We start from the raw sequence: 57,671 nt of genomic DNA on the forward strand, positions 1-57,671 counted from the left end.
TTGGTGTCGCTCGTGAACGTTATCCCAGACCCGTCGTGGACCTCCGTTCCGCTGCCAGTCGTTGAGGAACTGACCGGCGAGCGACTCGCCTTTGTGTCTCGGTTGGGCGTGATCCAGCCTGCGCGCGTCGACCTCGTCGTTCAGGAACATGATGAGCTGATTTTCGCCGTGTCAGGCACAGATTCGCTTGCGCTGCGCAATGTGCTCACCTCTGCACCGAAATTGGAGAACTAGATGAAAATCGTGATTGCCGGTGCTGGCTCAGTGGGACGCTTCGTCGCCCTCGAACTTCTGGATCATGGCCACGAGGTCACCCTGATCGACCACAATCCTGACCAGATGCGTGTGGCAACTGTGGCTGATGCGGACTGGGTGCTGGCCGATGCGTGCTCACCGGACGTCCTCGCCGACGCGGGAGTGCGAGAAACCGACGTCCTGGTTGCCGCAACGGGCGACGACAAGGCGAACCTGGTGATCTCCCTGCTCGCGAAGACCGAGTTCGGCGTGCCGCGCGTGGTGGCCCGTATTAATCACCCGCGCAATGAATGGCTCTTCAACGAGGCGTGGGGTGTTGACGTGCCGGTGTCCACGCCGCGCATCATGACCGCCCTGGTTGAGGAAGCTGTTTCCGAGGGCGCTCCCATCCCGCTGTTTACGTTCAACAAGGCCAATGTTGCAATGTATGCGATTGTCCTTCCGGAGGATTCGCCCCTGGTGGGCGAGCGAATCGGTCAGGTTGACTTCCCTGCAGGAACGGTCTTGGCGGCGTTACTGCGCGACCAGATTCCTATGAATCCACAACCTGACGACGTGTTCGAGTCAGGCGATGAACTGTTGATGCTGGTGCCCGAAAAGCGCGGGAAACACTTGGAGCATTTGGGGACGCTGGTCAATGGCGTTGTGCCGGAGACCGGACAGGCTGATGCTCCAACCACCACAGCTTAATGTGAGGTACATCACTTTCATGGGCTGCTTGTGAGCCTGCGGATGGAACGCAGATGCCCGTGCCCACTGCCACAATCGAACACATGTTCGACATTGCGGTAAGTGCAGGAGATTGTGACACTCCTGAGGCCACGGCTCGTGAGCTGGTCAACGCTGCCCGCGACGCGGATCGTGCGGTGCGTGTGGCGCAGGCTCGGCGTGCCCAGATGGTTGTCCGCGCTGTTCTTGCCGTGAGTGAAGCTGTTGAAGGCGAACAGGACCTGGTGCAGCGAGCCGGTGAGGGCGTACCTCGAATTGCCGAATTCGCACACCTTGAGCTATCTGCTGCGTTAGGGCTGTCTCCTGCCAAAATGCTCGATGAAATGGGAGCCTTACTTGACCTGAGTTTTAGACTGCCGTGCCTGTGGCAGCAAGTTGTCGCTGCAGAAGTTCCCGTGTGGAAAGCGATGACGGTCGCTGAACGCACGACGCTGCTCAGTCAGGCTGACTGCCGTCAGATTGACTGCTTCCTCGGGGCTATTGCTGCCTGGTCTCAGGCGCGCATCTGTCGACATGTTGACAACCTCATCGCCCGTATAAATCCCGATGAATTCGACGCGCAATGCGCGCGAGCGCAGTCCACGCGCCGCGTTCAGATCACGCATGAAGAATCCAGTTCCATCGCCTATGTCGATGCCACACTCAGTGCGACTGACGCGATTGCACTGGACAATACGATCACGCGTTTAGCTGGATTGCTCGCAGATGCTGACGAACTCAGCATCGATGAACGACGCTCACAGGCGTTGGGTATCCTCGCAACGCCGCACTACGCGGCCAGGCTTCTGGACGAAGGATCCGCTTCGCGCTCACTCCAGCCTGCTGCCACTGTGATCGTCCACGTTGATGACTCCCCCGTCGCGCAGATTGACGGGCACGGCAGTGTCGGGCTGAAACAGCTGCGGCAGATGTTTGCTCACTCTCGCGTCACGATCCGGCCCGTTCTTGATCCGCGGGCTCTCACGCCGATTGATCGCCATGATCCGTCTGGCGATATGCGACTGGCGCTCCAGACGCGCGAACCCTATGAAGTCTTCCCGTATTCGAATGTTCGCTCGCGAAGCTGCGATATCGACCATACCCAGGCGTTCGATCCAGATGGGCTATCCGGGCAGACGCGCCTTGACAACCTCGGTCCACTCTCGCGAAGCGTTCACCGCGCGAAAACACACGCCCACTGGAGGCTTGAGCAGGTCGCTACGGGGGTTTATGAGTGGCACTCACCTCTGGGGTTCATCTACACCGTTGTCAACGGTCGAACGTTCTTCCACCGACGCGAGTGAGACGAAGGGCCTCAGCGTCATCCACGTAATCCAACATGCCACGGCGAACAGCGGCAATCCAAGTACGAGTTTCGCGACCCCCAGTCCAGCAATCTGGCCTACCCACCACAGTGGCACCTGCACTGCGAAGCGAATGAAGAACAGTGCGAACCACACCCACGTGAGCGTGGTGCATACACGGCGCGGCACTGCGCCTTTTTCCCAGAACATGTTCAACACAAGTTCGACCGCAGGACGCCGGAGCACGATCGACACGAGCAACGCCACACTCAGAACCGCTGCCGTGACGATACCCACGATGAAGAAATCCTGCCCTCGACCGGAGAACACCACCCACACGCACGACAGTGCAACGCCGATGGCACCCGACAGTGCCTGGGTGATCTGCTGACCGGACACCAGGCGTGCAACGACGAAGAGGCCCGCGAGAATACCGGAGGCGATCAGCGGCCACGTCAGTTCGTGGGTCGCGATATACGTCGCGACAAAAACGATGATCGGAGCGACCGATTCAACGATACCCCGCCAGCCGCCCAACGCCGACCAGACAGAAAATTCCTCGTCCTGAAGCGAATCAACAACTCTCACGAATGTTCTCCAGCCAACAGGCGGTACAGCGGGTCAGAAATCACGTAGATTCCGTGATCAACACCTACAGTTCCTTCGATTTCCACGTGGTGCCCCACGCGCAGGCCAGGGATCTCACACCGCCCCAGCCACCTGATCACGATTGAACCGGTCCCGTCGTACAACGTCGCATCGAGCTGATCAGGACCCTCCTGCGGATACAGCGTCACCGATCTCAGAACACCCGAAATAACCACCTTTTCACGCGGACGCACGTCCTTGATCGGCACAGTGCCTCGCGAACGCTGAGAGCGCTGCTCATCATCGGCCTCAGTCGCTTCAGGGGTCGAAAAACGCCACGCGTCGCTCAATCTCTGCCACCACGAGCGCTTCGGGAAAACCTCGTTCGGGTCACTCATTGCGGCACAATCGGCGCTTGAACGGCATTGTCAGGAACATGCATCGGCAGCAGGTCAAGGCGCGCGCGGGGACGGTCGTCACGCTCAACCACGAGGCGATCAATCACCTTCTCAATTCCTTCGCCCGCTTCGCTTGACTGAGCTGCAGGCCCCAACACATCAATGCGCGCAAACCAGCGCGGACCCTCACGGCCAATGATGCGCATCCGTGACGTCGCTTTTGAGCCATCCGGCAAGGTCACCGGCATGTCAGCCAGCAGCTCGGCGCCATAGCGCGTCTCAGCGTCCTCCACGCTGGCGCCGTTGGATGTCAGCGATTCACGAATCTCTTCGCGCACCTCGTCCCACACTCCACCGGAACGCGGGGCGGCGGCGATTGAAATCTGCAGGCCCGAATTGCCCAGCACGATCAACACGCGCAACACGGTGCGCTTGTCGTCAGCCAGCTGCGTGCGCAGCTGCATGCCCTTGATCGCCGGAATCTTCAGCGCACCCAGGTCGACATACCCTTGGGAGACGTCCACATCCTCAGCTGAACGCGGACCTGGCTCATCCCAGATCTCCGCGTCATCACCGGCCTGCCGCTTGTCCTGTGACTCGTCGTGTGCGTGCTGTTCGACCTGCTCTTCATCATCGCGACGTCGACGTTTCAACCAGCCCATAGCTACCCAGCACACTCCGTGCACACAGGCTGACCGTTGTCATCAACATAAGCCAGCTGCGATGCGTGATGGACCAGGAAGCAGCTCGTACACGTGAACTCATCATCCTGGCGAGGAACCACATGCACAGTCAGTTCTTCTTTCGACAGGTCGGCGCCCGGCAGCTCAAAATTCTCCGCCGCCTCGTTTTCGTCCTCGTCTACCTCATTCGAACCGGCGTCCTTGCGGCGAGCCTTCAATTCTTCGATGGAATCTTCCGCCACATCGTCGTCGTTTTTACGTGGGGCATCGTAGTCAGTTGCCACGGTTCCTCCTCCTCGCACAGCCTGCGGGTCAAATCTTGCTCAGCGCAGGGATAGTAACACTCATTGCGCTTCTGCGCATTATGGCGTCCATACTGACACTGTTTTATTCCGATCGTTTACTAGACACGCGCGCCAAGCGCCACCGATCTTCACTCTTCTTTGAGACGATTTCAATCAGATGTATTCGGGAGGTTTTCATGATCGATCTTGAGCTGCTCGGTGTCGGCAGTGACAATGAATCGCTGATTTTCACCGACGCAGACGGTGAACGTTACCGCGTGGCAGTCACTGACGAATTGCGCGCGTCAGTTCGCCGTGGACGCCCCCGAGTTGAACCCATCCAATCCAGGGCTCTGCGTCCGCGTGACATTCAGGCACTCCTGCGCTCAGGCATGTCAGCATCAGAAATCGCCGCTGAATACGATACGGATATCGCGCTGATTGAGCGTTTCGAAGCACCGATCGACGCAGAAAAAGCGTGGGCCATTCAGCGTGCACGCGAATCGCATGTGGGTGGCGAAAAGGATTCACCTCTGATGGGTGACCTCGTTGTCGACCGCTTGGCGGCTCGCGGAGTGGATCCCGAATCAATCATCTGGTCAGCCAGGCGTGAGCAGGACGGCCCGTGGGAAGTCTTCGTGACGTTCATTCAGGGCGCAGCCGAACACGCCGCACATTGGCGCATGGATCATTCCGAATCCAGCGCGGAAGCAATCGATCAGGAAGCCCGGTGGCTCACCGAGAACGCCACTCCATCTTCCCCTGTCTCTGCTGTCTTCACTCCCCTGCATCCCGAAGATGACAACGAGCCGGCTCCCACGCCGGTCAATGACGAGCTGCTCGACCAGCTCAACGCTCAGCGCGGCAAGCGTCAGGAAATTGTGATCGACGGTGAAGGTGACGACACTGAGGATCCAGATGAGCGCGTCCAGCGCGATTCACTGTCAGCGCGCATTTACTCCCTGGCTCGCTCACGCACGCACACGACAGAACCTGAACCGATGGAGACCGGAGTGATCGACCCCCACGATGATGACATCGTGACCGAAACACCCGACGAAGAGGCACCCTCGACGGCGCCGGGGACCTCCCGGGATCTGTGGAGTTCCGTGATGGCAACGCCCACCGCCGAACAGCCCGACGAGCCGCAAACCTCGGCGCTTCCCGGCATGGAAGACCTTGAGCCAAAGGCTGAAGCACCAAAGAAAAACACGCGTCGCCGCTCGGTACCCAGTTGGGATGAGATCGTTTTCGGCTCGAAATCCTAAGCGAGCCGCACGACCGGCACCATCATTTCAGCCTCGGTCATTGACCCATGCACCCCGATCAGCGCCATTGCGCCCTCACTTTGCACACGAGAATCCACAATGCCGTACCTGCCGCGCGACATCACCATCGCATCACCGACAACCTGCACGCCTGGCCCCTCACCTATCACGCCTGGTAACGCGTCCGCCGGCACGATCCAGGCACGCTCACCCAGATATTCCTCCCACCGGGCGAGGACTTCCGCGGCTCGACCCGGCTGCGCGTGCAGGTGAACCGAGCGTGTTTCACCCGCGATCAGCTCGACCCCCTCGCGCAATTCAGGCGTGTGCGCCACGTCGATCAGATCATCGGGGTGCACATCCACCATTCCGTGATCAGCGGTGAGCATCACGGCGATTCGATCGGCCGAACGCATATGAGAAATGCGCGTCAGCAGATGCCCGATACCCGCATCGAACTCTTCAAGCGCGCGGCGCCACTGCTCGGAATTGACGCCATGCCTGTGGCCCTCGTGGTCGATATCTGACCAGTAGAAATAGACGATGCGGGTGCCTGCCTGCAGTTCGCACATTGCAGCGTCAATGCGCTCCTGCATCGATACCGCGCCCACATGACGCGCCCCGCGCAACGCGGCCAGAGTCAGACCTGAGCCGGCAAAGCTCGGAGGTGAAATCACAGCTGAGGACACTGAGCGATCTGCCAGGCGCTCGAAATGGGTGGGTACTTCCTGCCAGACTGTCGGATCCGGTCCGTTCTCGAAGGCCAGCAGATTCATTGCCCTGCCCCGATACGCCACCGAGTATCCCACCATACGCGTGGCGCCAGGGGGCGCTCCCGTCGCGAATGAGGTGATCGCTGCGGCTGTTGTCGAGGGAACAGTGGTGAAAGCCTGCTCGATCTCATCGCGGTATCCGCGCAGCACGCTCGCATGGCCGAAGTGATCCGCCAGCGGCACCGCCCCCAGACCATCAGCCAGGATCACCACCATCTGCTCATACGACCGTCCCACACCGTCGATCCACCGGCCCAAGACGTCAGTGATGCGCAGATCGCTCGGACCAGGCAGGTGCGGGTCGCCCTCGTTAATGCGCATGATTCCCCTTGATGACCTGGAGCGTCGCGTCGACGAATCGTTCAGCATTGGCGAGGGCGGCCTCGCCATCAGCGGCGGCCGAAAAACGCATCGAGAAATCCTCCGGGAAGGTGTGGACGGTGAAGCCGTGGTCAGCGGTGCACTGCGGGTCATCGCACTGGTTGAGCTCCACTTCACCGCGACGCTGACTGCCGCAGTTGATCGCCATGGTCAGCTCGCTCAGCTGACTGCCGCCATCATGGATCGCGTCGGTTACAACCTCAGTGAGTGAAGCTCCGTGGATGCGAGTGGTCGGGGTGATGATCGTGTTCGTCATGGCGCCACCCCGGTCCAGTTCGTCAACGTGGATCTGGATCAACGTGGTCGGTGTCAGAACGGCAACCGTGAGGTGGCGGAACATGCTGGAACGGTCAAACGCCGCCTCCAGCTGAGACACCATAGCCAGCGGTTCTTCGTCGCCGAGAATGCGATCCAAGGCGCGTATCACGAGGGACGGATAGAAGCCGTGCTGCCGGATTGAAGCGTGTGTGTCCATTCTCCAATTGTGCCTTGTTGCGGCGTGGGAAGCGTCTTTCCACAGGTGGTTCGCGGCACAATGCGAACATGCGACGCACGACCACGCCTCGTTTGGAGGACTTTGAAGAATCCATCTCTGAGATTGATGTCTCCGAAGAAATGCGGGGGTCGTTCCTCGAATACGCGTACTCGGTGATCTATGCGCGCGCACTGCCTGATGCCCGTGACGGACTCAAGCCCGTCCAGCGACGCATTCTGTACCAGATGGAACAGATGGGACTGCGGCCCGACAAGGGCCATGTCAAGTCTCAGCGCGTTGTGGGTGAAGTGATGGGTAAGCTCCACCCGCACGGAGATTCCGCTATCTACGACGCGCTGGTGCGTCTGGCGCAGTCGTTTAACCTGCGGGTTCCCCTCGTCGATGGTCACGGTAACTTCGGTTCACTCGATGACGGGCCGGCAGCCCCTCGATACACCGAAGCACGCCTGGCTCCTGCCGCGCTGGATCTGACGGCAGGCCTGGACGAGGACACCGTTGACTTCGTTCCCAACTATGACAACCAGTTCATGCAGCCGGACGTATTGCCCGCCGGTTTCCCACAGCTGCTTGTCAATGGCTCGTCCGGCATTGCCGTCGGCATGGCGACCAACATTGCACCGCACAATCTGGGTGAAGCTATTGCCGCGTGCATCTACCTGCTCGACAATCCGGATGCCACCGTCGATGACCTGATGCGCTACGTGCCCGGACCGGACTTGCCTGAAGGCGGCGTCATCGTAGGGTTGGACGGAATCCGCGAAGCCTACGAGACCGGTCGCGGATCTTTTAAGACCCGCGCGAAAGTGTCGATTGAACGTGTCACTGCCCGCAAGCGCGGACTGGTGATCACGGAGCTGCCCTACATGGTCGGCCCTGAACGTGTCATGGAGAAAATCAAGGACAGCGTTTCCTCTGGCAAACTCAAGGGAATTTCCGCGGTTCAAAACCTCACGGATCGTCACCACGGCTTGCGTCTGGTCGTTGAAATCAAAAATGGTTTCAACCCCGAGGCCGTCCTCATGCAACTGTACAAGCGCACGCCCCTGGAGGAATCGTTCGCTGTCAACGCCGTCGCGCTGGTACACGGGCAGCCTCAGACAATGTCGCTCAAGGCAATGCTGCAGGTCTTTATCGACCATCGCATCGAGGTCACCACGCGTCGCAGCCGCTTCCGCGTGGACAAATGGCAAGAGCGCCTGCACCTGGTTGAAGGCCTGCTGATCGCGATCGCCGATATTGATGACGTTATCGCCATTATCCGTTCATCCGACGACGTCGACTCAGCGCGCCAGCGCCTCATGATGGCCTTTGATCTGAGTGAAGCGCAGGCCAATTACATTCTGGAATTGCGCCTGCGACGCCTGACGAAATTCTCGCGCATCGAACTGGAAGCTGAGCGTGATGACTTGCGCGCGAAAATCGCTGAACTCGAAGAAGTCCTCGGCTCCGATGAGCTGCTGCGCGACATGGTCAAATCAGATCTGCAGGAAGTGTCCGCCCGCCTGAGCACTCCTCGGCGCACATTACTGCTCGCATCGGCCGGCGAGGGCGACACCGTTTTGGCTGCATCTGCTCCGCAGAGTGGATCATCATCTGCCCCTGCTCTTGAGATACCGGACGAGCCGTGCGTGGTGGTGCTGACGGCAACTGGCGGACTGGCCCGGGTGGAGGGCGGTGACGTGCTCGAACGCGGCGCGCGTGCCAGTTTCGATGGCTGGAAGATGCAGATCCCGACGACCACCCGCTCACAGGTGGCCGTGGTGATGAGCGATGGTGTTGCGCACCGCATCGATGTCGTGGACTTGCCCGGACTGCCGCGCTTTGACACCGGCTTGTCCTTCGCTGCGGCAACACCTGCCGGACTGCTTGTGCACTCTGAGGAAACGCCCGTTGGGTTGATCGATCCGACCGGCGACGCAATCATGGCGATGGGCACGGCGCACGGCGTGGTCAAGCGTCTGCGCCCTGACGTGCTGCAACGCGATTCGTGGGAGGTTATTTCGCTGGACGAGGGCGACCACCTGGTTGGCTTCGATGTGTGCGACGACTCAGACGAAATCGCATTCGTCACCTCAGATGCTCACTTGCTGCGCATCGATGCGTCGAAGGTACGTCCGCAGGGACGAACCGGCGGTGGTGTTGCTGGCATCAAGCTGGCAGCAGATGCCGAGGTGATCGGCTTATGGGTCGTTGCTGATCCGAGTGAAGCGTGCGTGGTCACGGTTGCGGGAGCTGAAGGCGCACTGCCCGGCACCGGTCAGACAACCGTCAAGGTCAGCCCCTTTGAGGTCTTCCCGATGAAGGGCCGCGGCACGCAAGGCGTTCGCGCGCACCGTTTCCTGCGTGGAGAAGCACGCCTGGACACTGCGTGGGTCGGGCCTCGCCCGCCTCGGGCAGCTTCAGCGAACGGTCAGCCCACGGACCTACCCGAGCTTGATGAGCGTCGCGACGGCTCCGGCCAGCCCATCAAGCACGCGATCGCAACAATCGGTTAGACATCCAAGGCGTACAGCCGAGATTCGCCCACCACGTGAAAACCAAGCCCGTCGTAGACGGCCAGTGCTCCTGAGTGGTTAGCCGATCCCAGTCCGGCTCCCGTCTTATCCATGTCGTCGTCTTTTTGCGCACGCATGGAGGCAATGATCAACGCCTCGACAACGCCGGCATTACGCCACTTTTCGAGCACTCCCATCTGGTCGATGTACCCTTCTGACCATCCCAGTGCCGCCCAGTCCTGTTCGTAGCGCGAGGCCAACAGGAAACCCGCCACCTGCGGGCGGTCACCTGAACGGTCGAGGGCGACAAACGACCACTGCGGCGCGAACGCGGTGCGCCCCATCAGCCACTGCTCCATTGACTGAGGGGGCCTCCCCCATTCCTGGTCAGCCAGACGGTTAGCGGCACGGCGAACCGGGTCCTCCCACATGTCATCCCACGGGGCGACCTGCAGGTAGGCGTTCAACTCCGGCATCTGCGGCACTGATTCCAAATCTGCGCGCAGTTCAAAATACGTGTTCGACCAGTGGTAGTCGAGTTCACGCAGGTGTTCCTCGAGTTCCTCGTGCCCCATATCCACGTGCGTCACGATACGACCGATGACATCACTGTCAGGCGTGTCCATGCCGGTTTCGACGTGCGGAACATGAACTCCCACGGGTTCATCGTCCGGTAATTCCTTGCGCTCCGCGAGGACACGGAGTATCTCGGTCGAGGTGCGGGTTTGCCATTCGATGAGCGAGCGGCCAATGCCTCGGCGGCGAAAATCCGGGTGAACGCCGCCCTGGCACACGCACTCAGGCACACCCACGAAACGCGTGGTGATAATCGAGAATGCGACATACGTGCCTGTCTCATTGAGCTCGCCAATGACGCCACGCCACTTGGACATGTTGGACAGCAACTCGACAATTTCGTCGAGGCTTGTGCGGTATGGAGGATCGTCGACACGCTCAATGCATGCAATCAGATCGGCCAGTGCGACAGCATGATCAGGCGTGAGAGCTCTCCATGTCACGATGTCCGAGTCGCGCTCAACCACTGCTGCCTCCTTCTGATCTAGTGCTCAATCGCATACACAACTTCCGCTCGCTCGTCCACGAACCCGTAATGCTCGTAGATCTCGTGAGCATGTGACGCGTTGTGTGTGTCCACATCCAGACCGAAACGCGTCATCCCCGCGCGGGACGCCGCCACGATCGCGGTGCGCAGCAGCAAGCCCGCCAAACCGTGCCCGCGGTGATCCGGGTTGACCCCTAACAGTGTCGCATACGCTTCCTTGCGTCCCTCCAGGACCCATCTCAGATCAGGCCTGCCAACAGTCAGATAGCCTGCAAGTTCACCGGAAGGGGAAAGCGCCAGGCATGACCATGATGGAACCAGTTCATCCATTGCCTCGTTCCACCACTGCTCGCGAAAATGCGGCCAGAAGTGAGCGGTAAAGACATCCATGTGGAGCGCTTTGACCTGTTCGGTCGGCACCGAGCCCCACGGAACAATCGTGTAGCCGTCGCGCGGGGTGGGCAGCTGCTCGGAGCCTTCAAGCTCGCGGTACATAAGCTGGAATGTGCGGCAGGCGTAATAGCCTGCGGCGATGTAGAGCCTACGGCGATCCGTCATATGCGAATCGACACCGTTGGCGATGTAGGCGGGCGCATCCGAATCGGCCCCGAAGTGTTCGACCAGCATCTGGCGGGCACGTGCGTCCTGCCAGTACAACAGTGAGCGGCCGATGCCTCGCCCTCGCCAATGCGGATGAACGAACGCGTTGACGATGGCTGTGGCCACGCCGTCGAGGTTACCCATGACACGAACAGATGCAATGGCAACAATCGTGCGCTGCGCATCCAATCCGACGATGACGTCCAGCCAGTCGGTTTCCGTGCAGCCGGCGATCATATCCGCAACGTCGCGAAGCGACGTGCGGTGGATGGCATGGTCATGATCTTCGATTTCGAGGATCAGTCGATACACGGCGGGACCGTCCTGAGGAAGAATCGAACGCCATCGAAGTCCCAAGTGAGGACCCGGGTAAGAAGCCTGTGCAGGTGGACAGACTCGATCAGCCAAACCAGTCATATCTCTACTTTACCGAGACTTCAGTCCTATTCAGAATCGGATGAGCTGGCTCACGCGTCAATTCGCTCACGATCAACCTGATGTGCACCCTCGACGATGAAGTCACGCCGCGGGGCAACCACCGACCCCATGAGCAATTCGAACACGTCCTCAGCTTCACGCAATGCCTCTTCGTCGGCCAGCGTGACACGTCGAAGGGAACGGTGACGCGGATCCATCGTGGTTTCAGCCAACTGGTCAGCATCCATCTCGCCCAGGCCCTTGTAACGCTGAATAGGTTCCTTCCATGTGCGCCGCACTTTCCTGAGCTCACGCAGTGTGCTGTGCAGTTCCTCTTCGGAATAGGTGTACACGTAATCTCGTGGCTTCTTGCCGTGTGCGGGCAGCTCGATGCGATGCAGCGGCGGCACGGCCGCGTACACTCGCCCGCTTTCCACCATCGGACGCATGTAGCGGAAAAAGAGCGTCAGGAGCAGCGTGCGGATGTGCGCGCCATCGACGTCCGCATCCGTCATGAGGATGACTTTGCCGTACCGTGCCTGGTCAATGTCGAATGTGCGGCCGGAGCCAGCACCGATGACCTGGATAATGTTCGCGCATTCAGCATTGGAGAGCATCTCAGCAGTCGATGCTTTCTGCGTGTTGAGGATCTTGCCACGAATGGGGAACAGTGCCTGGAAGCGTGAATCTCGCGCCGCTTTCGCGGTGCCCAGTGCCGAGTCGCCCTCGACGATGAACAGCTCGCAGTGCTCGACATCTTCGGAGCGGCAGTCTGCCAGCTTGGCAGGCAGGGACGATGTTTCAAGAGCGTTCTTGCGCCGCGAAATTTCCTTGTGAACACGCGCCGACACGCGCGCCTTCATCTCACCCACGACTTTCTCAGCCAGAGCCTGCACCTGTTGCTTCACGTCGCGCTTACTGGATTTCAACGTGGATTCCAGAGCGTCGGTCACCACGCGGTTGACGACGGTGCGGATCTGCGGAGTACCCAAAACTTCCTTGGTCTGGCCTTCAAATTGCGGCTCGGGGAATCGCACAGTCACCACAGCGGACAGCCCCGCCATGACATCGTCCTTCTCCAGGCGACCGTCCTTGGCCGTCACTTTCAGGCGGCGCGCGTTCTTCTCAACGTGGGCGCGCATCACTTTCAACAGTGCCTGGTCGAAACCGGCCAGATGAGTGCCGCCTTTCGGTGTGGCAATAATGTTGACGAAAGACTGCACCTGAGTGTCGTAGCCAATTCCCCACCTCAATGCGCAATCCACCTGGCAGGTGCGCTCCACTTCGACAGGTGCGAGGTGTCCGGTGTCAGGATCGAGTTGCTGGACGGTTTCGTTATAGGTTCCCTCGCCGGTGACATGCCACGTTGCAGTGACAGGCCCATCGGTGGAAAGCCAGTCAACGAAGTCAACGACGCCGCCGTCAAAACGGAATTCTTCGTGCAGCGGTTCGCCGTCCTCGTTAGTGGTGCGCTCATCCCAGCAGGCGATCGTCAGGCCGGGAACGAGGAACGCGGTCTGGCGTGCGCGGGCAATCAGGTTGTCCCACGAAAAGCCTTCAGAGGAAGGAAAGATCTGAAAATCTGCCCAGAAACGCACGCGCGTGCCTGTCACACCGCGCTTGACTTTACCGACAGTTTGCAGGCGCGAGGATTGCGTATAGGGGCTGAACGGTGAGTTCGGGGTGCGCTGGCGCGAATCATCAAACTCCCCTGGCTCGCCGCGTCTGAAGCACATCTGATAGGTCTTCGAGGAGCGGTCGACCTGCACATCCATACGTGCGGATAAGGCGTTGACGACAGATGCGCCCACGCCGTGCAAACCGCCGGACGAGGCGTAGGAGCCGCCGCCGAACTTACCGCCTGCGTGCAGCTTCGTGTACACCACTTCCACGCCGGACAAGCCAACTGACGGAACCGTGTCGACAGGGACGCCTCGACCATTGTCGTGGACGGATGCGGAATGATCCGGGTGCAAGCGCACTTCGATGCGGTCACAGTACCCTTCAAGCGCTTCATCGACTGCGTTATCGATGATTTCCCACAGGCAGTGCATCAACCCCCTGTGATCGGTGGATCCGATATACATGCCGGGGCGTTTGCGCACAGCTTCCAGTCCCTCCAGGACTGACAGGTGCCGTGCGGAATAGGTTGAAGCGTCTGAACTCACCACCCTATTTTAGGGTGCAGCACCGCAAGCTCCTGGATTGCACCGCCGAGATTGTGCCACTGGCGAAAGAAGATGCACGGCGAGCGACCGGTGTGCTGTGATGGAACCATGAACGCAGCGACACTGACACGACCAGACACGACGGAACCGACATTGCGCGCAGTAGACCGATGCGACGCATGCGGCGCCCGTGCATGGGTGCGCGTCACTATGGCCTCAGGGCCACTCCTGTTCTGCGCACACCACGCTCGCCTTCACATGGACGCCCTGCGGGATTCCGCACTGCGCATCGACGACGAGCGCCACCTGATGGATCAGTCCTGACGCTGCTTGACCTTCTTCGCACCGTAGAAACATCCGATACCGGTAATCGCCAGCAACGGTGCCACGATGAAGTTGGTGATCTGAAGGAACATGAACCCAACGTAGCTTGAATAGGCCACTCCAAGGGTTGCCACCATGTAGACCCCGGTTGTCGTCCAGGGAAGCATGGGCTCAATAAATGTCCCATAGTCCTCAATTGAACGCGACAGGACTTTTCGTGGAATTCCAGCCTCGTCGTATTTCGTTCCGAATGCATTACCGACAATAAAGGCCGTTGCATATTGGTTGGATGAGAAGCCGTTGATGAAAGCTGACGACAACAGTGACGCGATGATGACTCCAGATCGGCTTCGGATTCCTTTAAAGGCCTTGTGAACAACGGTTTCCATTGCATTGATAACGTCCATGGAACCAATGAACATAAATACGCTCAACGTGATAAGCACGGCAGATGCCATCGAGTACAAGCCGCCACGTTCAACGATTGCAAGTGCTTGCTCAGTCAGGTTTGTCCCGCCGTCCGCAAGCATGGTGCCTTCGAAACCTTTCATCAGTGTCTTGATGACGCTTGTGAATGACACTTTCTGAACGAACAGAGCGATCGGCACAGCGGACGCGATGGAGAACAGAAGCGTCGGGAGGGGTGGCTTGCGCCAGATTGCGCCCCCGATAATCACAAGGATGGGTATCAAAGCAAGGACGTTAAACGAAAATGATTCGGCCAGAGATTGGGCGACTGGTCCTGTCAGTTCGTCAATGTTGGCATCCTGACTTGCTGGCTGAACAAGGCCCAGGACACCGTAGAGCACGGCGGCAACGATGTATGACGGCCCTGTCGTATTCAGCATTGATCGGACGTGGTCATACACCGGTATGCCCGCGCCCATCGCTGCCATGTTCGTCGTATCCGACAGCGGCGACATCTTGTCACCGAAATAGGCTCCGCCAATGATTGCGGCTGCCAGAGGGCCCAGGTTTGCACCTGTGGCAACGCCGACGCTCATGACCACCACGCCAATTGTGCCGACTGACCCCCACGAAGTACCTGTTGCCAGTGAGAACACGGAGGTGATCAGGAATGCGACCAGATAGATCCACGTGGGATTAATGATGAGCATCCCGTAATACACCAGCATCGGGATGGTGCCGGATGCTGTCCACGATCCAATCAGGACGCCGATCGCCATCAACATCCAGATTGCCGGCAGGGCCGTACGGGTGCGTTCGGCCATCGCAGGAATAATGTCATCGAATGTATAACCCAAATAGAAAAGCAGGCACCACATGCACAGAGCGCCGCTCAAGAACGTGAATTCAAGTGGCCATGAATCCAAATCAAAGACCAATGGGCCAATGACCATTCCCCATAAAATCAGTACGACTAGGAGAATAATCGGTGCCAATGCATGCCAGAATTTCAGGGGCCGTTTGCGTTTCGGGGATATAGGGGTACTCATTCTTACTCCTTAGGGCACGCGACATTTACGCGTAAAATATACGAATTACCCCCGGACACTCATGAGCTCCACTCTCCGGCGCGCTGCATTTCAACGTGCTGCCATGAATGGAAATGTCGAGTTTTTGACCGCTTGTGTCGTCTTCGACTTTTAGAATCGAGCGTCCTAAAGGCATCAATATCGTAACTGACTCCCCTGCCCGATACAAATCAGCATCCACTAGACAATACACCACTGATTCTTTTGGATTGTGCGTCAACCAGGCCTCTTGATTTTCAGCAGTTTTCCATTCAGAAGTCGGAAGCGTGTCATAAATGGCTTTACCGTGCAGATCGAGCCACTCACCAATTTGGACTAAGCGTTCCTGTTGAATCACTGGGATTCTTCCGTCAGCTGTTGGTCCCACATTCAGCAGAAGATTACCGCCAGCGGAAACTGTTTGAGCCAGTAAAGTAACAAGCTGACGAGCTGTCGCATAATCTTCAATGTTTTCAGCCCTGTTGAATCCATATGATCCGCCGATTCCTCGGCTTTCTTCCCACGGGTGCCTGGTGCCGAATCCGTCAATATCCTGATATTCAGTTGAAAACACGTCACCGTGCCGGCCTGGCATTCCTTTGAACATGCGGTCGTTGACAACAACGTCCGCGCGATTAGGAGCTTGCGTGTACAACCATTGGAGCAGTTCGCGTGCATGTGAGTACTCTTCGGAAAGATCCCATTCGCCGCCATCAGTGTAGATAACCGAAGGCGAATAGCGTTCGTTGAGTTCTTTCCATTGAGGAATGAGGATTTCATCTGGATACTTGTCCTCATCTATACCAAACCGTTCGGCATCGCGCTGCGGAATGAAGAATCCTCCGTTAACCCTGTGGGACCGATGGGTTTCCCACTCAATCATGGAGTAGTACAGCCCCATCCGCATTCCGCGTTCCCGTACCGCCTGAGTCAGTTCCCCGAGTATGTCGCGGCGCGGACCCACCTCACCCGCATTCCACTCGTGTTTGTTCCGATTCGCCGTGGGCCACATGCAGAAGCCGTCATGATGCTTGGAAGTCAGCACCACATATCGGGCGCCAGCTCGAGCAAAAAGACCAGCCCATGCAGTCGGGTCAAAAAGCTCAGCGCGGAAATTCTGGACAAAATCCCGGTAAGTCGCATCCCCATACATGCGCTGGTGGAAGTCACCGTCAGCGTTACGGTACGGCCCATATACGCTTGCGTAATACCACTCAGCGTACGAGCCGAACTGTTCATTTGACAGTGTCCTCCACGCAGGGACAGAGAAGACGCCCCAGTGGATGAAAATCCCGAACTTAGCTGCTGAATACCATGCAGGAATCGGACGAGCATCAAGCTCATCCCACGTCTGAAACGCAGTCATGCGTCCTAGTCTAGATAATCACGCAGCACTTGTGAGCGGGACGGGTGACGCAGCTTGGACATCGTCTTGGATTCGATCTGACGGATACGTTCACGCGTCACGCCGTACACCTTACCGATTTCGTCCAGAGTCTTCGGCTGGCCGTCACCCAGTCCGAAGCGCATCGACACGACGCCAGCTTCACGCTCCGACAACGTATCGAGGACGCGGTGGAGCTGTTCCTGCAGCAGCGTGAAGGAAACGGCATCGGCTGGAACGACCGCTTCGGAGTCTTCAATGAGGTCTCCGAATTCTGAGTCGCCATCTTCACCCAGAGGTGTGTGCAGTGAAATCGGCTCACGACCGTACTTCTGAACCTCGACAACCTTCTCCGGCGTCATATCCAGCTCTTTGGCCAATTCTTCCGGGGTAGGTTCGCGGCCCAGATCCTGCAGCATCTGACGCTGGACGCGGGCCAGCTTGTTGATGACTTCCACCATGTGAACCGGGATGCGGATCGTGCGCGCCTGGTCAGCCATCGCTCGGGTGATAGCCTGACGGATCCACCACGTGGCATACGTGGAGAACTTATAGCCCTTCGTGTAATCGAACTTCTCGACCGCACGGATCAGACCGAGGTTTCCTTCCTGGATCAGATCCAGGAACTGCATCCCACGGCCCGTGTATCGCTTGGCCAGTGAGACCACCAGACGCAAATTAGCTTCCAGCAGGTGGTTCTTGGCGTTCTGGCCGTCCTGTGCAATGAAGTGGAGCTCACGACGCGCCTTCGACGTCATCGTGTCCGACTCGTTCTTGAGCTTGTATTCGGCGTACAGGCCGGCTTCAATGCGCCGTGCCAGGTCCACCTCCTGCTCCGCGTTCAGCAGGGAGACTTTACCGATCTGCTTGAGGTAGTCCTTGACCGGATCGGCAGTAGCGCCTGCCACGGTGACTTTCTGGACAGGCTCATCGGTCTCATCAGAGTCGGATACGACAAACCCGCCGCGCGTATGGATGCCCTGAGAGGTGCGCTCCCGCAGATCCGCGGCAGCCCCTTTCGCGTCGTCCTCGTCCTCCTCTTCAGGCTCATTGTCTGATTCGGATGAATCGTCCGAATCATCATCCGCCTCATCGACGTCGATTTCTTCCTCGTTGCTCAGATCAATGTTCGAGTCATCAATGTCGTCATCTTCAGGCATCTCTTCTTCTTCGTCGTGCGCCTGAACCGATTTCCTGGGCTTCTCATTGGTCTTCTTGATGGCGGTGCGCTTCGACGTTGTGGACTTCCTGGCAGCGCTCTTACGGGTCGTCGTCTTCTTCGCAGTCGCGTGCTTCTTAGTCGTCTTCTTCGCAGTCGCGGGCTTTTTAGCGGTCGCTGACTTCTTAGCAGTTGTCGTCTTTTTGGCAGTTGTGCTCTTTTTTTTCTTTGCGGTCGACTTCGACTGAGGCGCGGCCTTCTTCGAGTCGCTTGACGCGGCCGTTTCGGCCGTTGCCTTCTTGGGGCGGGTTGCGCTCACGCTGATTCCCTTCCTCAGATCTGCTTCATACACTGGTGTGAAAGAACCTGAACCATTATAATCCGTCCCCGACAAAACGCCCGTTGGACACAATAATCACCGATGTGTAGTGGTCGTTACCACTGGGCACGGGGCATCCAGCAAGATGCGCGAGGCATTCGGGCCGACCGTGGTGCGCCCGGACCCGCCCGGCCGAAGCCCCAGCACAATCAAGTCGGCCGAAATTTCCTCTGCCGCATCCAAGACCGCGTCGGCTACTTCCTGCTCATGCTGCGTGTGGCGGATTTCAAAGGGAATGTCGGCATGGCGCAGATGCGACCACAACAGCTCCTCGGCATCTTCAGCGGTGCGGGCGTCATCTTCACTTTCTCGACGTGCCAACACCACGACCACAGATGTACGCCTGACATCAGCGAGCCTCAACGCTTCCTGCAAAGCTGCTTCCGATTCACGGTTACCGTGATAGCTCAACACAATTGCCATATCGGTCAATCCTTTGTTCCAGCGGATGTTTGTATCTTAGAAGCACTTCATTCGATACGCTTGGCGCATGGAGAATCTCACAGTAGGCGACATGGTGGAGCGCATTGGAGACCACACCCAAGCCGCGCTCACCGACCTGATCAACACCCTCGGCCCCACCCAGGAGCCGGCTGACGCCCTCGTTACTGCCGCACGTGACGCCATCGCAGGTGGGAAGCGTTTGCGTGGCCTGTGGGTCATGTTGGGGTATGCGCTCGCCACTGGTCGCGCGTGGGGTGACTGTGATGATTCGATTGCGCGCCTGGCAGGTGCCGCCGAGCTCTACCAAGCGTCCGCACTGGCTCACGACGATCTGATCGACCATGCACAGACTCGACGAGGGCGCCCCACCGCTCACGTTGTTTTCGCGCAGATGCATCGAGACCAGGGGTGGACCGGGGATGCCGGCGAATTTGGAACAGCTGGCGCACTTCTGGTGGGCGATTTCCTGCTCTCGGCCGCTGACTTTACGGCGACACGGGTTGCGAATCCAGCCGTGTTACGCCAGCTCACGCTCATGCATGCTGAAGTCGCCCTCGGCCAGTACCTCGATATCGTCAACGAGCAGCCGGCACTGGACCATTTCGACCTGGACGTCATCATGGAAGTTATCCGCCGCAAGTCAGCACGCTACTCGGTTGTGCACCCCACGGTCCTCGGATTGCTTGCCGGCGGCCGGGCAGACATGGTCGAAGCAGTGCAGCGCGTCATCGAACCGTGGGGCATTGCGTTCCAACTGCGCGACGATGAGCTCGGAGTGTTCGGTGACCCCCAGACCACCGGAAAACCGGCAGGCGGAGACCTGATCGAAGGTAAACGAACGGCACTGCTGGCTTTGACATGGGAGCACGCATCAGCCGAGCAGCGCCATGCGATCGCCACACTGATTGGCAGCCCCGACGGCGTAATCGATCTTCAAGGCATCATCGAGCAGGTCGGGCGACAGCCCCACGAACAGCTTATTGACACAGTGACGCAGCAGGGGCGCGATGCACTGGCCGCACTTGGTGAGCACTCGCGCACACTCCTGAGCGAAATGGAGCCGATGCTGACTACCAGGCGAGCATAGAGGCGATGGCGTTCACCCTGTGCTGACGCCCTTCGAGGAGGGCCTGCATCGGAGTCTGACCCAGCTCAGCTTCGGGCGTATACAGCCAGGCCACAGCTTCCTGGGGGCTGAAGCCGCCATCAGCCAGCACGGTCAGCGTGCCGGGCAGCGTGTCCAGCGGCTCCCACTTGCCTTCGGACTTGACGATGATCTCGCGCGGAATGGCAGGTTTGCCGTCTTCTCCGGGCACCGTGAACAGGATGCGGTCACGCACCAGTTGCTTGATTCGGCGCGGTTCAATACCCAGCAGTTGTGCAGCATCGTCCACGCTGATGAGGTCAGTAGGCTCGTTCATGGTCGCTAGCCTAGATGATCGTGCGGCCTTTGGGTGGCGTCTCATCGGGCGCGCCGCAGTCGTATGTAGCCGGCATCCCGTACAATCCAAGACGTGAGTACCAGAAACACAGATGAGAAAGCGTCGTCAGAACCTGACGCGCCATCTTCTGATACCCACGAAACAGTGACTGACCCGCTCATCGGGATGCTCGTCGACCAGCGCTACCGCATCGACCGCAAACTTGCGCGCGGCGGGATGGCAACTGTTTACATCGCGCACGATGAGCGACTGGACCGTCCCATCGCCCTGAAAGTCATGCATCCGCACCTGGCAGAGTCCGCCGACTTCGTCGCCCGCTTCAGACGCGAAGCCCGCGCCGCTGCACGCATCATCCATCCCGGCGTTGTCTCCGTTTTTGACCAGGGCATCGTGCACGGGCAGGGATTCCTCGTCATGGAACTCGTGAGCGGTCCGAATCTACGCACGCTGCTCAACTCGCAGGGCGCCTTCACTCTCTCGCAGGCACTGCGCTACACGCAGGAAATCCTTGACGCTCTGCACGCCGCGCATCGTGTCGGCGTTGTCCACCGCGACATGAAACCGGAAAACGTCCTCATCTCTGAGGACTCGCACGTGCGCGTCACAGACTTCGGCCTGGCACGTGCGGCATCCGAAGTATCGATGTCCACCACTGGTTCCATGCTCGGCACCGTCGCCTACATGGCTCCTGAAATTGCAACCACCGGTCACACCGATGCGCGCACCGACATCTACTCCGTTGGCATGATGCTCTACGAGATGGTCGTGGGCCACGTGCCCTGGGATGGCGCGCCCGCCATGAAAATGGCGTACTCCCATGTCAACGAGGATGTTCCCTCCCCATCTGAAGAGTGTTCGTGGCTTCCTACCGAGATCGATGAACTGGTCGCCACGCTCGCTGCCCGCGACCCGGCAGAACGTCCCCGGGATGCGCGCGACGCACTGGAACTGGTGGCACGGGTGCGCGCCTCCCTGCCGTCCGATCTTGCCGAGCGTCGCGCCGATGTCCAGCCGGTGCAGTCCGGCCAGCCCACGGCACCCATCGAGTTTCACGCGGTCACGACAGCGCTACCTGGCGGCGTCCTCACGCCCTCGTCACAAACCGTCGTCAAAGCATCGGGATCGCTGCCGCGTACCGACCGGCCACACAAGAAGTCGCGTTCGCGTTTGAAAACCGTCATCGCTCTGCTGGCCGTGCTGCTGATCGTCGGATCGGGTGGCGGCTGGTGGTGGTGGAGCCAGTACGGGCCAGGATCCTATCTGACGATGCCGCAAACTGACGGCCGCGCCGTCAAAGCCGTTCAGTCAGAACTCGAAGCTCTGGGATTATCGTCCACGCTCAATGAAGAATTTTCAGATGACGTCAAGAACGGGTTGATCATTCGATCCGATCCGGCCAGCGGGTCGCAGATCCATAAGGACGGCGAGGTCTCCCTCGTCGTTTCCAAAGGTGTGGATATGCGCGCTGTGCCGCAACTGGTAGGCCTGAGTGCGGACCAGGCTCGTGGGGCACTGACCAACGCCGGATTGGCCGCAGGGACAGTGAGCGAGGAATACTCAGATTCCGTTGCCAAGGGACAGGTGATCTCACAATCAGAGGAGGCTGCCGCACAGGTGCGCCACGACACGGCGGTTGATTTCGTCGTGTCGAAAGGTCGTGAGCCGATCACGGTTCCAGACCTAGCGGGAATGACTGGCGAGGAGGCGCGCGCTGCCGTTGAAGAAGCGGGCCTGGCTGCTGAATCCACATCGCAACATTCGGACACCGTGCCCGAAGGCCAGATCATTTCTCAGTCAGCTGAGGCCGGATCGACATTGCTGCGCGGTGACACGCTGTCATTTGTTGTCTCGGAAGGTCCCGAACTGGTCGAGGTTCCCGACCTGGTGGGCAAGCAGCTCGATCAGGCTGAAAAGACGCTGCGCGATGCCGGGTTCAAAGTGGAGGTCAACAAGATCCTCGGCGGCATTTTCGGCACCGTGCGCTCCACCGACCCCGGGAGCGGACAGATGATCCCGAAGGGATCGACTGTCACGATCACCGTTGTCTAGCGCAGCAGTTCAGCCACCTGGAACGCCATTTCCAGGGATTGCTGGTGGTTGAGGCGCGGATCAACCAGGGTTTCGTAGCGGTCCTTGAGGGACTGTTCATCCAGATGCTCGGAGCCGCCGATAATTTCAGTGACGTCATCACCGGTGAGCTCCACATGGATGCCGCCGGGAACTGTTCCGGCTGCGTCGTGAACCTCGAAGAACCCGCGTACCTCGTCCATGATCGTTTCGAACTGGCGGGTCTTCAGGCCTGTTGAGGACGTGATCGTGTTACCGTGCATCGGGTCGGTTGTCCAGATCACCGGACGGCCATCAGTTTTCACCGCTTCCACAAGAGGTGGAAGCGCATCGCGAATATGTTTCGACCCCATGCGGGCGATGAACGTCAATCGTCCAGGTTCGCCGTCAGGATTGAGGCGGTCGATCAGTGCAATGGCCTCTTCAGGGGTTGTGGTCGGCCCCAGCTTCACCCCCAGAGGATTGCGCACATGTGAGAGCAGCTCGACGTGCGCGCCTTGCGGGTCTCGCGTGCGCTCCCCCACCCACAGGAAGTGGCCGGACGTGTCGTACAGGTCGCCGGTTCGTGAATCTACGCGCGTCATCGCTGCTTCATATTCGAGCAGCAACGCTTCGTGGGAGGAGAACAGGTCGACCTGTCGCAGCGACTCGAAGTCAGCTCCGGCTGCCTCCATGAACTTCACGGCGCGATGGATCTCCGAGGCCAGCGATTCGTAGCGCGCATACGCCGGGTTGGACGTGAAGCCGCGGTTCCAGTGGTGGACCAAGCGCAGATCAGCGTAGCCACCTTTCGTGAAGGCGCGAATCAGGTTGAATGTGGCGGCAGCATGCTGGTAGGTGCCCAGCAGTCGACCGGGGTCGGGTGTGCGCGCCTCTTCGGTGAATTCAAACGAGTTCACCGCATCGCCGCGATACGACGGCAGGGTCACGTCACCGCGCTTTTCGATATCCGATGAACGAGGCTTGGCGTACTGCCCTGCGATACGGCCAATTTTAATGACCGGCAGCGAGGCTCCATACGTCAGGACAACGGCCATCTGCAGGATCGTCTGGATCTTGAGGCGAAGGTGATCAGCAGTGGACTCTGCGAAGGTTTCCGCGCAGTCACCACCAGTGAGCACAAAAGCTTCGCCGCGTCCGGCAGCGGCCAGTTCGTCACGCAGGTCATCCACCTCGCCAGCAAAGACGAGGGGCGGGCGACTGCGCAGTTCAGCGGTCACCGCGCGCAGCGCGTGTTCATCTGGATAGTGCGGTTGCTGGAGGGAGGGATACTGTCTCCACGTATTCCACCCTCCAGCAACCGGTTCGAGCTCTTCAGGCTGTCGCATACTTACATCTGCGTCGGCGCCAGTGGCTGTCCGATACGATCCATCAGATCAACGAACCACTGCTGGGAGATATCGAAGGGCTTGCCACCCTTGATGCGCGGAAAGGCGATGGCGCACAGACGATCGTCGTTTTCCTCATCGTGACCGATCACGCCGGATTCGCCGCGCAGTGCGCACTCGACGGCAAGGTCTGTCATCGACTGGATCAGACGCAGGTCGTCCTGGTTTGCGCGAGCTGAACGTGAGAAGTATCCGGACTTTTGTACCATGACCTTCTCAGCTCCCAGTCGGTCAGCAAACTGCTTGGCGAACCACTGTCCGGGGTTGATTTCATCAAGGCGCACATGACCGAACGGGTCGCGCGCCACTTCTTCGCCACGTTCTTCCATTTCAGCGACGATTTCACGCACGCCGGCTCCTTCAGACAGGAAGATATTGACATTGCCCTGCTTGTCCATGATGGCGCGCAGGCGGTCGGCTTCCTCGTCAAGGTCGATTGCCATTTCAGGAACGAAGATCGCGTGGATTGACCAGTGTTCCTTGCTCAGTCCCAGCGACGGCACCCATTCCTGCTGGTCGAGCCACTCGGTGTACTTGCGTGAAGCGGCTGCTGTCAGCCATCCGCAGTTACGGCCCATGACCTCGTGGATGATCAGCATGCGTGGTCCCACTCGGTTCTCACCGATGATGTTCTGCGCGAAGATCGAGGCCTGCTCAGCGGCGGTCCAGGCGCCCAGTGACTGACGGATCGGAACCACGTCGTTGTCGATGGTCTTCGGCAGGCCGACAACCGTCAAGTCGTAGTCGTGATCGTGCAGATACTGCGCCAGATCGGCGGCGGTCGTGTTCGTGTCGTCACCGCCAATGGTGTGCAGAACGTCAACATGGTCCTTGCGCAGCTGCTCGGCCGCAACCTGAAGCGGGTCGTCGCCTTCCTTGACCAGGCCACGCTCGACCAAGTTCTTCGCATTGGTCAACTTGACGCGCGAGTTGCCGATCGGTGAACCGCCGAAACGGTGAAGGATGCCGGCCTTCCTGCGGGCCTCCTCGTCGACGACAACGTAGTTGCCAGTCAGCAGCCCGTGGTAGCCGTGCTGGTACGCGATGATTTCAATGGACGGATCAATATCGGTATAACGCTGGATGAGCCCACCAACAGCCGACGACAGGCACGGGGCAAAACCACCAGCAGTGAGCAAAGCTACTCGACGAACCGACATGGCACAAACACCTTTCAGACGATGAAAACTGAACGTCTCTAGTCTACGGGATCGTCAGATGAATCCTCTGGGCGTTTCGGCACAGACACGTCGGGAGCCGTGCGCCCGCCCGGACCTGTCCGACCGTTCGAGGGCACAGGCCCATCAAAATTCCCCTCCTGCGCGAGCTGCGCTTTCCGGTCGGCTGCGTACATGTCAACGTATTCCTGGCCCGACAGCAGCATGATGTTGTACATGATTTCATCGGTGATAGCGCGCAGAACGTAGCGGTCTCGGTCAAGTCCGCGGTAACGCGAAAAGTCGAGCGGCTCACCAATGACCATTCCGATGTTTTCACGCGAAGGGATCCGCTGCCCAATGGGTTGCGCATCGTGCGTGCCGATCATGGCCACTGGGATGACCGGCGCCCCGGAAATCAGTGTTAAACGGGCCACACCTGTCTTACCGCGGTAAAGACGCCCGTCAGGGCTGCGGGTCCCCTCGGGATAGATACCGAACAGTTCCCCTTCCTTCAGGCGGTCTACACCGGCCTGCAGCGCGGCTTCCGACGCTCGCCCACCAGAGCGGTCAACTGGGATCGTGCCGACTGCGCGCATGAACTCCTTGGTAGCCCATCCTTTGAAACCGGTGCCGGTAAAGTAGTCGGCCTTCCCCATGAACACCACTTCGCGGTCAATCATGAGCGGCAGAAACACTGAATCCCACACAGCGTTGTGGTTAGACGCCAAAATCGCGGGCCCCTCGCTGGGGATATTCTCCTCTCCGCGAATCCACGGTTTGTATGCGGTGCGAAGAATCGGACCACCGGCAAATTTCAATGTCTGATAGAAAGCCACGAATCCTCCTGGCATCTGCGATGGGCAATCAACCGACTAGGATCCACTGTATGACGATTTCGACTCATCCGGCTCAAGATGGCCATGGCGAGGTCGACCTTCATCCTCACTCCCCGGTTGCACGCCGTTTGGCTGAAGCTGTTCCCGTTGGAGTCCAGGTTGGCCTCGACCAGCTGGGCACGCCGCTGGATGAGGCAACGTGGATCGTCGTTGACTTAGAGACTACCGGCATCGGGACACGCAGCGCCATCACAGAAATCGGCGCTGTCAAAGTGCACGGTCGGCGCATCACCGACCAGTTTCACACCCTGGTCAATCCAGACCAGCCCATCCCAGCGTCCATCACTGCTCTGACCGGCATCAGCGATGAGTCGGTGGCGCAGTGCCCACTGATAACAGACGTCTATCCACAGTTTCACCAGTGGGCAGATTTTGACGAGCAGCCCATCATTGTCGCCCACAACGCACGTTTCGACGTCGGCTTCCTGCGCCGCGCCGCCAATGCGTGTGACATGACGTGGCCGCGCATCCGCATCGTTGACACCCTGGCTCTGGCACGCCTCGCACTCCCCCGCCCCATGATCAGCAACCACAAGCTGGGAACCCTTGCTGCGCATTTTGGTGTCAGCGACTACGACGCGCATCGCGCACTCGGCGACGTACTGGCGACCGTGCAGGTATTCCACGGTTTGTGCAACCTGGTCAGCAAGTCCGGCGCATCAACAGTGGAGGATCTGGTCACACTCGGGCGCCCCGTTTCCCCACGCACACGTCAAAAATCCACACTCGCTGATTCTCTGCCGCAAACACCGGGCACCTACCGTTTCGTCGATGATGCCGGCGGAACGCTGTACGTCGGCTCTGCCCGCAATATCCGCTCACGCGTACGCACCTACTTCACGGCAAGTGAGACGCGCCGGAAGGTCCGACGAATGCTGGCGGTCGCCACCGGCGTAGAGGCTCAATCCACTTCTACTGAACTTGAGGCACGCGTGGAGGAACTGCGTCTGATCCGCACCCTGTCTCCCCTGTTCAACTCCGCCTCGCGCCGTCAAAAAGCCACGCACTGGGTGGTACGGCGCCACGATCGTTTTGAATGCGTGCCGGTGATTGAATCGCACGAAGCCCTCGACGCCCTCGGACCGTATTCGACGCACGCATCTGCACGTGAGGCGATCGACGCACTCCAACAGGCAGGTGCCGACGCGATGGATTGTGACGAGTGCAGCGTCATCGATGCGTTGAATGAGCAGATGAATCAGGCTGCAAGCGATGAGCATTTTGAGCGTGCTGCACGTCTGCGCACCCTGCTCGGAACGTATATTCGCGGCATTGAGCAGCAGAGAATTGTCCGGGCGCTCGGGCTGGCTCGGCGGGCCGTATGGGCGCACCATCGCAGTGAAGGCGGATGGGAGATCGCGCTGACTTCATTCGGGCGCCTGGTACGCGTCGCGGTCTCGCCGCCGGGTACGTCACCGTTGCCGTGGGTGGAGATGCTCCATGACGAGGATGTCCCCGCTCGCCCAGACGTGTTTCTTGCGGGAACGACGTGGGAGGAGACGCGAGTGCTGTACCGCGATCTGACCAGGCCGGGAGCACGCCTGATTGAATGGGATGGGGTCGTGCCGCTCGGTTCGACGTGGACGTCACCGCTTCGACGCGACACGCTCATCCGCGCCGTTGGACAGGCCAGACGTCCAGAGACCACAATGAACTAGGAACCTACAGGAGAGGATGACCATGCTGACCGCAATTGTTCTTGTCAACGCTGAGATCGACAAAATTCCCGAGGTTGCACAGGCGCTTGCTGACCTGGATGGCGTCAGTGATGTGTATTCAGTGACCGGTGACATCGACCTGGTCGCCCTCGTCAAGGTCCGCGAGTACGAAGACCTTGCCGAGGTCGTGTCAGATCAGCTGGGAAAGGTCCCGGGTGTCACTCAGATGCGTACGCATATCGCGTTCCGCTCATTCGCATCCCAGGACCTTGAAGAGGCGTTCCACCTAGGCCTTGAGTGAGGCCGTCTTGGAGACCTCAATCCACCGCTTGAGCAGATCAGCTGCCTTGCCACTGTCGATCGTCTCGCGCGCCATATCGATACCGGTGCGCATACGGTCGGTCAGTGAGCCGTGGGTCGGGCCGACGCCATCGTGACGTCCGAATGCTGCCAGTCCGGCTGCGACGTTGAGCAGCACGGCGTCACGGATCGGGCTTTCTTCTCCGTCCATGATGCGGTAGACCACTTTCGCGTTCTCATGGGCTTTGCCACCGCGCAGGTCTTCAAGCGTTCCACGCTTCATGCCGAACTCTGCGACGGGATCGATTTCGCTGAAGGTGATTTCACCGTCGTGCACTGCCCAGATCTGAGCAGGCTCAATTGAACTGAGCTCATCCAGGCCATGATTCTTTCCGCGGAACACAAGAGCCGACTGGCCGCGCTGAGCGAACACTCCTGCCATGAGCGGTGCGTGACTTTCGTTGGCAACACCAATCGCAGATGTTTCAGGCTTGGCAGGGTTGGTCAGCGGACCGAGGATATTGAACGCTGTTGGGAAGCCGAGAGCGCGGCGCACAGTTGCGGCAAAACGCATTGACGGGTGGAACTTGTTGGCGAACAGGAAGGTAATTCCCAGTTCGTCGAACACCTGAGCCACACCGCTGGGCGACAGATCGATCTTGATTCCCAGTTCTTCGATCACGTCAGCTGATCCGCACGACGAGGTTGACGCGCGGTTACCGTGTTTGACCAGGGGCACTCCAGCAGCGGCGAGGACAATCGCTGACATGGTGGAGATGTTGACCGTATGTGCCCCATCACCGCCCGTGCCGACAATGTCGAGCACATCGGTGGGAACATCGACAGGTTCGGCGTGATCCTGCATGCCGTCAGCCAGACCGCGGATCTCACTGACGTAGGGGCCTTTAGCCGATAGTGCCGTCAGGAAAGCAGCGAGTTTCACGTCGCCCAGTTCGCCCGTCATCACACGGTCCATGACCGCATATGTCTGTTCGTAGCTCAGGTCCTCACCGGCAAGGAGGCGTTCAATAATATCAGTCCACTCCATGCAAATCACTCCTGAAGGAGGCGTGCCAGAGTTTCCTGCAGCACGATGGGATCAATTGGCTCAGGTACGGTGGCCGCTGCACCGGACCATTGCGCCAGCCAGTCATCTTGCTGGCGTGCCGTGATCATAATGATGGGTGGAACATTATCCATGGTGGTCAGCAGGCGTTTGGCGACAGCCATACCGCCTTCTTTTTCGGTCTCACCGTCAAGGATCAACGCCGCAAACTCAGAATCTTTGACTGCTTCAACGGCTCCGAAAGCGGTGGCAGCTTCAACGTATGTGACGGTGGGAGTGTCTCGACCGGGACGCACGCCCGCCCCCGTTATGACTGCTTTTCGGGTATCCACATCATCACTGAAGACAAGGACGTTCACATTCTGTTCGGTCACGATAGCTCCTTAGTCACGAAAGTCGACTTCGAGTCATTCTATCTGTTTACAGGTCAGAGCGATCCAGCCAGATCAAAAATGGCCACGTCGCGCAGCATCTGAACCTCGCCTGACTGTGATTGATCCGAGGTTGGACGCGGATCGGCCATATCGATGACGACCATGAGTCGTGATCCGACTTTGTGACCTTCCAGTTGCGCCAGGTTGGCGACTGGTGCAAGGTTCGGGACGTCCCATATCTGTGTCTGTCCTTCATTCTGCACGCCCACCACTGCTTCAACGGCACGCAGGACAGCGTAATTGTCCTTGGTCAGTTCAGGACCTGTTCCCTCGGAAATGAGGTACGTTCCTGGTTCGGGGTTCGCGCCTTCGGCCAGCGTCAGTTTCGGAGCAGTTCCCAAGTCACCTTCCACGGTGACACCGTCGGGCAACGCTGCATCTGTAAGCGTGGCGCTCTTGAGCTGATCCACATCAGCGGTATCGACCGCATTGTGAATATCAACAACAAAGGTCAGAGTTGACTTGGGTGGAATCGAAGCCTGTCCTTGCTCCCCGTATGCCCACTGCCATGGGATGACCAATTCGACCCGGTCCCCCACGTGTTGACCTGTCAGTCCGGCTTTCCATCCGACAATCACGCGATCCAGTGAGAACGCAATGGGCTTCCCGCCTTCTTTGAAGGTGGAGTCAAATTCCGTTCCGTCCCACAGAACACCCTTGTATGCCACCTGCACGGCATCGGTGGGTTGAACTTCGCGGCCGTCACCTTGCACAAGTGTTGTCGCAATGATGGTGTCGACGGGTTCGGATCCGGTGCTCGGGGTAATAACAGGTTCTTCCCCAAAATCACCTTTCACCTCGGGAATCGTCTGCGTGCCTGAGCGGTCAACTTTTGGCTCATCGGAGGGAGCAGGACGGTTCTCATCACCGGATTGGCTTGCTGCCTGGCCTGATTGACCGGACTGTGAGGAGTCGCCGGACGAGCATGCGCTCATCGTTGCGGCCAGAAAGAGGGCAGCGACAACCGCCGTGATTCGCTGAAATTTCACGTACAGGACCTTTGTTTGAGGGGGGAAATGGTTTAGTGGAAGGATTCTCCGCATGCGCAGGTGTTACGCGCATTGGGGTTGTCGATCGTGAATCCCTGGCGTTCGATCGTGTCTGAAAAGTCGATGGAGGCTCCGGCAAGGTAGGGAACGCTCATACGATCGACGACAACTTCGACTCCTTCGAAGTCACGGATGGCATCGCCGTCAAGCAGGCGATCGTCAAAGTAAAGCTGGTAGATCAGACCCGAGCAGCCCCCTGGCTGAACGGCGATGCGCAGACGCAGGTCGTCGCGGCCTTCCTGGTCCAGCAGGCTCTTAACTTTCGCGGCAGCCGCGTCAGTCAAGGTCACTTCGTGGGCCGGGGTTTGTGTCTCAACGTCAGACATGTTGCTCCTCATCATTTCAGTACTCGTAGATCCAGCCTACGACGCTCATAAGCAACGCGCCACGACCGTGTTCATATCGTGGCGTTTTCCACGCCGGGTATCCACGTGCGAGCCAGGCGCATTCCAGCAGCTTCAAGCACCTCGTAGTCATCCTGTTCGTTCTCAGCGATACAGGTCGGCATGAGTGCTCCAGGATGCGTGTCAATTATCCCGTGGATCCCCCACTGCGCTTTTTCCAGTGCCGACAGTGTCGTCGATTCGCACACGAGGACGACTGGCAACGCATGGCGACCAGCATGGTCGGTCAGCGTGTCGATGAGGGTATCATGCAGCAGTGGGTCGTGCGCGCAGGGCTCAAGGATGACGACCAGATCCGCCTGCTCCATGCGCTGGTCAAGATTGAGGGTTCTGGCCAGGGCCTCGCCTGTGGGCACGATGCTCCCACCGCACAGGGCGAGCATACCGGCCGCTCCTCCTGCCGCGCCACTGCCTTCCAGACGTGACACGTCCGTTGTATCCCGATGTGTGGCAAACAGGCGCGTCAGGCGGCTCGATAAACCCAGGTTCTGGTCATGACGAGCCGTCCCGTCTGCGTGTGTCGACAGTACCGAGGTAAAGCCGAGCAAGCTGCGCCTGGTCGAGGCGAGCGCGACCACCTCGCGTAGCCTGCGGTCCGATTGCGCGCGGTGCAGTGCCTGTTCCATCTGCTCGTACGTGTCGACAGGCAGCGAGGTGATGGCACTGAGAAATTCGCTTCCCCCGTCTGTGCAGGAGGTATGACCACCTTCGAGCACGGGAGTATCGCCCTGGTCGAGGAGGCGGCGAAGTTCCCGGCCTGCGTCGCGTGTACTCGTCGCGGAGTCGGGGACACGAACGATGAGGCGATCGGATGCGACGAACGAGCCGGGTCCGAACACGATCGGCTCACATGCCGCGTCGCGCACACGCTGAATACCCCGCGCGACCGCTTCCAGTGCTGGGAGGGCGCGCGGGGCGAACCAGTGTCCGACGATAAGGACGCGCACTACCTGCGTGCGCGCTTGGCAGTGCGGGCCAGCAGGAGCGCTTCTGCCAGGATCGCGGCCTTCAGGTCGGGGATGCTCTGCGACTCGTTTTCGGAGTGCGCATTCGTGAAGGGGTCTTCCACGCCCGTCACAAGGACCTCTGCTTGCGGGAAGTGCTTCTTGAAGTGGGAGATGAACGGGATTGATCCGCCCACACCCTTATTCACCGCGTCAGTGTCCCACGCGGTGTCCAGCGCCCAGTGCAGATCGCGGGCAGGTTCGGAATCAAGGTCGGCCAGGAATCCCGGTGAGCACTTTTCCACTGAAATCTCGATGGCAGCGCCGAACGGAACATGTGCCTTGAGATGCTCGATCAGCTTGTCTCGAGCCTCGGCCGGGGCCTGGTTGGGGGCCACGCGCATCGACAGGCGGAAACGTGCGTGCGGGGCGATCGTATTGGATGATTCCGCAACAGAGCGAACGTCCATGCCAATAACGTTGATAGATGGCTTTGTCCACACGCGCGCCGCCAGGTCACCCGATCCGGCAAGCGTCACTCCATCAAGGACGCCAGCAGCCTCACGATACTCGTCTTCAGGCCAGTCTATATCGGACGTGTCGGTGGCTTTGAGGCCCTCGACAATCACGTTGCCGTCCTCGTCGTGCAAGGTCGCAATCATGCGCGCAGCGATTGTGACAGCATCCATGATCGGACCGCCGAATGCGCCGGAGTGGACAGCGTGCTCGAGTACGCGCACGTCCACGGTCACCACGGCGTTGCCACGCAGTGACGCAGTCATCGCGGGAATCCCCGGTTTCCAGTTGTCACCGTCAGCAACCACAATGACGTCAGCGTCCAGCTTGTCAGCGTGGGTCGTCAGAAAGTTTTCGAACGAGGGGGAACCAAGCTCCTCTTCACCTTCGATGAAGACACGCACGTTCAGGCCCAGATCATCGGCAAGGGTGCGCAGGGCGCCCAGGTGGACGATCACGCCGGCGCCATCATCGGATGCGCCGCGGCCATAGAGCCTGTCCCCCTTAACGGTGGCGTCGAACGGGTCACCGTCCCAGCGGTCGAGTTCACCAGTGGGCTGAACATCGTGGTGTGCATACAGCAGGACGGTGGGCGCTCCCTCGATGACGGGGGTGTGTCCAACAATGGCTGGCTCACCCTGTCCGCCGAAAGGCGAGTCGGCACGTAGAATCTCAGTCTCCAGGCCAAGATCGTTGAAGAGCTTGCTGACGTGTTCAGCTGATTTCTGCACGTCGTCCTGATGCTCCGGAAGGGAGGAGACTGACGGAATGGATACGAGTGTCTTGAGTTCGTCGAGCAGCTCGTCGAAATGCTGATCGACACGTTCACGCAGCTCCTGGACTGAGGGCGTGAGGTCATCATGAGTAGTGGTAGTCATATCACTGAGTTTAGTAGTTCGGCTTGTGGGTCTCAATCAACTACCCTAAAGGTGTGTTATTCCGTAAGAAATCTTCAGAAGAGTCAACGACAGCCGCTCCCGTCGACGAGCCGACGCATGAAGCGAGCGCAAAGAAGGGCCGTCCGACGCCGACGCGCCGACAGGCTGAGGCGCGCAGGAATCGTCCGCTGGTGCCGGCTGACCGTAAGGAAGCCCGCCGACAGGCCAAAGAGAAGCGTGATGAGCGTTTCCGCCGTGAACAGGAAGCGATGACGACGGGAGACGAGCGCTATATGCCGCCCCAGCATCGTGGCCCTATCCGTCGTTTCATCCGCGACTACCTGGATGCCCGTTGGTCGATCTGCGAGTTCATGATGCCGGTGATGCTGGTTTTCATCGCATTGTCGCTGGCATTTTCCTTCATCGCACCGGCGCAGCAAACCAACGGTCAGCTCCCCGTCGTCATGATGGTGATGTTCATCTTCTTCTACGGCGCGTTGCTGCTCTGCATTATTGAGGGCGTCATCGTCTGGCAGATCCTCAAACGTCGTATCCGCGAGCGCTTCCCTGACAAGGTGATCCCGCGCGGCTCGTGGTTCTACGCTTTTTCACGCATGCTGATGGCACGCCGCTGGCGCTCGCCGGCTCCTCAGGTGGGACGCGGCGAGTTCCCGAAGGGGTCGAAGAAACAGAAAGACTAGTTCAGGGCCAGGGCGCGGTTCATCGCGCCCGGCCACGTCGGCCCTTCGAAGACGAATGCGCTGAATGCTTCAACGAGGTCGGCACCGGCATCCAGCATGGCCTGAGCCTGAGATGCGGTGAAGATCCCGCCCGTGCCGATCAGAAGCTGATGGTCGTCCAGGTGCTCAGCAACCAGAGACACCACATCGAGAGCACGCGGGAACAGCGGGGCTCCTGAAACGCCACCTTCTCCCCACTCGTGATTGATCGTCGTATTGGTGGCCACTATCCCGTCCAGTTTCATGTCCCGGCTCATGGAGCACACCTCGATGATGTCGTCGTCGCTCAGGTCGGGCGCGATTTTCACCAACAACGGCACGTGACGGCGCTGCTGCGCCGCATCGGCTCCGCGTCGCGCAGCCTCCAGGATGGGGCGAAGCTGATCGACAGCCTGCAGGTCCCGCAGTCCCGGAGTGTTGGGTGAGGACACGTTGACGACAATGAAGTCCACCCACGGCGCGACTTTCTGGGCACAGATCTCGTAGTCACGAGGCGCCTGGTCAGGTGGAGTGACCTTGTTCTTTCCGATATTCGCCCCGACGATACAGCGCCTGCCGTGACGGGTGGATCGCAGCTCACGTAGCTGCGCAACAGCCTGGTCGACACCCTCGTTATTGAATCCCATCCGGTTGCGCAGGCCGGCCTGGTCCATGAGGCGCCACAGGCGTGGCTGGTCGTTCCCTGGCTGCGGTCGGGGTGTGATCGTCCCAATCTCGACGAATCCGAATCCCAGCGCGCACATGCCCTCAATGGCGCGTGCATCTTTGTCCATTCCGGCTGCAAGACCCAGGCGTCCGTGCACGGTGCGCTCACCGATTGTCGGCAGCGAGCGCGTGGGCCACAGCAGCATGGAGCGTGCATGCGGATCCCAGTATCCGATGGTGGCGCGCATCAGTGCGCGGATTAAGCCGTGTCGTCCTGCCCACGCAACGGCGTTAAGGCCTGCATGGTGGGCACGTTCAGGATCAGTGCGGTGGATGACGCTGCGAAAAAGCCATGAGTAGACGGACATGGATCTAGCCTAGCGTCTCTAGTCCCACCATAACCACCACGCCAGATGCCCGACCGGATCATCCAACAAGATGCGGTCGCATTCGTCGGGTGCCAGACAATGCAGCGCGTATTTGTCGCGCAGATATGGCCAGGCTCGCGTCACACCGTCCGGTAATGAGTGACGTATCACGAGCGCATCGACACTGACTCGTTCGTCTCGTCGCGGCTGGCGAATGACATAACCGCTCACGTACACCTCCTGAGGGAAAGTGATCGCAGCATCGAGCGCGGCTTCAACCGTCGGCCCTCCATTTTGCGAACACTGCAGGTTTTCTGCACTCAGCAGGCTCCTCAGCTCGCGAGCATCGTCCCCACCAACCATAGTGAAGCGACAATAATCGTGATCATCCAGCTCCATGTAAGGAGCCAAAAGAACTGTGATGCCACTCGTGTCGAGCCATCCTGCAGGCCCATACATTCCCTCTACCTTCGTCTGCTCGGTCAGCATGATGTCCTCCTTCTGTGTCGGTGCGTGCAGTTCACCGCATGAGGATCGACCTGTGCCAGCACGCGCCTGGGCTTTGTGGATTGACGAGGGTACCCACGGTGCGCTGTGGATAAACGATGGAGCATAATGGCGGGTGTGATCATCGATTTAACCGCATGTCAGAGCCTGGAAGACGTGGAAGCAGCCGTACCGGACGGTGCGCTTGCTGACTACACGTGCATGACGGACGTCAAGCTGCGTTCAAGCATGGAAGTGGAACGCGGACTGTACATGGCGGAATCACACAATGTGATCATGCGGGCACTTGAGACGAGGCATCACCCGCGCTCATTCCTCATGGCGCCGCGCTGGCTCGAGCAGATGGAGCATCTGCTGGCATCCTCGACAGGAAGTGTTGACGGTGGTGACGTGCCCGTGTATATCGCCTCCGAAGAGGTGCTCGAACACATCACCGGATTTCACCTGCATCGCGGGGCTCTTGCCGCTATGCAGCGTCCCGAGCTGCCGGACGTGTCGGACCTCTTGGCACGTTCGCGCCGGATCGCTGTGCTGGAAGACCTGGTTGATCACACGAATGTCGGTGCAATCTTCCGTTCTGCAGCTGCTCTGGGTGTTGACGCTGTCATCGTCACACCTCGCTGCTGTGATCCGCTGTATCGGCGCTCCGTCCGTGTCTCCATGGGCACGGTCTTTCAGGTGCCGTGGACTCGGCTGGATACCTGGCCAGCCGTTGACGTGCTGCGCGAGGCGGGCTACTGCACGGTCGCCTGCGCACTCAGTGATGACTCACTGAGTCTCGATGAGTTCGTGGCGAACCCTCCGGACAAGAAGGTGGCATTGCTCTTCGGTACTGAGGGCGACGGATTGTCGCGCCGCACCATTGAGCAGACAGATCTGACGGTGCGTATCCCGATGGCCGGCGGTGTGGATTCGCTGAATGTGGCTGCTGCGTCAGCAGTGTTCTTCTGGGCGACTCGCGCACTCAATTAGCTGCGCGATCACCTCAGCACACTGCTCCCATCCTGACACTGGGATCGTCGTGAATCCTGCGGCTTTCACCGGGTAGTCGTTGCCACCCTCGTCAAGCCTGTCCCCGACAAACACTATGTCGCTGACTGCAATACGTGTTGCCTCGACCAGGTGGCGCATGCCGAACGCCTTGTCAACGCCCTGCCGGGTGATATCGACAGATGTGGACCCGCCACCGCGTACCGACAGCTCAGGAACGTCGCGGGCGACCCGCTCAGCCAGTGCAACTTTCTTCGTTCCGTCCGGGTCCCATGCGCGCTTGGCCTCCAGGGGCGCTTCCTGCCCCAGGGCAGAGAAGGTGATCTGTGATCCTCGATCTTCAATAATGTCTCCCCAGGTGTGGCTTTCCCAAATTCCCAGGTCGTGTGCGTGCCGAGTCAGGGACTCGATGGCCCGCTGGCGCTCGTCTGCGCTCAGATCCATCGCGTAGATCTGGTGCCACTGCTGGTCGCGATACCTGAAGTAGCGGGTTCCACACGTTGGCATCAGGTGCAGGCGCTCAAGCTGCGCGTCGTCAGCGTGCAGGTGCGCCAGGACCTGTGTGCGGAATTGGCCGATGTGTCCTCCGGAGATGATGCACACGTCGGCAACGTCGAGGAGCGCGCACAGGCGCTCGTCCATCAGGGGCGGGAGCGACGACTTCGAGGGGGCTAACGTATCGTCCAGATCGAAAGCTGCCAGTTTCACTCGACAGGCTCCTCAATGGTGTCGTCAACGTCAGGCTGCTTGAGGGTCTTGAGTGCGACGGTCGAGGCGACGAGACCTCCCCACACGAGCAGGATCGAGATGACCATCAAGATGAGTGCGCTCGCTGTCATTGTTCCAGTCCTTTCGCGCGCGAGTCGAGGGAGTGATGCCACTTGGTCACCGTCATGATAACGGCGAAGACGATGATTGCCAGCAGCATTCCCCAACCGAACATGCCGACAAAGGAGGTAGCATGCCCGTCATATCCGTGCATCACATAGTCGATGAGTGCGCTGATAAGCATGAAGCCCAAGACGATCGGGCTGATCACACCCACGACGAGGTCCCAGAAAGCGGGAACTCGGATCGATGAGACCGAGTTGAGGTGCAGACGCAGTCCCTTCAGGCGCGGACCGGCGAACGCGGAAAGCAGGCACAGCGCCATGGCAGAGGCGACCACGCCGATGTTGTTGACGAAGGTGTCGATGACGTCGAGGACATTCAGTCCCGAGCGCACACCGAACAGTCCCAGCGACAGCACCATCGCAGGCACGCCCATAATCATCGCAGCCTTACGCGGGGTGACTCCGAACTTGTCCTGGATGGAGCCGGAAACAACCTGCAACAGTGACAGCAGCGAGGTGATTCCTGCCAGCGTCAGGGACGTGAAGAACAGGACGCCGAAGATGGGGCCGCCCGGCATCATCGAAATAATCTGCGGGAAGGTCACGAACGACAGGATCGGGCCGGTAAGGCCTTCCAGTTCGTTCACGCCAACGTGTTGAGCATGTGCCATGAAGCCGAGGGCGGCGAATACGCCGATGCCGGCGAGCAGCTCGAAGGATGAGTTGGCAAAACCTGCAACAAGGCCGGTTCCGGTCAGGTTTGACTTGGGCTTGAGATAGGAGGCGTAGGTCGCCATGATGCCGAAGCCCACTGACAGCGAGTAGAAAATCTGTGCAAACGCTGCCAGCCACACATGCGGATTCGTCAGCTGATCCCATTGCGGGGTGAAGAAAGCGTTAAGTCCTTCCATGGCGCCAGGCAGGAACAGTGCGCGCACCACCATCACCACGAACAGGATGACCAGTAACGGCAGGAAAATACGGTTCGCCAGTTCCACGCCCTTGGTCAGTCCGCGTCCCACGATGAACAGGACGAACAGCCAGATCACGGCCAGGGGGACCAACACTGACAGGACGGGTGTCCATGACACTGAATCTGATCCGTCGAGTTGGAGGAACGTTTCGAGGAAGAAGGTCTGCGAGTCATCTCCCCATGCCAGGGTGATGGAGTGCCACGCATAGCTGGCCGCCCAGGCAACCACCGCTGCGTAGTAAATGAAGATGACGAAGCAGACGCCGACCTGGAACCAGCCGAGGAATTCTCCGCCGGCTGTCATGCGGCGCAGCGCCCACGGCGGTGAGCCACGCAGTTTATGACCGATCGCGTAGTCAAGGAAGAGGATCGGGATACCGACGCAGACGAGTGAGACGAGGTACGGCACCAGGAATGCGCCACCACCGTTGGCGTAGGCCACGCCTGGAAAACGCCAGATGTTCCCCAGGCCGATAGCTGAACCAATGGCTGAGATAAGGAACGCTGTTTGACCGGACCACGTTTCGCGACGCGGTTTGGTTTGTTGTGAGCTCATTTTCGTCACTCCATCACTTACGGGATGAAGCTCACGCTAGAGTATTGTCAGCGCGCGGTGAAGAAGTATCCGCATATCGGATGGTCTCGCGCCACACGAGAACGAAGGAAGGCCCATGTCGACCCCACACATTGCAGCTGAGCCAGGTGATTTCGCCCCCGCAGTCCTGATGCCGGGTGACCCGAAGCGTGCCCAGCGTATTGCTGAAACAATTTTGGACTCACCGCGACTGGTCACTGATGTGCGCGGCATGCTGGGCTTCACCGGCACTGTCGACGGTCAGCCACTGTCGGTGATGGGATCGGGAATGGGTCAGCCTTCCGCAACGATCTACGTCACCGAACTGATGAAGTTCTTCGACGTTCAGCGCGTGATCCGCGTCGGCACGTGCGGCGGAATCTCACCGAAAGTTCATGTGGGCGACACGATCGTCGCGATCGGTGCACACACGGATTCCGCAATGAATCAGCTGCGCATTCCCGGTGTCAATTTCAGTGCGGTCGCCTCGTTCAACCTGGCGCGAGCCGCCGTCGAGGCCGCAACCGAAGACGACACTGTTCACGTGGGAACGATTATTTCGCGTGACCACTTCTACTTCGCGCCCGACGGTCAGACACAACGCCTGGCGGACTATGGTGTGTTGGGCGTGGATATGGAAGCTGCCGCGATGTATGGCGTGGCGGCAGAGTGCGGCCGAGAGGCACTGACCGTGTTGACGTGTTCGGATCACCTGCTTGACTCGTCGTCGGATATGACGGCGCAGGAACGTGAAACACAGTTTGAGACGACGCTGCGTCTGGCGGTCGCTGCCGCGCTGTCGTGATCTGTCTAAACCAGAGCCGCAAGGTGGAAGAGCCAGGCGATCAGCACGGTCACCGGCAGTGACATGATCGTGGTAATCAGCACAGTGCCCTGCGCGATGTGATTGCCGACGCCTGCCCGCGCTGAGGCGATGAAGGCATTTTGCGCGGTGGGCATCGCGCCCATCACCGTGACTGCCAACAGCGCGTGCCCGTCCATGCCCAGCAGCAGTCCTGCTCCGAACGCGCACGCCGGCTGAACCATGAGTTTGAAGCAGCTGGCGAGTATCACCATGTGCCCGTCCTGGGATCGCACAGTCAGGCGCTGCCCCACCAAGGAAGCGCCAAAACTAATCAAGACCAGCGCCGGCGCGGACTGCCCGATCATCTCGGTCGCGTTGGCGATCAGTGGCGGCACATCCAGGCTCACCGCTGCGCACAGGAATCCGAGGAACGCCGCGATCACCATCGGGTTGGTCACCACGGAGCGTACGATGGTCACAATCGACAGCGTGATACCCGGCGTACACAGGTCGATGAGGACGAAGAACATCGGGGTGAAGAAGCCCAGCTGAAACACCATGATCGGCACGCCGTGTACTGCTGACCCCAGTACGTAGATTGCGATCGGGATGCCGACGTAGGCCGCGTTGTTCAACGAGGACGACATTGCGCCGACCGTCAGATCGCCAATCGTCGGCCGCATCGTCAGGCGAGCGATCAGAGCGAACACGCTGGCGGTGACAACACCGCTTGCTGCTGCCACGACGAGGGGACGGCCGATGACAACATCGAGGTCAGCTGATGCGATCGTGGAGAACAGGAGTGCGGGCGCGGCGATCCAATACACCAGGTCAGTGATGTGTCCAGTAGCATCGGTCTTGAGGATTTTCGTTGCGCGCGCGATCCATCCAACAGCCATAATGACTGCGATGACTGCGATGCCCTCGATGACTTGTCCCACGCGTCTACATTATGACCACGACCAGGAAAGCGAAAGTCATGTCATGGATTGATCACATGGTGTGGTGGCACGTCTACCCGCTGGGAATGTGCGGCGCCCCCATTCGTCCTCCGTTCGGGGCCGACGCGTCGGCGCACCGGATCACCATGCTGGAAAACTGGCTGGACTACCTGATCGAGCTGGGAGCCAACGGCCTGCTTCTGGGCCCGATCTTCCAGTCAACATCACATGGCTACGACATTCTTGACCACTTCGCAGTTGACCCGCGCCTGGGAGATGAAGCTGACTTTGATCACCTCATTGCCGCGTGCCACGAGCGCGGCATCCGCGTGGCATGTGACGGTGTCTTTTCTCACGTCAGCTCTCGGCACCCGCTGGTCAGCGAGGTTCTCGCTGCCGGCCCCGACAGTGAGCACGCGGACTTATTCGACATTGACTGGGAGGACCCCGCAGGTCCGACTCCACGCATCTTTGAAGGTCACGGTGAGCTGGTTCGGCTCAATCACGCCGGTGCACAGGCGCGCACATACGCCACCGACGTCATGACCTACTGGCTTGAACGCGGCATCGACGCCTGGCGTCTGGATGCCGCCTACTCTGTGCCGAGCGATTTTTGGCGCGACGTCATCGACCCCGTTCGGGCGCGTTTCCCTGAAGCGTGGCTGATGGGTGAAGTAATCCACGGTGACTACACCGACATGATCGAGCAGTGCCATTTTGATTCACTGACCCAATACGAACTGTGGAAGGCAATCTGGTCGAGTATCTCGGATCGAAATTTCTTTGAGCTGCAGTGGTGCCTCGATCGTCACAACCATTTCCTCGATTCCTTCACCCCACAGACATTCATCGGCAACCACGACGTCACGAGAATTGCCTCGCAGATCGGGAGCCCACATGTCGGCGTAGCTCTCGCCATTGTCATGACTGTCGGCGGGATCCCATCGATCTACTATGGCGACGAACAGGGCTATACCGGAATCAAAACCGATGAGCTCGGCGGCGACGATCAAGTGCGTCCCTCGTTCCCTGATCTGCCCGACCACCTGTCGAATCTGGGCGAATCAGTGTTCCAGACCCACCAGGCGCTCATTGCGCTGCGTCGCCAGCATCCGTGGCTTGTCCATGCGCGCACGCAGGTGTGCGAGGTAACCAACGAGCAGCTGTCGTACCGCTCCAGCGCGGATGGACACACGATCTGCGTTTTTCTCGACCTGCATGATTCTGACGCGCCGCACGTCACGATCACCGAGCCCGGCGGGCAGATTCTTTTCGCATTCTAATTAAAGCCGAGGACGGCGCGGGCGATGCGGTAGATCGACAGCGGGATGACGCGTCCAGGCGTTCCCGGCAGCGAGATCAGCCGTCCGAGCAGACCTGATCTGACCTGCCGAGTGACCTGCGGGTAGTTTCGGTCAGCTTCCGCCCACAGGCGTTCTTTCTCCTGGACGTGTTCTGGTGTGCCAGAGAGCAACAACATCAGGGAGCACACGATGAAATTGATGCGCAGGTAGTGAATCATGTAGCGATACAGGTGTGCAGGGACAGTGGATTCGTCAGGGGTGCCGGCAAGCATCCCCGCGTTGACGCGCAGCAGCTGGTCGATACGTGAAATCATGACTTTTTCGTTCACTGACTGGTCATCGCGGCCAATGAAGTAGCGGTACAGATTCGCATCGATGTAGCGCAGCGTTCGCACATGCGGCAAGGGCACGTAGGAATACAGGTAGTCCACGTAGAAGGTATGCTCCGGCAGGATCATCCCGGATTGTCTGACCAGCTCGGTGCGAAAAATGAGCGTGTGCATCATGAGGTACTGGTCGTAGCGGCACGCACGCATGTCATCCCACCCAATAATGCGATCAGCAGGAAGAACGTTGAGGAAGCGGACCGCATGCTTATGAGATTTTCCTTGTTTCTCGTAGACGTAGTTCGCCACGTACATGTCGACGTCGTCGCCGCGGTCCTGGTCTGCGGCCATCTGATCCAACACGCGTGTCAGCGAGCGCCGGTCGAGCCAGTCGTCAGAGTCCACGACTTTCAGGTAACGGCCAGCGGCCTCGCGGATGCCGGTGTTGAGGGCGCCGCCATGCCCTGCGTTAGCCTGGTGGACTGCGCGGATTTCAGGGAATCTGCGCGCCAGTTTGTCGGCAAGCTCGGGAGTCTTGTCACTCGATCCATCGTCGATGATGAGGATTTCGATGGGGTGCGCATAGCCGATCAGGGACTCCACACATCGGCGCAGATAATCTTGCGAGTTATACGCCGGGATGATGACGCTCAGCAGTGGCTGATGAGATATGTCCACATCGGTCATAGTACGTGATCGAGAATGATCTGAGTGGCAGGAACGGCATCTCGCAGCACAGCTTCGTGGCCGTGATCCTCGATCGACGCGTACGTGCCGTGTGGCAGCAGCTGTGCCACACGCTTCGTCCAGTCGTGCGGACACACCAGGTCGTCTTCTCCGCGCATGACCAGTGTGGGTGTGGGCACCTGCGGGTAGATGCGTTCAACGCGGTGATCCATCATGGCGCGAATCGTTCGGAAGAACCAGACTGGGCCGGCACGCAGATAATTCGCAACACCCACTGCCATCACGTGCAGCCCATCGTCGGCAAAGTCAGTAATCAGATCCCATGCCTGTTGGTGGAGGGTCCGCCTGGCGGGGTTGATGGTCGGAGCAATCAGAACCAGCTGATCGATCAGGTCGGGCCGTTGCTGCGCCACCTCCACTGCGACCTGGGTGCCCATCGAGTGACCAATCACGATCACGTGACGCAGCTTGTTGTCCCGTATGAAAGCGGCAACGAGTTTGCCGTACTGAGCCATCGACGGGGGGCGCTTCGGAGTGGGTGAATCACCAAAGCCTGGCAAGTCAACCGTATAGGCAGTGCCGTGAGGTGCCAGTTCCCTGGCCAGTCCAGCCAGTGCTCGCCTGCCCATCCCCACGCCGTGAATCATGACGAAGACAGGGCGGGAAGGATCCGGCGCATGTTCCTCGACGCGGTTATCACGCATGGCGTAGACCATGCGGATACGACCGCGCTGGTAGGTGCGTACTTCAACGTCCGAGTCTTCCTGAAAGACCGGGTCGCCCGAGGAATCATCGGTTCCGATATACGCCATCGCTTCTCCTTATTTCAGCTGACCATTCTTCCACAGGTATGACACACTGCCTAATACGAAGGAGGTACCGTGGCTCGACTCGTTCTGATTGATCTTGACGGCACGCTGCTCACACGGACGCAGGACGTGCCACCATCTGCTCAAGCTGCCTGCCGCGAGGCACGCGAGGCCGGACATATTCTGGCCATGTGCACCGGCCGATCCACTCCAGAAATCTACCCGTGGCTGTGGGATCTGGGCTTTTCCGCAGTAATCGGCGGATCAGGTGCCTACGTTGAGGTCGATGGTCAGGTGATCCGCGATGAACGCATCGACCGTGCGGACATTGAATCAGTCAACAAGGTACTGAGCCGCAATGAGTGTTTGTGGGTGTGGCAAAGTTCCGAGGCCATGCATCCGTCTGCCGACTATTTGTCAGTTTTCCCCGGCAAAGATCCCGACTGGGTGCCGTATATGCGCCAGATCGAACCGTACCTGCGCTCCGGGATACCCGATTCGGCCTCGAAATGTGCGTTCCTGGCACCTCGCGCCGGAATATTTGAGGCGATGAGCAGCCAGCTGGATGAGCGTTTCGACATCATCGGTGGATCGGTGGGTACGGCCGATGCGCGCGTCGGTGAAATCCTCAAAGCACAGTGTCACAAACTGACGGGCGCCCATGTGCTGTGTGGTCACCTTGGAATCAGCATCAGTGACGTTGTAGGAATCGGTGACTCCCCCAATGACCGTGAGCTTCTGGCGGGTGTGGGCACGAGTATCGCGATGGGCAATGGAAGCGAAGACGTCAAGGCGATCGCCTCGTGGGTGACCTCCCCCGTTGACGAGGATGGTCTGGCGCGCGCTTTTGAGTACGCCGGATTGATTACGCGGTAGTTCCCGTTTCGGGCAGGTCATGCAGCAGTGTTGACCGGCGGGCAATCTCCGAGGGGCTCTGAATTGGCAGTCCTCGGATTTTGTCGATCACGATGCAGATAGCAGCCAGGATGGCAACTGGCAGGATCCATGACAGTCCTTGACCATACAGCGGCAGCTTCATGATGGCGGGGATCGCCCGACCAATTTCAATGTCGAAGGAACGCAGAAGGTCGTTGAGTGCGAAAACCGCCGCGAGCGCAACCGGCAGGCGATAGGCCCACACCAGGCGGAAACGCAGTGCGGCCTGGATCAGCGTGAGGAAAATCAGCGTAACGGCTACGGGGTAGAGGAGCGCGTTGAGAGGAGCCGCAATGTCGAGGATGACGGTCAGGCCCAGGTTCGCCATCAGTGCGCCGATGATGGTGAAGATGATGCTCCACCCTCGGTAGTCAACAGCAGGGATCAGGGTCGCGAAATAGGAGGCGGTCGAGGTGATCAGGCCAACCGCCGTCGTCAGACATGCCAGAAGGACGATTCCGGAAAACACCCACGATCCTGCTGATCCGAGGGCGACGTGCGAAGCGTAGGCAAGCAGTTCTGCACCGTTGTTGAATTGCTGGCCAACGGAGCGACCCAGATGCCCCAGCCCCAGGTAGACAAGTCCCAGCAGTACTGCCCCGACCACACCTGACATCATGCAGGCGATGACGGAGGGGCGCCCCGCGGGTACTCCACGCGAGTACAGCGACAGCAGGACAACAATCCCGAAGACCAGTGCAGCCAGCGAATCCATCGTCAGGTAGCCCTCCAGGATGCCGGACGTGAAAGGCGAGGACGCGTATTCCTCGCTCGGCGCACTGGGAGCAGCGCTCAGGCGCGCGGATCCCACGATCACCAGGATGACGATCAATGTCAGAAGGGCAGGAGTCAGATACTTGCCCAGCGCGTCGACGATGCCGGCGCGGCGCAGTGACAGCCATAGGCTCAGAGCAAAGAACGCCACGACGAACAGGAGCAGCGCCACTGTGCCCGATATTCCGGTTGGCCCGACAAACCCCATTTCGTACGCAACGTTCGCAGTACGCGGGATCGCGTAGAACGCGCCGATCGACAGGTAGATCAGTGCCGGGAAGATCATCGCGAAAACCTTGCCGGTTCGCTTGGCAATATCTCCCAGCCCGGCGCCAGACACTGCCACCGCAATAATCGCCAGCATCGGCAGAACCACACCGGTTGACAGGAAACCAAGGATCGCCGGCCAGTAGTTCGTTCCAGCCTGCTGTCCCAGTTGTGGAGGGAAGACCAGGTTTCCCGCTCCGAAGAACATGGAGAACAGCATCAACCCCACGACAATGATGGTGGTCGGGATTCCTGCACGCTTCGCAGATGTCACTGGGCGCCTTTCGATCAACTTTCCTGTGCTGCAGACAGTTTAGCGCTCTCTCCAGCTGAGATGTTCACTCCTTCCGGCGCCACGAGGGTATCTGCCACGGTCACGGTCGTGGCATCGATGGTGCCGTACAGGCAGGTCAGTGTGAGGCCTCCCTCGTCGCGCGTCAGCGTGCCCCAACCGGTGCCCGTCATCACGACGAGGCTGCGGCGCGGCTCGCGGGCAATCCTCAGTTCGCCGGTGAACTGGTTCCACGTGATCCCTGTGAGCTCATCGAAGACGCTCCAACCGGACAGCGCGCGCGTGTAGTGGTCACCGCATTCGATTTCGTTGTACGGATTGCGTGTCGTGCCGTCGTAACGCGCCCACAGTCCGTGCAGGACCGCATAGCCTTCGTCGGTGAGCCCTTCGTGCAGGCAGTGTGCCGCCACCTGATATTCGATACCCGTCCACACTTCGTCGCAGTATCGTGTGGGCACATCGGGTCGCCCACCGGTCGGCCATGAGCACATCAGCAGACCCGTTTCCTTGCCGGTAGCGAATGAGCGGTAGGGGTGCTCGAAGTCGTCAAAACCGGTGCGTAGGTTCAGGCGTACAACATTCTTCAGCGCCGTCACCACGTGGTCGCGTGGCAGCAGGTATCCCAGGTCAAGCTGGTGCGCCCACCATTGGCCGATGAGCTGGTCAGACAGACACCCGTCCTTCCACTGGAAGTCGTCGCGATCCCCTTCTTCGAGGACCTGGCGGTAGTACTCGCCGGTGAACAGCGCCTCATCGTAGGCACGTGAGGATGCCTCGAAGCGTTCTCGGTAGTGGCTGGCGCGCTCATCGTCGCCCAGAAGTTTGGAAATCTCTTCCATCGCGCGCAGTGCTGCCAGCCAGTATGTCCCCATGTAGGGGTTGATGCCACACAGGTCAATGTCGTGCGTGGAGGGCTGGATGCCGTGGAGCAGTCCGGTTGAGTCGGGGTCCCATGTGTCTTCGATATAGTCCATCAGCCGCACCAGGTTCGGCCAGTGCTGCTCCAGCCATGCGCCGCCAGCCTGGTAGCGGGCTTCGCGGTATGTGCGCAGAACGATTGACAGCATTCCGTCAAGCGCCGGATCGCCCGGTCCTCCGATTTCTCTGTCCCAGATCTGTGGCGTCTCCAGTGGCAGCAGGACTCGGTGCGGGATGAATCCTTCGGGTGCCTGTGTGATGGTGAACTCTGTTTCGCGCATGGAGCGTTCCATGCGTGGGAAAAGCTTGGCTGTGCCTTGCGCGTAGGCGTGCACGTGCGTGCAATTGAGCGGACATGACCCGCCGACGAATCCAGCCCACATCGGCGTGGATGCGCCCAGGACTCCCTCGAAGGCGAATGTGCGGTCATCAGCACTTTGGAAGTAGCTCGGGGAGCGCACAATTGCGGCCTGTGTGAGCATCCGATCTGCGACTTCGCCGCCCGGTTCGTCGGCCAGGTCAGAGTTCGTCATGGCATCCACCCATGCGCGTGAGTGGTGTTCGAGGGGGTCCCAGTTTTCGTGTACGTACGCGGTGACCTGTGAGGCATCCGACCAGCGTGTGGTGTAGCGGTTTCCCAGCCAGTGTGTGGCCGGAGCGTAGGTAGGTTGTACGCCTCCAAATTGAACGAAGTTGACGTATCTGTTCGGGAAGTGCCATGTGATCGCGACGCGCACTGTGGTGGTTTCACCCGGTTCAAGGAAGAACTGCGAGACCACTCCCCCGTTCCATGTTGATCCTGACGGGCTGGGCATGGGACGCACTGTGATGCCGTTGGGCTGCGGGTCAGGAAGGTCATCTGGAACACCGTTCCATTCGTCGGGGCCCACCGGCTGGCGTGTCGCCATGAAGTCCATGAACTGCGCCGGATCAGTCCACTGAGGAAGGGAGCTGACGCGCGTGCCTGACACGCTCAGGCTCATGGTGCCTGCGCCGGGATCGCGCGGAGCGGATTCGTTTAAGGAGGGGTTGGTCATGGTGAGTTCGGTCCAACCGTCTGCGCGGTGGACGGTGTTGACGTTGCCGCCGTATCGCGGTGAGTGGACGCCTACCGGGTTGGTCATGCCGTCATGACCGATGGCGTTCTGCAGACCTGCGCCGAGCCAGCCGTTGAGCCCGGTCTTGGGGTCAGTGTTCGTGAAGGTGAAGGTGAAAAGGGCGGCAGGTAGTGCGGAGTCATCTTCGTTCAGCGGGATGAGCGGGGTGAATGCGTCGAGCGTGACTTTCACCGGCAGTGTGTCGTCGACGAATGTCACGGTGCCAAATGGATAGTGTCCTTCGAAGGAGGCACTGGCCATCGGTGAGAATTCCTCGAGCAGGTCGCGCTGCCAAGTCGGTACGTCATCATCGTTGATCAGGACTGTTGGTTCGTGCGGCTCACCTGGTTGGGCGATCAGGACACGCTGTTCGTTGAAAGGCGGCTCCCACTGACTGATGCGTAGGGCAAAGAATGATCCGGGTAGCGTTCCCGTGTGATTTCCGATGTTGTGCAGTTGCCATTGTTTGAGCGATCCATCGGCAGCGAGCGCCAGGTTGCCGGTTCCGATCCCGCCGAGGGGCAGAGCTGTGAATGGATGTGGGGTGGTCATCGTCGGCCTTTCATGCAATCGATTACATTTTAGGCTAATATTGCTGACAGTCCACGTCAAGACGGGTCTGCAGTGGCGCAGTCATTACACTTGACAGCAACACTGGTTGGCATTTTGCGGAAAAGACACTATGAAAAGAAAAAATCAATCCATCGATGCTCCCCAACGCGTGCGCATGATCGATGTCGCTCGCGCCGCAGGGGTGTCAACGGCGACCGTCTCACGCGTGTTGAGCAATGCAGGCACCGTTAAGCCTGACCTCGCTGAACGGGTGATGGAAGCTGTCAGGCGCACGCATTATGTCCCCGATTCAACAGGTCGCGCCCTGCGCCGCCAGCGCTCGGATGTGTGGGCTGTCATCGTGTCGGATATTCAGAACCCGTACTTTTCGCGACTGGTCGCCTCCATTGAGCAGATCGCCACCGCCAACGGCCTGTCGATCGTGTTGTGTAATACGGGTGAAGATCTGGACCGCGAGCGCCGCTTTATTGCCAATGCCATTTCACAGCGCATGTGCGGAGTGATCCTGACCGCGGCGTCGGAAGCTGATGAGAACGTTGAGCTGCTGACCCGGGCCCGCATTGCCACCGTCGTCGTTGACCGGCGTGTCGGATCGTACGAGGGTGACTCGGTGCTCTTGAATAACGTTCTTGTCGGCCGGTTGGCTGCGAATCATCTGATTGAACGCGGGCATCAGCGTGTTCTGTGCTTGTTTGGTCCGTCTGCAGCTTCCACCACGTTTGACCGCTATCTGGGTTTCCAGGCCGCATGGACGGAGGCGCATCGCGATCGTCATGGTTTGCAGCTGGTGGAAACGAATATTCACGCCGAAGGAGCTCGCCAGGCGACCGCGTCCGCTTTGGCTCGAGCCCACCCGCCGACCGCTATCTACGCGGCGAACGCCGTGCTGTCGATGGGTGTGTATCGGGCGGTGCAGGAAAGTGGGCGACGCATGCCCGAGGATGTGTCACTGATCGGCACCGATGATGCTGACTGGACGACAATGGTGTCACCTCAGGTGACTTTGATTTCGCAGCCCGTGGAGGAAATGGGAACGCGCGCGGCGTCGATTTTGCTGGAGCGGATGGAGGATCCGGACGGAGCGCCACATCATGTGGTCGTCTCGCCGTCTCTGATCGAAAGGGAAACGACAGGCACGATGTCGGCGCGTTAGACGCACACGAGGCGCCTCGCCAGACAGCGAGACGCCTCGTCAATAGACCCGTCTTACTTGTCGAGAGCCTTGAGCACTTCCAGAGACTTCTTGACGTCAACGACAGGACCGCCGTTTGCCGGTGGTTCCTCGTCGATCATGATGTCCTGCTCCAGGACGTAGTAACCGTCAAATCCAGCTTCATTGAGCTTGTTGACGATCGCAGCGAAATCAATGTCGCCCTCGCCAATGGGTGCGAACATACCGGCCCTGACGCCCTCGCCCCACTTGAGTTCGCCGGGCAGAAGCTTGTCGGTCATGTCCTTGTGGATGTCCTTGGCGTGGACGATGTCGACGCGGTCGGCGTACTTGTTGACCAGTTCGACAACGTCTGCACCACCGCAGGCGAGGTGGCCGGTATCCAGGCACAGGCCAACCTTCGAGTTGTCCAGGACGCGCTCCACTTCGTCAACGTTTTGCACCATGGTGCCCCAGTGCGGGTGCAGGCAGGCGATCACATTGCGCTCGGCGCATGCGGCTGAGATGCGGTCGAGGTTGGTGAACAGTGTTTCCCAGCCTTTTTCGTCCAGGACAGGACGCTCGTCGTATCCTTCAACGCCGGAGTCTGCGGCGAGGATCAGGTATTTGCCGCCTGCGACCTCGAATGCATCGAGTTCTTTCTGGACGGCAGGAATCGGGTCGATTTCAGGGTCGTGCATGATGGACAGGAAGAATGAGCCGACGACGTCGAGTTCATACGTGGCGACCTGCGCGGCGCGGGCTTCAGCTTCGAGCGGCAGCCATCCCTGGGGGCCAAATTCTGTGGCGGTCAGGCCGATCTGCTTCATTTCCGTCAGGACGCGCTGCGGGTTCATCTGGTATCCCCAGCCTGGAACTTCACATACACCCCAGCTGATCGGGGCTCCTGCAATCTTCATCGTGTCAATCTTTCGTGTCGTGTGGATGTGCGGGTGATTCAGGACAACGTAATGGATGCGCCGGTCAGAGCCGATTCCTGAGCGGCTTCAGCGATTTGAAGAGCCTTGATCCCATCGGTGACGTTCGGGGTCGGTGTCTGGCCGTGTGCAATCGCGTCGAGGAATGTGTTGAGCTCGTTGCTGTATGCCTGGGCGTAGCGCTCCAGGAAGAAGTTGAGGTACGGCTCCTTCGATGCGGAGAAGTTCGATGTGGACAGTTCAACGGTTGTGGCGCGCACGTTGTCGGCGTTCAGCACGCCGTCGGCACCGAAGACTTCCAGGCGCTGGTCGTAGCCGGGGGCGCAGTGGCGCGAGTTGATGATGGTGGCGGCAACGCCGTCAGCGTTGCGCAGCAGGATCATTGTTGCGTCGAAGTCGTTGGCTTTCTTGATCTCCGGGTCGAAGTTCTGGCCGTAGGCGAATACCTCGACAATGTCGCCGAGGAAGAAGCGCGCCATGTCGAAGTCGTGGATCGTCATGTCTTTGAAGATGCCGCCTGAGGTGGCCACGTACTGCGGGCTGGGAGCTTCGGGGTCGCGCGAGGTGATGGTCACCTGCTCGACCTGGCCGATCTCACCCCGATCGACGAGGGCTTTGATCGCGGCGAAGGACGGGTCGAAGCGACGGTTGAAGCCGAGCATGATGGTCGGGTTGAGGCCTTCGAGGTCCTTCTCGAGCTGCTTGGCTGCCTCGTAATCCAGGGCGATCGGCTTTTCGCACAATGCGGGCAGGCCGGCTGTGGCGGCGGCAATGATGTGCTGTGGGTGCTGCGGTGTTGGGGAGCAGATGACGACTGCGTCAAGGTTGTCGAGGGCAAACAGGTCCTTCGCGTCGGACAGAACCGTTGCGCCGAATCGCCCACCCAGTTCCTGCGCTGCTGGCTGATATGGGTCAGCAATCGCCACCAGCTGTGCGTTGGGATTGGCGGCAATGGTGTTGGCGTGCACGTGTGCAATGCGACCTGCACCGATGAGACCAATATTGACCATGATAAGACCTCTCTTATTGTCACGGACAACCGGCGTTGGCTATCCCGTTGTGCGCCTGACTGCCAATCGTAGCACGGCTTGTTCTGACATTAAAACCCTGATGCGATATATTCCCAGCATTACAGCGACTCGGACTTGGGCTTTCGCACGATTCTTTACACAAGCAGACAAGCCGCGGACACAATAGTTAGGACAATAACAATCGCGTTGAAAACAGCTTGGTTGATCAGTTGGCGAGCAGTTTTCCAACAGTGGCGCTGACAATGGCGACTGGAGCCAGAAAATACATTGAGATGACAGGTCCGCCAGAGTTTGCGAACACCGTCGTGAAACTTCTCAATGCGCCGTAGATTCCACGCATGTTGCTTCGTTTGACCGCTTCAAGCGTGAGGAATGTCAGTGCCAGGACGATAATTTCAATGGAGCACGCACCGACCCTATCGGCATTTGTCATACGTGTAAAGATTATTGCACGCACAAACAGTCTGCCAGACGAGGGGCCGCCACGCCGCCGTTCTAAGGCCACATGAAAAGGTGGGCGAGAGCCGAACTAATCGGGCTACTAGCCCACCCTCTCAGGCCACTGAGATGAGTCAGTTGTCTTCGGTCAGAACATCACATGTTCCGGCGTTGACTGCCTTCCAGATCTCTTCCTCAGTCGGCATTGCTGTGGAGCATTCCAGACGAGATGCCACGATCGCGCCGGCACCGTTGCAGCCCTGAATGATCTTCTCCAGATCCCAGCCCTGCAGCAGACCGTGCACCAGCGAGCCGCCGAATGCGTCACCAGCACCTGCGCCGTTCATGGGCACGCACGGTAGTTCAGGCACAACCAAGCGCTCGTCGGCCGTCTTAGCCAGTGCACCGTCACGCCCCTGCTTGACGATGGCGATCTTAACGCCGCGTTCTAGGAGCGCATCTGCAGCACGCTCGGGGTCCTTCTCCCCTACTGCAATTTCACATTCGGTGCGGTTACCCACTGCCACGTCGGTGTATTCGAGACACTCGGCGTAGCGCTGCCTGGCGAGTTCAATGTCGTCCCAGAAGATGGGCCGCCAGTCCATATCGAAAATCGTGTATGGCTTGTGGCCGCGCATCTTCAGGGCGTCAATGTGGGTGGTGTAGGAGGGGTCCTCTGACAGGCCGGTGCCGCTGAACCAGAAGACCTTGCAGTTCTTCACGGTTTCTTCCGGCAGATCAGACGTCTTGATCTGCAGGTCAGGAGCCGACGGCTCACGGTAGAAAAAGAACGGCGCGTCGGGAACAAGCTCGCAGAACGTCACCGGTGTGTTCAGGTTCGGATCGGTGATGACGAATTCATCGCTGACACCCAGGCGACGCATTTCGTCGCGAACGTACTTTCCGAATGGATCGTCGCCCACACCTGTCAGGATTGCCGCATCCTCACCCAGTCTTGCCGCTGCCACCGCGACATTCATCGGCGATCCGCCGAGGAACTTTTGGAACGTCGTTACTTGGTCGAGGGGCGTGTTCACCTGAAGGGGGTACACATCCACGCCACTGCGGCCAACGGTTAGAACGTCGTGAACTGCCATGACCTTTCTCCTCACTTCGTCGAGCTATTCAGCTTGTACTCTTTCAGTGTACGACAACGCCGAATATTTGTCACTACATTTAGGTGTGCCACTGCCCTGTCAGAGCAGTGACTTAACGCCGCCGCTTCACGACTGCATCATCCCATTGCTTCGCACGTCCACTCTCAGCGTGGCCGCCGACTCGGGCTTGTCGACGCCAGGTCCTACTGCCTCATACGCACTCAGCCGACCCACGATTGACACATCTATTTGTCCGAACATTCCCCAAATCGTGACGCATCAGCCCATGTACTGCCCTGGCACTGACCGCCCCAACCGGTCTGGCCACCTCGATCCTGACACCGGTCGTGGTCATCCGCCAGATCCTGAAAGCGGCTGACCAGATCTGATCTGGTCGCGCCACGCATAAACGCGGCAGCAGGGACACCCCTGCTGCCGCGTCTTTTCTGCCTCTGCAGATATGATGCGACAAGGCACCTGCACGCAGACGGCTTATCGCGGGCTCGTCATCGTCACAGGTAGAGGCGCTGTGCGGATTTCTTCTCTTCGTATTCCTTGCGGGCCTTGGTGGTCGAATCGATACGCGAGACCTCGGCCACTGCAACATCCCACCAACTTGAGCTCGGCGGATTCGGTCCGTACAGATCCGTCTCGATGTGGATCATCGTCGCCTTGTCCGATGCTTCGGCCTTGCGGTAGGAATCGCGGAACTCGTCCATCGTTGACACGCGCAGTACGTCCAAGCCCCACGATTCGGCATTCTTGGCGATATCGACCGGCAGGTATTCACCCGGTTCGTTGTGCGCATTGCCTGCACCCATCGTGTAGCGGGTACCGAACCTCTGGGAACCGTGCGACTCTGACAGCGCGCCGATCGAGGCGAAGCCGTGGTTCTGCAACAGGACATAGATGACTTTCACGCGCTCCTGAACGACGGTCGCCAGTTCCATCGGCAGCATCTGATAGGTACCGTCACCGACGATTGCGACAACCTCGGAATCAGGATGAGCCAGCTTGACGCCCAGGCCGGCCGGGATTTCATATCCCATGGTCGAGAAGGCGTACTCCACGTGATACTGCGTCGGGTTCTTCGCCTGCCACAGCGCCTGCAGGTCGCCGGGCATAGATCCGGCAGCGTTGATGACGATGTCGTTGTCACCCATCATCTCGTTCAGTGCGCCGAAGACCTCCAGCTGGGACGGCAGTGGCTGATGGTCAAGGTGGTAGAGCTCCTTCGTGGTCTTCTCCCACGCTGCCTTCTCATCAGCGATCCTGTGCGAGTACTCATCGTCAACATGCCAGCCATCAAGCGCGCCGGTCAGCGCGACAAGTGCCTCTCGCGCGTCGGCCACCAGCATTTCTCCAGCATTCTTCACTGCATCGAAAGGCTTGACGTTGATGTTAACGAATGAGACATCCGGGTTCTTGAACTGGGTGTGCGAGGCAGTCGTGAAGTCGGAGTAGCGCGTGCCTACACCGATGATCAGGTCAGCTTCGTCAGCAAAGTGGTTCGCGCTGTCACAGCCCGTTGACCCCACGCCGCCAACGGCCTGCGGGTGATCGAAGTTGATCGCGCCCTTGCCTGCCTGAGTGTCGGAGACCGGGATCCCGGTTGCGGTCGCAAAGTCGCGCAGGGCCTGGGATGCCTCGGAATACTTCACACCGCCGCCGGCTACAACCAGCGGCTTCTTTGAAGCCTTGATAGCTTCAACTGCGCGGTCCAGCGACGCCTGGTCGAGCGGAGCGCGGCGGATGTGCCATACGCGCTTGCGGAAAGCCGTGACCGGGAAGTCATACGCCTCGGCCTGCACGTCCTGCGGCAGCGCCAGCGTCACTGCGCCCGTATCGGCCGGGTCGGTCAGTGCGCGGAAGGCCTGCATGAGTGACGGGATCAGCTGCTCGGGGCGGTTAATGCGATCGAAGAACGCGCTGACCGGGCGGAATGCATCGTTGACCGAGGTGTCCAGTGTCTGCGCGTTCTCAACCTGCTGCAACACAGGGTCCGGGTAGCGGGTGGCGAAAATGTCGCTGGGGAACAGCAGAACCGGCAGACGGTTCGTCGTGGCCAGTGCGGCACCTGTGACCATATTCAGTGCGCCGGGCCCGATCGAGGACGTGCATGCGAAGATACGCTGACGGTTGGTTGCCTTGGCGTAGGCGGCGGCCGCGTTGACCATGCCCTGCTCGTTGCGCGGCATGATGTAGGGCAGGGATCCGCCATCGGGTTCGGGGTTCAGCTCGTTTTGCAACAAAGCCTGTCCGATGCCGAGGACGTTGCCGTGACCGAAAATGCCGAATGCACCGGAGACAAAGCGGTGCTCTTCCCCGTCATGCTCGACGTACTGGTTCACCAGGAAGCGGACGATTGCCTGTCCAACTGTGAGGCGTACTTTTTCTTCGTTGGCCATTACTTCACCTCTGATTCTTTAATCGGGAAGAACGGGACTCGTTCGTCGATGTCGAGCCCTTCCCATTCCTGTCGCATCCACGTGTGGACCGGGTCATCTGTCATGAGCCACACTGAGTCTTCAGCCGGGCCGCCCATCACGTTGAGATAGTACATGTCGTATCCGGGCGCAGCTGCCGACGGACCGTGGTAGCCGTGAGGCACGATGACGGTGTCACCGGAGCGCACTTCGGTGCACACATCGATTGGGTGTCCCGGCGAATCGTAGACTCGCTGCAGGCCAAATCCCTCGGTCTTCTGGTCGCTGCCCGTCAGGCCACCCTCGCGAATTTCGAAGTAGTAAATCTCTTCAAGGACGCGTTCGGAGTCTGTGTGCTCATCGTGCTTGTGAGGCGGGTAGGAGGACCAGTTGCCGCCAGGGGTCAGCACTTCGGTGACCAGCAGGTGCGACGTTTCCACTTCATTGCCGAGGGCGTAGTTGTTCACCTGTCGAGTCCAGTTCCCGGAACCACGAATGCCACTGTTGACGTCGTCAACCGGGCAGTACCGCACAGGCAGATCTTTAGTCGCCTTGGTTGCCGGCAATGCAAAGCGGCCGTCGGTCGTTGCGGTGAGCGTGAATTCCTTGCCGCGCGGGATGTAGATGTAGTCGGTGACGCCGGTCCATATGGATTCGCGGCCGGCCAGCTCGTAGTGTTCGCCGTCAACCTCAACGGTTGCTGAGCCTTCGAAGGGAAGAACCAGCAGCTCTTCGCCCTCGGTGTCGACTTTCTGGGACTGGCCTGCTTTGAGCGCGACGACGCGCAGCGAGCACCATTTCCAGCCGGCTCGTTCAGCGGAAATCGAGGTCTGGAACTTGCCTTCGGCCGTGCTTCCGGCCTTGATGACGTATTTTTCGTTGTCGTTCACAGTAACTCCACAGTATTGTCGACAGCTTTGGTGACATCGCCATCGGTCGGGAACAGAAGGGAACGCCCGATGACCAGGCCAAAGACGTTCGGCTGTTGCAGGGCGACGTGCCACTTCTCCAGTGTCGCGTCAGCATCCTTGGACACCTCGCCGCCCAGGATCAGCGACGGTAGTGTCGCGGCTTCCATGACGCGCTCCATGTCATCGACACATGGCAACTTCAACCAAGTATAGGCGGATGTGCGACCCAGGCCTGAGGCAATTGCCATCGACTTGATGACGGCGTCAGGGGTCAGGTCGTTGACGATGGAGCCGTCCACCCAGTTCGACATGAAGGGTTCGATCATGGTGACCAGCCCCCTGTCCGACATTGCGTTGACTGCGTCGGATGTTGCCTTGAGGGTGTTGGCCGTGGCGGAGTCTTCCAGGCAGATACGCGTCAGCGTCTTGCCACCGTCCAGCCTGGCCTTTTCGATGCCGTCCGGATCGTAACAGTTGAATTGGTCGTCCATTTCGAACTTCGAGCCGCGCAGGCCCACGCGGTTCATCGATCCGTAGACAAGTTTTCCCTCGAGGGCGCCCACCAATGCGAGATCTTCGATCATGTCGGCTGTGCCCAGGAAGCCGTTGACACCGGGCCTGCTCAGAGCTTCCACGCAGCGTTCGAGCACGTCGATGCGGCTGGCCATCGCTATGTCATCGTTTCCTGCGCCCAGTGCGCCGCGCGCAGGGTGGTCACAGGCGATGATCATGAGCTTGTCGCCTTTCTTCAACTCGCCCGGCTTGCGTGATTCCAAAGCTTGCGCAATCCGCTGCGGTTCATACATCCTGATCTCGGGAATTTCCCTGATAGCTACCATTTCTTCTCTCATCGTCGTACGAGCCCTATTGCTCACGGTTACACTGCCAGGATCGGTCGGGCCAGCGTTGTGCCCGTCCGGCTCTTGGTTTTTGACCACACTCATTATCTCTCACATAGTTTCCACCGTCAAGTGTTTGTCAGTACAATTTAAGGTTTTCTTGCCTAATTAGATACAACAAGAGGATGTGAACGCTGGGCAAACTTTCTTTTTATTTGTCACCTCCAACTCCCT

General features: G+C 59.4%; 56 protein-coding genes (1 of these 56 running past the window's edge). 16 read left to right on the top strand and 40 right to left on the bottom strand.

Translation table 11 applies throughout. The features are described 5' to 3' along the window. The 3 genes in view from QP093_RS01505 to QP093_RS01515 are tightly spaced (at most 53 nt apart) and all read left to right on the top strand, a layout consistent with a single transcriptional unit that may run on beyond the window. Positions 1–234, top strand: the 3' portion of a protein-coding gene (locus tag QP093_RS01505; protein ID WP_285014327.1) for a potassium channel family protein. Its footprint begins 417 nt before the window's first position; the window shows 234 of its 651 coding nt (coding positions 418–651); its start codon lies off the left edge, out of view; its stop codon occupies positions 232–234. Next, positions 235–945, top strand: coding sequence for a potassium channel family protein (locus QP093_RS01510; protein ID WP_285014232.1), 711 nt, complete (start codon positions 235–237; stop codon positions 943–945). It abuts the gene before it with no gap. Positions 946–998: 53 nt separating this feature from the next. After that, positions 999–2,267 carry a 13E12 repeat family protein gene (locus QP093_RS01515; RefSeq protein WP_285014234.1) on the top strand — a complete coding sequence of 423 codons (1,269 nt, stop codon included), beginning with the start codon at positions 999–1,001 and terminating at the stop codon, positions 2,265–2,267. Here the strand turns inward: QP093_RS01515 and QP093_RS01520 are convergent. The 4 genes from QP093_RS01520 to QP093_RS01535 are packed head-to-tail and all read right to left on the bottom strand — an operon-like array spanning position 2,205 to position 4,220. After that, positions 2,205–2,855: a DUF3159 domain-containing protein gene (locus tag QP093_RS01520; protein WP_285014237.1), complete on the bottom strand. Its 651-nt coding sequence runs from the start codon at positions 2,853–2,855 to the stop codon at positions 2,205–2,207. The genes QP093_RS01515 and QP093_RS01520 overlap by 63 nt on opposite strands. Then, positions 2,852–3,253 carry a DNA-binding protein gene (locus QP093_RS01525; RefSeq protein WP_285014240.1) on the bottom strand — a complete coding sequence of 134 codons (402 nt, stop codon included), beginning with the start codon at positions 3,251–3,253 and terminating at the stop codon, positions 2,852–2,854. The genes QP093_RS01520 and QP093_RS01525 overlap by 4 nt, the downstream gene beginning before the upstream one ends. Next, entirely contained in the window at positions 3,250–3,915 is a 666-nt protein-coding gene (locus QP093_RS01530; protein ID WP_285014242.1) for a DUF3710 domain-containing protein, read from the bottom strand. Before QP093_RS01530 ends, QP093_RS01525 begins: the two co-directional genes overlap by 4 nt. A gap of 2 nt (positions 3,916–3,917) precedes the next feature. Further along, complete coding sequence (locus QP093_RS01535) at positions 3,918–4,220, bottom strand: DUF4193 domain-containing protein (RefSeq protein ID WP_070726767.1); 303 nt, start codon at positions 4,218–4,220, stop codon at positions 3,918–3,920. 197 nt (positions 4,221–4,417) lie between these two features. Between QP093_RS01535 and sepH the strand changes: the two genes are divergently transcribed. After that, positions 4,418–5,488, top strand: a complete 1,071-nt coding sequence (gene sepH, locus QP093_RS01540; RefSeq protein WP_285014243.1) for a septation protein SepH — start codon at positions 4,418–4,420, stop codon at positions 5,486–5,488. Here sepH and QP093_RS01545 read toward each other — a convergent pair. Next, complete coding sequence (locus QP093_RS01545; protein WP_285014245.1) at positions 5,485–6,582, bottom strand: alkaline phosphatase family protein; 1,098 nt, start codon at positions 6,580–6,582, stop codon at positions 5,485–5,487. The genes sepH and QP093_RS01545 overlap by 4 nt on opposite strands. Continuing rightward, on the bottom strand, positions 6,572–7,117 hold the full coding sequence (locus tag QP093_RS01550; protein ID WP_285014247.1) for a DUF5998 family protein: 546 nt from the start codon (positions 7,115–7,117) through the stop codon (positions 6,572–6,574). The genes QP093_RS01545 and QP093_RS01550 overlap by 11 nt, the downstream gene beginning before the upstream one ends. Before the next feature lie 68 nt (positions 7,118–7,185). Here QP093_RS01550 and QP093_RS01555 point away from each other — a divergent pair, with 68 nt between their 5' ends. Beyond that, the gene (locus QP093_RS01555) at positions 7,186–9,633 is read left to right on the top strand and encodes a DNA gyrase/topoisomerase IV subunit A (RefSeq protein WP_285014249.1); all 2,448 of its coding nucleotides are present in this window, start codon (positions 7,186–7,188) and stop codon (positions 9,631–9,633) included. Here QP093_RS01555 and QP093_RS01560 read toward each other — a convergent pair. From QP093_RS01560 to QP093_RS01570, 3 genes are read right to left on the bottom strand one after another with little or no spacing between them, the layout of a single operon-like run. Beyond that, on the bottom strand, positions 9,630–10,676 hold the full coding sequence (locus QP093_RS01560) for a GNAT family N-acetyltransferase (RefSeq protein ID WP_070726565.1): 1,047 nt from the start codon (positions 10,674–10,676) through the stop codon (positions 9,630–9,632). The genes QP093_RS01555 and QP093_RS01560 overlap by 4 nt on opposite strands. A 17-nt stretch (positions 10,677–10,693) precedes the next feature. Beyond that, complete coding sequence (locus QP093_RS01565; protein ID WP_070726562.1) at positions 10,694–11,713, bottom strand: GNAT family N-acetyltransferase; 1,020 nt, start codon at positions 11,711–11,713, stop codon at positions 10,694–10,696. 50 nt (positions 11,714–11,763) lie between these two features. Further along, on the bottom strand, positions 11,764–13,884 hold the full coding sequence (locus tag QP093_RS01570) for a DNA gyrase/topoisomerase IV subunit B (RefSeq protein WP_092648512.1): 2,121 nt from the start codon (positions 13,882–13,884) through the stop codon (positions 11,764–11,766). Between the two features lie 105 nt (positions 13,885–13,989). On the opposite strand from QP093_RS01570, the gene QP093_RS01575 reads away from it, so the two are divergent. Continuing rightward, a complete protein-coding gene (locus QP093_RS01575) occupies positions 13,990–14,205 on the top strand; it encodes a DUF7455 domain-containing protein (RefSeq protein WP_285014253.1) in 216 nt (71 codons plus the stop codon). On the opposite strand, the gene QP093_RS01580 is transcribed toward QP093_RS01575, so the two are convergent. From QP093_RS01580 to QP093_RS01595, 4 genes are all read right to left on the bottom strand, one after another. Continuing rightward, on the bottom strand, positions 14,196–15,662 hold the full coding sequence (locus tag QP093_RS01580) for a Na+/H+ antiporter NhaC family protein (protein ID WP_285014254.1): 1,467 nt from the start codon (positions 15,660–15,662) through the stop codon (positions 14,196–14,198). The two genes, QP093_RS01575 and QP093_RS01580, sit on opposite strands and share 10 nt — an antisense overlap. 25 nt (positions 15,663–15,687) lie before the next feature. Beyond that, positions 15,688–17,046, bottom strand: a complete 1,359-nt coding sequence (locus QP093_RS01585) for an alpha-L-fucosidase (RefSeq protein ID WP_285014256.1) — start codon at positions 17,044–17,046, stop codon at positions 15,688–15,690. 5 nt (positions 17,047–17,051) lie between these two features. Beyond that, positions 17,052–18,575, bottom strand: a complete 1,524-nt coding sequence (locus QP093_RS01590) for an RNA polymerase sigma factor (protein WP_480295353.1) — start codon at positions 18,573–18,575, stop codon at positions 17,052–17,054. 63 nt (positions 18,576–18,638) lie between these two features. Beyond that, positions 18,639–19,025 (bottom strand): universal stress protein, encoded by a 387-nt coding sequence (locus tag QP093_RS01595; protein WP_058236560.1) that lies wholly within the window; start codon positions 19,023–19,025, stop codon positions 18,639–18,641. Between the two features lie 67 nt (positions 19,026–19,092). Here QP093_RS01595 and QP093_RS01600 point away from each other — a divergent pair, with 67 nt between their 5' ends. Next, positions 19,093–20,133 (top strand): polyprenyl synthetase family protein, encoded by a 1,041-nt coding sequence (locus QP093_RS01600; protein WP_285014260.1) that lies wholly within the window; start codon positions 19,093–19,095, stop codon positions 20,131–20,133. Here QP093_RS01600 and QP093_RS01605 read toward each other — a convergent pair. Then, positions 20,117–20,467 carry an Rv2175c family DNA-binding protein gene (locus tag QP093_RS01605; RefSeq protein WP_285014261.1) on the bottom strand — a complete coding sequence of 117 codons (351 nt, stop codon included), beginning with the start codon at positions 20,465–20,467 and terminating at the stop codon, positions 20,117–20,119. The genes QP093_RS01600 and QP093_RS01605 overlap by 17 nt on opposite strands. Before the next feature lie 93 nt (positions 20,468–20,560). Here QP093_RS01605 and pknB point away from each other — a divergent pair, with 93 nt between their 5' ends. Next, positions 20,561–22,537 carry a Stk1 family PASTA domain-containing Ser/Thr kinase gene (gene pknB / locus QP093_RS01610; RefSeq protein WP_350309945.1) on the top strand — a complete coding sequence of 659 codons (1,977 nt, stop codon included), beginning with the start codon at positions 20,561–20,563 and terminating at the stop codon, positions 22,535–22,537. Here the strand turns inward: pknB and QP093_RS01615 are convergent. Genes QP093_RS01615 through QP093_RS01625 form a run of 3 tightly spaced genes read right to left on the bottom strand, consistent with a single transcriptional unit; the run spans position 22,534 to position 25,939 of the window. Next, the gene (locus QP093_RS01615) at positions 22,534–23,883 is read right to left on the bottom strand and encodes a class II 3-deoxy-7-phosphoheptulonate synthase (RefSeq protein ID WP_285014263.1); all 1,350 of its coding nucleotides are present in this window, start codon (positions 23,881–23,883) and stop codon (positions 22,534–22,536) included. The genes pknB and QP093_RS01615 overlap by 4 nt on opposite strands. 2 nt (positions 23,884–23,885) lie before the next feature. Beyond that, positions 23,886–25,103 carry a pyrophosphate--fructose-6-phosphate 1-phosphotransferase gene (locus QP093_RS01620; protein ID WP_285014265.1) on the bottom strand — a complete coding sequence of 406 codons (1,218 nt, stop codon included), beginning with the start codon at positions 25,101–25,103 and terminating at the stop codon, positions 23,886–23,888. A gap of 38 nt (positions 25,104–25,141) precedes the next feature. Further along, positions 25,142–25,939: a lysophospholipid acyltransferase family protein gene (locus QP093_RS01625; protein ID WP_285014267.1), complete on the bottom strand. Its 798-nt coding sequence runs from the start codon at positions 25,937–25,939 to the stop codon at positions 25,142–25,144. A gap of 50 nt (positions 25,940–25,989) precedes the next feature. Here QP093_RS01625 and QP093_RS01630 point away from each other — a divergent pair, with 50 nt between their 5' ends. Together QP093_RS01630 and QP093_RS01635 are read left to right on the top strand one after the other, a co-directional pair. Then, complete coding sequence (locus QP093_RS01630) at positions 25,990–27,657, top strand: exonuclease domain-containing protein (protein ID WP_285014269.1); 1,668 nt, start codon at positions 25,990–25,992, stop codon at positions 27,655–27,657. Positions 27,658–27,679: 22 nt separating this feature from the next. Beyond that, entirely contained in the window at positions 27,680–27,958 is a 279-nt protein-coding gene (locus QP093_RS01635) for an Lrp/AsnC family transcriptional regulator (RefSeq protein WP_058236881.1), read from the top strand. On the opposite strand, the gene trpD is transcribed toward QP093_RS01635, so the two are convergent. The 6 genes from trpD to QP093_RS01665 form a co-directional block, all read right to left on the bottom strand. Next, on the bottom strand, positions 27,944–29,005 hold the full coding sequence (gene trpD, locus QP093_RS01640) for an anthranilate phosphoribosyltransferase (RefSeq protein ID WP_480293982.1): 1,062 nt from the start codon (positions 29,003–29,005) through the stop codon (positions 27,944–27,946). The two genes, QP093_RS01635 and trpD, sit on opposite strands and share 15 nt — an antisense overlap. Positions 29,006–29,010: 5 nt before the next feature. Next, complete coding sequence (locus QP093_RS01645) at positions 29,011–29,397, bottom strand: DNA-binding transcriptional response regulator (protein ID WP_092648508.1); 387 nt, start codon at positions 29,395–29,397, stop codon at positions 29,011–29,013. A 53-nt stretch (positions 29,398–29,450) separates the two neighbouring features. After that, on the bottom strand, positions 29,451–30,446 hold the full coding sequence (locus QP093_RS01650) for an FKBP-type peptidyl-prolyl cis-trans isomerase (protein ID WP_285014275.1): 996 nt from the start codon (positions 30,444–30,446) through the stop codon (positions 29,451–29,453). Between the two features lie 32 nt (positions 30,447–30,478). Then, positions 30,479–30,832, bottom strand: a complete 354-nt coding sequence (erpA, locus tag QP093_RS01655; protein WP_058236551.1) for an iron-sulfur cluster insertion protein ErpA — start codon at positions 30,830–30,832, stop codon at positions 30,479–30,481. A gap of 71 nt (positions 30,833–30,903) precedes the next feature. Further along, a complete protein-coding gene (locus tag QP093_RS01660; RefSeq protein WP_285014279.1) occupies positions 30,904–31,857 on the bottom strand; it encodes a glycerate kinase in 954 nt (317 codons plus the stop codon). Then, positions 31,857–33,248 (bottom strand): M20/M25/M40 family metallo-hydrolase, encoded by a 1,392-nt coding sequence (locus tag QP093_RS01665; protein ID WP_285014281.1) that lies wholly within the window; start codon positions 33,246–33,248, stop codon positions 31,857–31,859. Before QP093_RS01665 ends, QP093_RS01660 begins: the two co-directional genes overlap by 1 nt. 53 nt (positions 33,249–33,301) lie before the next feature. On the opposite strand from QP093_RS01665, the gene QP093_RS01670 reads away from it, so the two are divergent. After that, positions 33,302–33,949 (top strand): DUF3043 domain-containing protein, encoded by a 648-nt coding sequence (locus QP093_RS01670; RefSeq protein ID WP_058236549.1) that lies wholly within the window; start codon positions 33,302–33,304, stop codon positions 33,947–33,949. Here QP093_RS01670 and QP093_RS01675 read toward each other — a convergent pair. Both QP093_RS01675 and QP093_RS01680 read right to left on the bottom strand, forming a co-directional pair. Further along, positions 33,946–35,001: a quinone-dependent dihydroorotate dehydrogenase gene (locus tag QP093_RS01675; protein WP_058236548.1), complete on the bottom strand. Its 1,056-nt coding sequence runs from the start codon at positions 34,999–35,001 to the stop codon at positions 33,946–33,948. The two genes, QP093_RS01670 and QP093_RS01675, sit on opposite strands and share 4 nt — an antisense overlap. A gap of 18 nt (positions 35,002–35,019) precedes the next feature. Then, positions 35,020–35,490 (bottom strand): hypothetical protein, encoded by a 471-nt coding sequence (locus QP093_RS01680; protein ID WP_285014283.1) that lies wholly within the window; start codon positions 35,488–35,490, stop codon positions 35,020–35,022. Between the two features lie 135 nt (positions 35,491–35,625). On the opposite strand from QP093_RS01680, the gene QP093_RS01685 reads away from it, so the two are divergent. After that, on the top strand, positions 35,626–36,480 hold the full coding sequence (locus tag QP093_RS01685; protein ID WP_502929361.1) for a TrmH family RNA methyltransferase: 855 nt from the start codon (positions 35,626–35,628) through the stop codon (positions 36,478–36,480). On the opposite strand, the gene QP093_RS01690 is transcribed toward QP093_RS01685, so the two are convergent. Genes QP093_RS01690 through QP093_RS01700 form a run of 3 tightly spaced genes read right to left on the bottom strand, consistent with a single transcriptional unit; the run spans position 36,442 to position 38,860 of the window. Then, positions 36,442–37,206 carry an HAD-IIB family hydrolase gene (locus QP093_RS01690; protein WP_285014287.1) on the bottom strand — a complete coding sequence of 255 codons (765 nt, stop codon included), beginning with the start codon at positions 37,204–37,206 and terminating at the stop codon, positions 36,442–36,444. The two genes, QP093_RS01685 and QP093_RS01690, sit on opposite strands and share 39 nt — an antisense overlap. Then, entirely contained in the window at positions 37,203–37,337 is a 135-nt protein-coding gene (locus QP093_RS01695; RefSeq protein ID WP_092648501.1) for a methionine/alanine import family NSS transporter small subunit, read from the bottom strand. Before QP093_RS01695 ends, QP093_RS01690 begins: the two co-directional genes overlap by 4 nt. Next, entirely contained in the window at positions 37,334–38,860 is a 1,527-nt protein-coding gene (locus tag QP093_RS01700; RefSeq protein WP_285014289.1) for a sodium-dependent transporter, read from the bottom strand. Before QP093_RS01700 ends, QP093_RS01695 begins: the two co-directional genes overlap by 4 nt. Positions 38,861–38,975: 115 nt before the next feature. Here QP093_RS01700 and deoD point away from each other — a divergent pair, with 115 nt between their 5' ends. Then, positions 38,976–39,683 carry a purine-nucleoside phosphorylase gene (gene deoD, locus QP093_RS01705; RefSeq protein WP_070726542.1) on the top strand — a complete coding sequence of 236 codons (708 nt, stop codon included), beginning with the start codon at positions 38,976–38,978 and terminating at the stop codon, positions 39,681–39,683. A 5-nt stretch (positions 39,684–39,688) separates the two neighbouring features. On the opposite strand, the gene QP093_RS01710 is transcribed toward deoD, so the two are convergent. Then, positions 39,689–40,624, bottom strand: coding sequence for an AEC family transporter (locus QP093_RS01710; protein ID WP_285014292.1), 936 nt, complete (start codon positions 40,622–40,624; stop codon positions 39,689–39,691). 38 nt (positions 40,625–40,662) lie between these two features. On the opposite strand from QP093_RS01710, the gene QP093_RS01715 reads away from it, so the two are divergent. Beyond that, complete coding sequence (locus QP093_RS01715) at positions 40,663–41,907, top strand: alpha-amylase family protein (protein ID WP_092648497.1); 1,245 nt, start codon at positions 40,663–40,665, stop codon at positions 41,905–41,907. Here QP093_RS01715 and QP093_RS01720 read toward each other — a convergent pair. Both QP093_RS01720 and QP093_RS01725 read right to left on the bottom strand, forming a co-directional pair. Then, positions 41,904–42,932, bottom strand: coding sequence for a glycosyltransferase family 2 protein (locus QP093_RS01720; RefSeq protein WP_285014294.1), 1,029 nt, complete (start codon positions 42,930–42,932; stop codon positions 41,904–41,906). The two genes, QP093_RS01715 and QP093_RS01720, sit on opposite strands and share 4 nt — an antisense overlap. A gap of 5 nt (positions 42,933–42,937) precedes the next feature. Beyond that, on the bottom strand, positions 42,938–43,753 hold the full coding sequence (locus QP093_RS01725) for an alpha/beta fold hydrolase (protein ID WP_058236541.1): 816 nt from the start codon (positions 43,751–43,753) through the stop codon (positions 42,938–42,940). A gap of 69 nt (positions 43,754–43,822) precedes the next feature. Here QP093_RS01725 and QP093_RS01730 point away from each other — a divergent pair, with 69 nt between their 5' ends. Beyond that, positions 43,823–44,626 (top strand): Cof-type HAD-IIB family hydrolase, encoded by an 804-nt coding sequence (locus tag QP093_RS01730; protein ID WP_058236540.1) that lies wholly within the window; start codon positions 43,823–43,825, stop codon positions 44,624–44,626. Here QP093_RS01730 and brnQ read toward each other — a convergent pair. Both brnQ and QP093_RS01740 read right to left on the bottom strand, forming a co-directional pair. Continuing rightward, positions 44,616–46,001 (bottom strand): branched-chain amino acid transport system II carrier protein, encoded by a 1,386-nt coding sequence (brnQ, locus tag QP093_RS01735; protein ID WP_285014296.1) that lies wholly within the window; start codon positions 45,999–46,001, stop codon positions 44,616–44,618. The genes QP093_RS01730 and brnQ overlap by 11 nt on opposite strands. A 14-nt stretch (positions 46,002–46,015) precedes the next feature. Continuing rightward, a complete protein-coding gene (locus QP093_RS01740; protein WP_285014299.1) occupies positions 46,016–48,586 on the bottom strand; it encodes a GH116 family glycosyl hydrolase in 2,571 nt (856 codons plus the stop codon). 130 nt (positions 48,587–48,716) lie between these two features. On the opposite strand from QP093_RS01740, the gene QP093_RS01745 reads away from it, so the two are divergent. Beyond that, complete coding sequence (locus QP093_RS01745; protein WP_285014301.1) at positions 48,717–49,760, top strand: LacI family DNA-binding transcriptional regulator; 1,044 nt, start codon at positions 48,717–48,719, stop codon at positions 49,758–49,760. Positions 49,761–49,813: 53 nt separating this feature from the next. Here QP093_RS01745 and QP093_RS01750 read toward each other — a convergent pair whose 3' ends face one another. The 7 genes from QP093_RS01750 to QP093_RS01780 form a co-directional block, all read right to left on the bottom strand. Continuing rightward, positions 49,814–50,677, bottom strand: a complete 864-nt coding sequence (locus tag QP093_RS01750; protein WP_285014303.1) for a sugar phosphate isomerase/epimerase family protein — start codon at positions 50,675–50,677, stop codon at positions 49,814–49,816. 38 nt (positions 50,678–50,715) lie between these two features. Further along, positions 50,716–51,705 (bottom strand): inositol 2-dehydrogenase, encoded by a 990-nt coding sequence (iolG, locus tag QP093_RS01755; protein ID WP_285014304.1) that lies wholly within the window; start codon positions 51,703–51,705, stop codon positions 50,716–50,718. A 226-nt stretch (positions 51,706–51,931) separates the two neighbouring features. Then, complete coding sequence (locus QP093_RS01760; RefSeq protein WP_285014305.1) at positions 51,932–52,159, bottom strand: hypothetical protein; 228 nt, start codon at positions 52,157–52,159, stop codon at positions 51,932–51,934. 139 nt (positions 52,160–52,298) lie between these two features. Beyond that, a complete protein-coding gene (gene iolC / locus QP093_RS01765; protein ID WP_285014306.1) occupies positions 52,299–53,261 on the bottom strand; it encodes a 5-dehydro-2-deoxygluconokinase in 963 nt (320 codons plus the stop codon). A 512-nt stretch (positions 53,262–53,773) separates the two neighbouring features. After that, entirely contained in the window at positions 53,774–55,669 is a 1,896-nt protein-coding gene (iolD, locus tag QP093_RS01770; RefSeq protein ID WP_285014307.1) for a 3D-(3,5/4)-trihydroxycyclohexane-1,2-dione acylhydrolase (decyclizing), read from the bottom strand. After that, positions 55,669–56,577 (bottom strand): 5-deoxy-glucuronate isomerase, encoded by a 909-nt coding sequence (iolB, locus tag QP093_RS01775; RefSeq protein ID WP_285014308.1) that lies wholly within the window; start codon positions 56,575–56,577, stop codon positions 55,669–55,671. Before iolB ends, iolD begins: the two co-directional genes overlap by 1 nt. Then, positions 56,574–57,437 carry a Cgl0159 family (beta/alpha)8-fold protein gene (locus QP093_RS01780; RefSeq protein WP_285014309.1) on the bottom strand — a complete coding sequence of 288 codons (864 nt, stop codon included), beginning with the start codon at positions 57,435–57,437 and terminating at the stop codon, positions 56,574–56,576. The genes iolB and QP093_RS01780 overlap by 4 nt, the downstream gene beginning before the upstream one ends. Between the last annotated feature and the right edge of the window lie 234 nt (positions 57,438–57,671).

The organism is Pauljensenia sp. UMB10120 (assembly GCF_030212035.1).
GTDB classification, from domain to species: Bacteria; Actinomycetota; Actinomycetes; order Actinomycetales; family Actinomycetaceae; genus Pauljensenia; species Pauljensenia radingae_A.

Coding starts and splice junctions, on each gene's coding strand:
- iolD (WP_285014307.1), bottom strand. CDS start 55,669: ATGGCCAACGAAGAAAAAGTACGCCTCACAGTTGGACAGGCAATCGTC.
- QP093_RS01605 (WP_285014261.1), bottom strand. CDS start 20,467: ATGAACGAGCCTACTGACCTCATCAGCGTGGACGATGCTGCACAACTG.
- QP093_RS01575 (WP_285014253.1), top strand. CDS start 13,990: ATGAACGCAGCGACACTGACACGACCAGACACGACGGAACCGACATTG.
- trpD (WP_480293982.1), bottom strand. CDS start 29,005: ATGGAGTGGACTGATATTATTGAACGCCTCCTTGCCGGTGAGGACCTG.
- QP093_RS01760 (WP_285014305.1), bottom strand. CDS start 52,159: ATGACAAATGCCGATAGGGTCGGTGCGTGCTCCATTGAAATTATCGTC.
- QP093_RS01635 (WP_058236881.1), top strand. CDS start 27,680: ATGCTGACCGCAATTGTTCTTGTCAACGCTGAGATCGACAAAATTCCC.
- iolG (WP_285014304.1), bottom strand. CDS start 51,705: ATGGTCAATATTGGTCTCATCGGTGCAGGTCGCATTGCACACGTGCAC.
- QP093_RS01750 (WP_285014303.1), bottom strand. CDS start 50,677: ATGAAGATTGCAGGAGCCCCGATCAGCTGGGGTGTATGTGAAGTTCCA.
- QP093_RS01600 (WP_285014260.1), top strand. CDS start 19,093: ATGGAGAATCTCACAGTAGGCGACATGGTGGAGCGCATTGGAGACCAC.
- QP093_RS01525 (WP_285014240.1), bottom strand. CDS start 3,253: ATGAGTGACCCGAACGAGGTTTTCCCGAAGCGCTCGTGGTGGCAGAGA.
- QP093_RS01565 (WP_070726562.1), bottom strand. CDS start 11,713: ATGACTGGTTTGGCTGATCGAGTCTGTCCACCTGCACAGGCTTCTTAC.
- QP093_RS01555 (WP_285014249.1), top strand. CDS start 7,186: ATGCGACGCACGACCACGCCTCGTTTGGAGGACTTTGAAGAATCCATC.
- QP093_RS01620 (WP_285014265.1), bottom strand. CDS start 25,103: ATGTCGGTTCGTCGAGTAGCTTTGCTCACTGCTGGTGGTTTTGCCCCG.
- QP093_RS01550 (WP_285014247.1), bottom strand. CDS start 7,117: ATGGACACACACGCTTCAATCCGGCAGCACGGCTTCTATCCGTCCCTC.
- QP093_RS01580 (WP_285014254.1), bottom strand. CDS start 15,662: ATGAGTACCCCTATATCCCCGAAACGCAAACGGCCCCTGAAATTCTGG.
- QP093_RS01630 (WP_285014269.1), top strand. CDS start 25,990: ATGACGATTTCGACTCATCCGGCTCAAGATGGCCATGGCGAGGTCGAC.
- QP093_RS01745 (WP_285014301.1), top strand. CDS start 48,717: ATGAAAAGAAAAAATCAATCCATCGATGCTCCCCAACGCGTGCGCATG.
- QP093_RS01615 (WP_285014263.1), bottom strand. CDS start 23,883: ATGCGACAGCCTGAAGAGCTCGAACCGGTTGCTGGAGGGTGGAATACG.
- QP093_RS01700 (WP_285014289.1), bottom strand. CDS start 38,860: ATGAGCTCACAACAAACCAAACCGCGTCGCGAAACGTGGTCCGGTCAA.
- iolC (WP_285014306.1), bottom strand. CDS start 53,261: ATGGCAGTTCACGACGTTCTAACCGTTGGCCGCAGTGGCGTGGATGTG.
- QP093_RS01695 (WP_092648501.1), bottom strand. CDS start 37,337: ATGACAGCGAGCGCACTCATCTTGATGGTCATCTCGATCCTGCTCGTG.
- QP093_RS01780 (WP_285014309.1), bottom strand. CDS start 57,437: ATGGTAGCTATCAGGGAAATTCCCGAGATCAGGATGTATGAACCGCAG.
- deoD (WP_070726542.1), top strand. CDS start 38,976: ATGTCGACCCCACACATTGCAGCTGAGCCAGGTGATTTCGCCCCCGCA.
- QP093_RS01595 (WP_058236560.1), bottom strand. CDS start 19,025: ATGGCAATTGTGTTGAGCTATCACGGTAACCGTGAATCGGAAGCAGCT.
- sepH (WP_285014243.1), top strand. CDS start 4,418: ATGATCGATCTTGAGCTGCTCGGTGTCGGCAGTGACAATGAATCGCTG.
- QP093_RS01545 (WP_285014245.1), bottom strand. CDS start 6,582: ATGCGCATTAACGAGGGCGACCCGCACCTGCCTGGTCCGAGCGATCTG.
- QP093_RS01665 (WP_285014281.1), bottom strand. CDS start 33,248: ATGACTACCACTACTCATGATGACCTCACGCCCTCAGTCCAGGAGCTG.
- QP093_RS01715 (WP_092648497.1), top strand. CDS start 40,663: ATGTCATGGATTGATCACATGGTGTGGTGGCACGTCTACCCGCTGGGA.
- QP093_RS01680 (WP_285014283.1), bottom strand. CDS start 35,490: ATGCTGACCGAGCAGACGAAGGTAGAGGGAATGTATGGGCCTGCAGGA.
- QP093_RS01515 (WP_285014234.1), top strand. CDS start 999: ATGCCCGTGCCCACTGCCACAATCGAACACATGTTCGACATTGCGGTA.
- erpA (WP_058236551.1), bottom strand. CDS start 30,832: ATGTCTGACGTTGAGACACAAACCCCGGCCCACGAAGTGACCTTGACT.
- QP093_RS01530 (WP_285014242.1), bottom strand. CDS start 3,915: ATGGGCTGGTTGAAACGTCGACGTCGCGATGATGAAGAGCAGGTCGAA.
- QP093_RS01585 (WP_285014256.1), bottom strand. CDS start 17,046: ATGACTGCGTTTCAGACGTGGGATGAGCTTGATGCTCGTCCGATTCCT.
- QP093_RS01740 (WP_285014299.1), bottom strand. CDS start 48,586: ATGACCACCCCACATCCATTCACAGCTCTGCCCCTCGGCGGGATCGGA.
- QP093_RS01725 (WP_058236541.1), bottom strand. CDS start 43,753: ATGGCGTATATCGGAACCGATGATTCCTCGGGCGACCCGGTCTTTCAG.
- QP093_RS01510 (WP_285014232.1), top strand. CDS start 235: ATGAAAATCGTGATTGCCGGTGCTGGCTCAGTGGGACGCTTCGTCGCC.
- QP093_RS01675 (WP_058236548.1), bottom strand. CDS start 35,001: ATGTCCGTCTACTCATGGCTTTTTCGCAGCGTCATCCACCGCACTGAT.